Origin of the sequence: Mycobacterium paraseoulense (assembly GCF_010731655.1) — a bacterium.
GTDB classification, from domain to species: Bacteria; Actinomycetota; Actinomycetes; order Mycobacteriales; family Mycobacteriaceae; genus Mycobacterium; species Mycobacterium paraseoulense.
The window spans coordinates 1087169-1142787 of the sequence record NZ_AP022619.1 but is presented as its reverse complement, the minus strand read 5'-3'; the positions used below and the strand labels follow the sequence as shown (position 1 = coordinate 1142787).

General features: G+C 66.9%; 53 protein-coding genes and 2 pseudogenes (2 of these 55 running past the window's edge). 30 read left to right on the top strand and 25 right to left on the bottom strand.

Annotation, left to right across the window (positions count from 1 at the left end):
* From G6N51_RS05040 to G6N51_RS05030, 3 genes are all read right to left on the bottom strand, one after another.
* Positions 1 to 534, bottom strand: the 5' portion of a protein-coding gene (locus G6N51_RS05040; protein ID WP_083170982.1) for a CbbQ/NirQ/NorQ/GpvN family protein. The gene continues 276 nt to the left of window position 1, outside the view; the window shows 534 of its 810 coding nt (coding positions 1-534); the start codon lies at positions 532 to 534; the stop codon falls past the left edge of the window.
* Positions 531 to 2054 carry a nitric oxide reductase activation protein NorD gene (locus G6N51_RS05035; protein ID WP_083170980.1) on the bottom strand — a complete coding sequence of 508 codons (1524 nt, stop codon included), beginning with the start codon at positions 2052 to 2054 and terminating at the stop codon, positions 531 to 533. The genes G6N51_RS05040 and G6N51_RS05035 overlap by 4 nt, the downstream gene beginning before the upstream one ends.
* Positions 2055 to 2242: 188 nt before the next feature.
* Positions 2243 to 2890, bottom strand: a complete 648-nt coding sequence (locus G6N51_RS05030) for a hypothetical protein (protein WP_142274905.1) — start codon at positions 2888 to 2890, stop codon at positions 2243 to 2245.
* A 437-nt stretch (positions 2891 to 3327) separates the two neighbouring features.
* Here G6N51_RS05030 and G6N51_RS05025 point away from each other — a divergent pair, with 437 nt between their 5' ends.
* Positions 3328 to 4455 carry an NAD(P)H-dependent amine dehydrogenase family protein gene (locus tag G6N51_RS05025; protein ID WP_083170978.1) on the top strand — a complete coding sequence of 376 codons (1128 nt, stop codon included), beginning with the start codon at positions 3328 to 3330 and terminating at the stop codon, positions 4453 to 4455.
* Positions 4456 to 4465: 10 nt separating this feature from the next.
* On the opposite strand, the gene G6N51_RS05020 is transcribed toward G6N51_RS05025, so the two are convergent.
* The gene (locus G6N51_RS05020) at positions 4466 to 5065 is read right to left on the bottom strand and encodes a TetR/AcrR family transcriptional regulator (RefSeq protein WP_083170976.1); all 600 of its coding nucleotides are present in this window, start codon (positions 5063 to 5065) and stop codon (positions 4466 to 4468) included.
* A gap of 213 nt (positions 5066 to 5278) precedes the next feature.
* Between G6N51_RS05020 and G6N51_RS05015 the strand changes: the two genes are divergently transcribed.
* The 3 genes from G6N51_RS05015 to G6N51_RS05005 all read left to right on the top strand — a co-directional run bounded on the left by G6N51_RS05015 (position 5279) and on the right by G6N51_RS05005 (position 8034).
* A complete protein-coding gene (locus G6N51_RS05015) occupies positions 5279 to 6067 on the top strand; it encodes an SDR family NAD(P)-dependent oxidoreductase (RefSeq protein WP_083170974.1) in 789 nt (262 codons plus the stop codon).
* A 64-nt stretch (positions 6068 to 6131) separates the two neighbouring features.
* On the top strand, positions 6132 to 7214 hold the full coding sequence (locus G6N51_RS05010; RefSeq protein ID WP_083170972.1) for an NAD(P)H-dependent amine dehydrogenase family protein: 1083 nt from the start codon (positions 6132 to 6134) through the stop codon (positions 7212 to 7214).
* A gap of 4 nt (positions 7215 to 7218) precedes the next feature.
* Positions 7219 to 8034 carry a mycofactocin-coupled SDR family oxidoreductase gene (locus tag G6N51_RS05005; protein ID WP_264054614.1) on the top strand — a complete coding sequence of 272 codons (816 nt, stop codon included), beginning with the start codon at positions 7219 to 7221 and terminating at the stop codon, positions 8032 to 8034.
* 5 nt (positions 8035 to 8039) lie between these two features.
* Here the strand turns inward: G6N51_RS05005 and G6N51_RS05000 are convergent, their stop codons facing one another.
* The gene (locus tag G6N51_RS05000; protein WP_083170968.1) at positions 8040 to 8669 is read right to left on the bottom strand and encodes a TetR/AcrR family transcriptional regulator; all 630 of its coding nucleotides are present in this window, start codon (positions 8667 to 8669) and stop codon (positions 8040 to 8042) included.
* A 93-nt stretch (positions 8670 to 8762) separates the two neighbouring features.
* Between G6N51_RS05000 and G6N51_RS04995 the strand changes: the two genes are divergently transcribed.
* Positions 8763 to 9986 carry a cytochrome P450 gene (locus G6N51_RS04995; RefSeq protein WP_167528573.1) on the top strand — a complete coding sequence of 408 codons (1224 nt, stop codon included), beginning with the start codon at positions 8763 to 8765 and terminating at the stop codon, positions 9984 to 9986.
* Positions 9987 to 9994: 8 nt separating this feature from the next.
* The gene (locus G6N51_RS04990; protein ID WP_083170966.1) at positions 9995 to 10942 is read left to right on the top strand and encodes an SDR family NAD(P)-dependent oxidoreductase; all 948 of its coding nucleotides are present in this window, start codon (positions 9995 to 9997) and stop codon (positions 10940 to 10942) included.
* On the opposite strand, the gene G6N51_RS04985 is transcribed toward G6N51_RS04990, so the two are convergent.
* Entirely contained in the window at positions 10929 to 11600 is a 672-nt protein-coding gene (locus G6N51_RS04985; protein WP_083170964.1) for a hypothetical protein, read from the bottom strand. The two genes, G6N51_RS04990 and G6N51_RS04985, sit on opposite strands and share 14 nt — an antisense overlap.
* A gap of 79 nt (positions 11601 to 11679) precedes the next feature.
* Here G6N51_RS04985 and G6N51_RS04980 point away from each other — a divergent pair, with 79 nt between their 5' ends.
* Genes G6N51_RS04980 through G6N51_RS04970 form a run of 3 tightly spaced genes read left to right on the top strand, consistent with a single transcriptional unit; the run spans position 11680 to position 15710 of the window.
* Positions 11680 to 13185: a carboxylesterase/lipase family protein gene (locus tag G6N51_RS04980; RefSeq protein WP_083170962.1), complete on the top strand. Its 1506-nt coding sequence runs from the start codon at positions 11680 to 11682 to the stop codon at positions 13183 to 13185.
* Between the two features lie 18 nt (positions 13186 to 13203).
* A complete protein-coding gene (locus G6N51_RS04975; protein WP_083170959.1) occupies positions 13204 to 15207 on the top strand; it encodes a DUF7064 domain-containing protein in 2004 nt (667 codons plus the stop codon).
* The gene (locus tag G6N51_RS04970; protein WP_174814294.1) at positions 15204 to 15710 is read left to right on the top strand and encodes a gluconokinase; all 507 of its coding nucleotides are present in this window, start codon (positions 15204 to 15206) and stop codon (positions 15708 to 15710) included. The genes G6N51_RS04975 and G6N51_RS04970 overlap by 4 nt, the downstream gene beginning before the upstream one ends.
* Before the next feature lie 5 nt (positions 15711 to 15715).
* Here G6N51_RS04970 and G6N51_RS04965 read toward each other — a convergent pair whose 3' ends face one another.
* The gene (locus G6N51_RS04965; RefSeq protein WP_083170956.1) at positions 15716 to 16750 is read right to left on the bottom strand and encodes a DoxX family protein; all 1035 of its coding nucleotides are present in this window, start codon (positions 16748 to 16750) and stop codon (positions 15716 to 15718) included.
* Positions 16751 to 16843: 93 nt separating this feature from the next.
* Between G6N51_RS04965 and pncA the strand changes: the two genes are divergently transcribed.
* Complete coding sequence (gene pncA / locus G6N51_RS04960) at positions 16844 to 17404, top strand: pyrazinamidase PncA (protein WP_083170953.1); 561 nt, start codon at positions 16844 to 16846, stop codon at positions 17402 to 17404.
* Positions 17401 to 18198, top strand: a complete 798-nt coding sequence (locus tag G6N51_RS04955; RefSeq protein WP_083170950.1) for a nuclear transport factor 2 family protein — start codon at positions 17401 to 17403, stop codon at positions 18196 to 18198. The genes pncA and G6N51_RS04955 overlap by 4 nt, the downstream gene beginning before the upstream one ends.
* Before the next feature lie 11 nt (positions 18199 to 18209).
* Here G6N51_RS04955 and G6N51_RS04950 read toward each other — a convergent pair whose 3' ends face one another.
* Positions 18210 to 18560: a DoxX family protein gene (locus G6N51_RS04950; RefSeq protein WP_083170947.1), complete on the bottom strand. Its 351-nt coding sequence runs from the start codon at positions 18558 to 18560 to the stop codon at positions 18210 to 18212.
* Positions 18561 to 18728: 168 nt separating this feature from the next.
* On the opposite strand from G6N51_RS04950, the gene G6N51_RS04945 reads away from it, so the two are divergent.
* Genes G6N51_RS04945 through G6N51_RS04920 form a run of 6 tightly spaced genes read left to right on the top strand, consistent with a single transcriptional unit; the run spans position 18729 to position 24876 of the window.
* Positions 18729 to 19721: a sigma-70 family RNA polymerase sigma factor gene (locus G6N51_RS04945; protein WP_083170944.1), complete on the top strand. Its 993-nt coding sequence runs from the start codon at positions 18729 to 18731 to the stop codon at positions 19719 to 19721.
* The gene (locus tag G6N51_RS04940; protein WP_083170942.1) at positions 19711 to 21033 is read left to right on the top strand and encodes an ABC transporter substrate-binding protein; all 1323 of its coding nucleotides are present in this window, start codon (positions 19711 to 19713) and stop codon (positions 21031 to 21033) included. The genes G6N51_RS04945 and G6N51_RS04940 overlap by 11 nt, the downstream gene beginning before the upstream one ends.
* A complete protein-coding gene (locus G6N51_RS04935; protein ID WP_083170939.1) occupies positions 21030 to 21983 on the top strand; it encodes a carbohydrate ABC transporter permease in 954 nt (317 codons plus the stop codon). The genes G6N51_RS04940 and G6N51_RS04935 overlap by 4 nt, the downstream gene beginning before the upstream one ends.
* On the top strand, positions 21970 to 22812 hold the full coding sequence (locus G6N51_RS04930; protein WP_083170936.1) for a carbohydrate ABC transporter permease: 843 nt from the start codon (positions 21970 to 21972) through the stop codon (positions 22810 to 22812). The genes G6N51_RS04935 and G6N51_RS04930 overlap by 14 nt, the downstream gene beginning before the upstream one ends.
* Before the next feature lie 3 nt (positions 22813 to 22815).
* Entirely contained in the window at positions 22816 to 23886 is a 1071-nt protein-coding gene (locus tag G6N51_RS04925; RefSeq protein ID WP_083170933.1) for an ABC transporter ATP-binding protein, read from the top strand.
* A gap of 12 nt (positions 23887 to 23898) precedes the next feature.
* On the top strand, positions 23899 to 24876 hold the full coding sequence (locus tag G6N51_RS04920) for a patatin-like phospholipase family protein (protein WP_083170931.1): 978 nt from the start codon (positions 23899 to 23901) through the stop codon (positions 24874 to 24876).
* 24 nt (positions 24877 to 24900) lie between these two features.
* Here G6N51_RS04920 and G6N51_RS04915 read toward each other — a convergent pair whose 3' ends face one another.
* A complete protein-coding gene (locus G6N51_RS04915; protein WP_083170929.1) occupies positions 24901 to 25188 on the bottom strand; it encodes a DUF3349 domain-containing protein in 288 nt (95 codons plus the stop codon).
* Between the two features lie 220 nt (positions 25189 to 25408).
* On the opposite strand from G6N51_RS04915, the gene G6N51_RS04910 reads away from it, so the two are divergent.
* From G6N51_RS04910 to G6N51_RS04865, 10 genes and pseudogenes are all read left to right on the top strand, one after another.
* Positions 25409 to 26242 carry a DUF3097 family protein gene (locus G6N51_RS04910; protein WP_083170927.1) on the top strand — a complete coding sequence of 278 codons (834 nt, stop codon included), beginning with the start codon at positions 25409 to 25411 and terminating at the stop codon, positions 26240 to 26242.
* A 77-nt stretch (positions 26243 to 26319) separates the two neighbouring features.
* Positions 26320 to 27504 (top strand): iron uptake system protein EfeO, encoded by a 1185-nt coding sequence (efeO, locus tag G6N51_RS04905; protein WP_174814364.1) that lies wholly within the window; start codon positions 26320 to 26322, stop codon positions 27502 to 27504.
* A 2-nt stretch (positions 27505 to 27506) separates the two neighbouring features.
* Positions 27507 to 28781 (top strand): iron uptake transporter deferrochelatase/peroxidase subunit, encoded by a 1275-nt coding sequence (gene efeB, locus G6N51_RS04900; RefSeq protein WP_083170925.1) that lies wholly within the window; start codon positions 27507 to 27509, stop codon positions 28779 to 28781.
* A 164-nt stretch (positions 28782 to 28945) separates the two neighbouring features.
* Positions 28946 to 29470, top strand: coding sequence for an OsmC family protein (locus G6N51_RS04895; RefSeq protein ID WP_083170923.1), 525 nt, complete (start codon positions 28946 to 28948; stop codon positions 29468 to 29470).
* 23 nt (positions 29471 to 29493) lie between these two features.
* Positions 29494 to 29970, top strand: coding sequence for a cyanase (cynS, locus tag G6N51_RS04890; RefSeq protein WP_083171031.1), 477 nt, complete (start codon positions 29494 to 29496; stop codon positions 29968 to 29970).
* Positions 29967 to 31034, top strand: coding sequence for an acyl-CoA dehydrogenase family protein (locus tag G6N51_RS04885; protein WP_083170921.1), 1068 nt, complete (start codon positions 29967 to 29969; stop codon positions 31032 to 31034). The genes cynS and G6N51_RS04885 overlap by 4 nt, the downstream gene beginning before the upstream one ends.
* A gap of 10 nt (positions 31035 to 31044) precedes the next feature.
* Positions 31045 to 31665, top strand: coding sequence for an RNA polymerase sigma factor (locus G6N51_RS04880; protein ID WP_083170919.1), 621 nt, complete (start codon positions 31045 to 31047; stop codon positions 31663 to 31665).
* The gene (locus G6N51_RS04875; RefSeq protein ID WP_083170917.1) at positions 31662 to 31931 is read left to right on the top strand and encodes a hypothetical protein; all 270 of its coding nucleotides are present in this window, start codon (positions 31662 to 31664) and stop codon (positions 31929 to 31931) included. Before G6N51_RS04880 ends, G6N51_RS04875 begins: the two co-directional genes overlap by 4 nt.
* A 95-nt stretch (positions 31932 to 32026) precedes the next feature.
* A pseudogene (locus G6N51_RS04870) lies at positions 32027 to 32842 on the top strand (formate/nitrite transporter family protein); the annotation flags it as partial.
* 136 nt (positions 32843 to 32978) lie between these two features.
* A complete protein-coding gene (locus tag G6N51_RS04865) occupies positions 32979 to 33869 on the top strand; it encodes a universal stress protein (RefSeq protein WP_083170913.1) in 891 nt (296 codons plus the stop codon).
* Here G6N51_RS04865 and mhpA read toward each other — a convergent pair.
* The 3 genes from mhpA to G6N51_RS04850 are packed head-to-tail and all read right to left on the bottom strand — an operon-like array spanning position 33761 to position 37472.
* Entirely contained in the window at positions 33761 to 35398 is a 1638-nt protein-coding gene (mhpA, locus tag G6N51_RS04860; RefSeq protein WP_232078209.1) for a bifunctional 3-(3-hydroxy-phenyl)propionate/3-hydroxycinnamic acid hydroxylase MhpA, read from the bottom strand. The genes G6N51_RS04865 and mhpA overlap by 109 nt on opposite strands.
* Positions 35395 to 36345: a fumarylacetoacetate hydrolase family protein gene (locus G6N51_RS04855; RefSeq protein ID WP_083170909.1), complete on the bottom strand. Its 951-nt coding sequence runs from the start codon at positions 36343 to 36345 to the stop codon at positions 35395 to 35397. Before G6N51_RS04855 ends, mhpA begins: the two co-directional genes overlap by 4 nt.
* Positions 36342 to 37472: a VOC family protein gene (locus tag G6N51_RS04850; protein ID WP_083171029.1), complete on the bottom strand. Its 1131-nt coding sequence runs from the start codon at positions 37470 to 37472 to the stop codon at positions 36342 to 36344. The genes G6N51_RS04855 and G6N51_RS04850 overlap by 4 nt, the downstream gene beginning before the upstream one ends.
* A 100-nt stretch (positions 37473 to 37572) precedes the next feature.
* On the opposite strand from G6N51_RS04850, the gene G6N51_RS04845 reads away from it, so the two are divergent.
* Positions 37573 to 38217 carry a TetR/AcrR family transcriptional regulator gene (locus G6N51_RS04845; RefSeq protein ID WP_083170907.1) on the top strand — a complete coding sequence of 215 codons (645 nt, stop codon included), beginning with the start codon at positions 37573 to 37575 and terminating at the stop codon, positions 38215 to 38217.
* On the opposite strand, the gene G6N51_RS04840 is transcribed toward G6N51_RS04845, so the two are convergent.
* The 12 genes and pseudogenes from G6N51_RS04840 to G6N51_RS04785 form a co-directional block, all read right to left on the bottom strand.
* Complete coding sequence (locus G6N51_RS04840; protein WP_083170905.1) at positions 38214 to 39056, bottom strand: PNPOx family protein; 843 nt, start codon at positions 39054 to 39056, stop codon at positions 38214 to 38216. The genes G6N51_RS04845 and G6N51_RS04840 overlap by 4 nt on opposite strands.
* Positions 39057 to 39137: 81 nt before the next feature.
* Positions 39138 to 39707 (bottom strand): type II toxin-antitoxin system Phd/YefM family antitoxin, encoded by a 570-nt coding sequence (locus G6N51_RS04835; RefSeq protein ID WP_158086209.1) that lies wholly within the window; start codon positions 39705 to 39707, stop codon positions 39138 to 39140.
* Positions 39677 to 41228 (bottom strand): annotated as a pseudogene (locus G6N51_RS04830) (MCE family protein). Before G6N51_RS04830 ends, G6N51_RS04835 begins: the two are co-directional and overlap by 31 nt.
* The gene (locus tag G6N51_RS04825; protein ID WP_083170899.1) at positions 41222 to 42424 is read right to left on the bottom strand and encodes a virulence factor Mce family protein; all 1203 of its coding nucleotides are present in this window, start codon (positions 42422 to 42424) and stop codon (positions 41222 to 41224) included. The pseudogene G6N51_RS04830 and the gene G6N51_RS04825 overlap by 7 nt, the downstream one beginning before the upstream one ends.
* Positions 42421 to 43977 (bottom strand): virulence factor Mce family protein, encoded by a 1557-nt coding sequence (locus tag G6N51_RS04820; RefSeq protein WP_083170897.1) that lies wholly within the window; start codon positions 43975 to 43977, stop codon positions 42421 to 42423. The genes G6N51_RS04825 and G6N51_RS04820 overlap by 4 nt, the downstream gene beginning before the upstream one ends.
* A complete protein-coding gene (locus G6N51_RS04815; RefSeq protein WP_083170894.1) occupies positions 43974 to 45533 on the bottom strand; it encodes a virulence factor Mce family protein in 1560 nt (519 codons plus the stop codon). Before G6N51_RS04815 ends, G6N51_RS04820 begins: the two co-directional genes overlap by 4 nt.
* Complete coding sequence (locus G6N51_RS04810; RefSeq protein ID WP_083170892.1) at positions 45530 to 46570, bottom strand: virulence factor Mce family protein; 1041 nt, start codon at positions 46568 to 46570, stop codon at positions 45530 to 45532. Before G6N51_RS04810 ends, G6N51_RS04815 begins: the two co-directional genes overlap by 4 nt.
* On the bottom strand, positions 46567 to 47874 hold the full coding sequence (locus G6N51_RS04805; RefSeq protein WP_083170890.1) for an MCE family protein: 1308 nt from the start codon (positions 47872 to 47874) through the stop codon (positions 46567 to 46569). The genes G6N51_RS04810 and G6N51_RS04805 overlap by 4 nt, the downstream gene beginning before the upstream one ends.
* Before the next feature lie 5 nt (positions 47875 to 47879).
* Positions 47880 to 48752 (bottom strand): MlaE family ABC transporter permease, encoded by an 873-nt coding sequence (locus G6N51_RS04800; RefSeq protein ID WP_083170888.1) that lies wholly within the window; start codon positions 48750 to 48752, stop codon positions 47880 to 47882.
* A gap of 1 nt (position 48753) precedes the next feature.
* Complete coding sequence (locus G6N51_RS04795; protein ID WP_372510285.1) at positions 48754 to 49533, bottom strand: MlaE family ABC transporter permease; 780 nt, start codon at positions 49531 to 49533, stop codon at positions 48754 to 48756.
* Positions 49534 to 50137: 604 nt separating this feature from the next.
* Positions 50138 to 50806, bottom strand: a complete 669-nt coding sequence (locus G6N51_RS04790) for a TetR/AcrR family transcriptional regulator (RefSeq protein WP_083170884.1) — start codon at positions 50804 to 50806, stop codon at positions 50138 to 50140.
* Positions 50807 to 51035: 229 nt separating this feature from the next.
* Positions 51036 to 51341 (bottom strand): hypothetical protein, encoded by a 306-nt coding sequence (locus G6N51_RS04785; protein WP_083170882.1) that lies wholly within the window; start codon positions 51339 to 51341, stop codon positions 51036 to 51038.
* A gap of 334 nt (positions 51342 to 51675) precedes the next feature.
* Between G6N51_RS04785 and G6N51_RS04780 the strand changes: the two genes are divergently transcribed.
* A complete protein-coding gene (locus G6N51_RS04780) occupies positions 51676 to 53274 on the top strand; it encodes a purine-cytosine permease family protein (protein ID WP_232078524.1) in 1599 nt (532 codons plus the stop codon).
* Here the strand turns inward: G6N51_RS04780 and G6N51_RS04775 are convergent.
* Positions 53271 to 54605 carry an acyltransferase family protein gene (locus tag G6N51_RS04775; RefSeq protein WP_083170878.1) on the bottom strand — a complete coding sequence of 445 codons (1335 nt, stop codon included), beginning with the start codon at positions 54603 to 54605 and terminating at the stop codon, positions 53271 to 53273. The two genes, G6N51_RS04780 and G6N51_RS04775, sit on opposite strands and share 4 nt — an antisense overlap.
* A gap of 83 nt (positions 54606 to 54688) precedes the next feature.
* Between G6N51_RS04775 and G6N51_RS04770 the strand changes: the two genes are divergently transcribed.
* Positions 54689 to 55619, top strand: the 5' portion of a protein-coding gene (locus G6N51_RS04770; protein WP_083170876.1) for an aldo/keto reductase. Its footprint extends 41 nt past the window's final position; the window shows 931 of its 972 coding nt (coding positions 1-931); the start codon lies at positions 54689 to 54691; its stop codon lies beyond the right edge, outside the window.

Sequence of the window (55619 nt, the reverse complement as noted above, 5' to 3'; positions counted from 1 at the left end):
AATCACTTCGGCCTCGCGCTCAGGCGGCAGATACCTCATCGTGAGCGTGACGAACCGTTGCCGGAATGACGGTTTGAGCTCCTTGAGCGAGCTGCGGTACGCCGGGTTGTAGGAACACACCAGCATGAACTCCTCCGGCGCGGTCACGACTTCGCCGGCTCGATCGAGATACAGCGACCGGCGGTGGTCGGTGAGCGAGTGCAGGATGGCCAACGAGTCGTGGCGAGCTTCGACGACTTCGTCGAGGTAGCAGATAGCGCCGGCCTTGACGGCGCGGGTCAGCGGTCCATCGGTCCAGACCACGTCGCCGCCGGTCACCATGAAGCGGCCGACGAGATCGGAGCTGGTGAGGTCGTCGTGGCAACTGATGGTGACGACCGGTCGTCGCAACAGCAGGCCCATGTGCTCGACGAATCGTGTTTTGCCGCATCCGGTCGGTCCGGTGAGCATCACGGGCAGGCGCTGACGGAAGGCCTGCTCGAACAGCTGGACCTCATTGCCGTTCGCGAAATATATGTCGGTGGCGGCGTTCATGCGGCGACCAGTTCACGGTGGACGTGAGCCAACACCCGCGGGAGCTCCTCTACGCGCCGGATCCGTTGGGAACGCCGGGGCCCGAACACTTCCGGAAGGGGATCGACGCGGGTGGGTCCTACGCCGACGTAATACATCGACACCCCGGCGTCGCCGGCCTCCTCGACGGCGTGCGCGACATCCGCCCAGGCGTAGCGGCCCTCGTAACCTTCGTCGGAGATCAGCCCGTCGCCGATGACGATCAGCAGTCGCCGCTCGGAGGGCTGCGCGAGGAGTCGGCTGGTCAAATGGCGCAGCGGCGCACCGAGTCTGGTGTATCCGCGGGTGGACAGCCCGAGCCCGCTCGGAACTACGAAGCGGCGGTCCTCGAAGTCCTTCAGGCACTGGACTTCGACTCGGTGGCGGGTATTGCCGGTGAAGACGAACACGCCGTGTCGCTCGTGCGCGAGCGTCATGGCCCGTGAAAGCGCGTCCGCGCAGGCCAATTCCAGTTGGAAGATGCGTCCGCGGTGTACCCCCAGCGACGAACTGCCGTCGAGCAGCACGGCCGTGGTGACGTCGCGGCCGCTGGGCAGCAAGTCGCGGAAGATCTTGGGCTCCTTGGCCTCGCCGGTGGTCAGGTCGACGTAGTGGTTGACGTATTGGTCGACATCGAGATCGGAGCCGTCTTCGAGGCGGTTCGTCATCGCGCGATGCGTGTGTTCTTCGAACCACTTGCGCACGTCGACGGCTACGTGCACCGGACGGCGGGTGCGCCGGTCATCCGTGCGCTCGATCACAGCCACGTGATCGCGCATAAAACGCTGTGTCCACATGTTCCATTCGGGATAGGGGATGCCGGGCCGGTGTTCTGGCGTGACGTCCAAATCGTTGTCCTGCGGACGGCTCGGTGGCGGCAGGTTGGGGTTGCGGACGCCCCCGTCGCCGCCGACGGGAACCGAGTACGGCCGCGGCAGACGTTTCTGCGTGCTAGTCCAGGGCATCCGGCCAACGCTGCGGCGCAGCCTGTCCGTCAGGCCGTGCGGCATCGTGTGGGCCAGCGGCAGATGGCCCAGCAGCGGATCAATCGTCAAGCGCCGCTTCGTGCGCGCCAACGCCATCGCCCGGCCGAACATCTGCCCGGCGGGCGTATCGCCGGGTTCGGGACGAAATTCCGGAAGTAACCGTTGCAGCTCGGGCAGCAGCCCCGGCCACCGCGAGGCGATCCAGCCGAGCGCGACGGCGCCTTCGACAAGCGTGAGCGCGCGCAACTCGCGTGGGGACAACTCGTTCAGGCGATGTTCGAGAACGCGTTCTTTCGACGGCGAACATTGCAGGGCCACACCGCATGTCAGGGCCCTGCGGGTCCAACCCGGCAGCGCTGGGTAGGGGACATGAACGAACGTCAGCGCCGCGTTCAACCCGAAACTGCGCCGCTCACCGGTGACGAGCCGGACACCCTCGCGACGACACTCACTGAGCGCGACCGCCGTCACCGAGCAACTCCGCTCCAGCGCCATCGCGTGTGAATCCTCAGGCATCGACCGACATCCTCGCCGTCCGACCGCCGGTTCCACCGGTCAGAACGTGCCGATGTTGGAGAACAACCAGTACCAGAACCAGATGATCAGCCCGGTGCCGCCCCAAGCGGCGACATAGCGAAAGATTTCCCACAGATAGCCCACGACGTGACCTCCTCGGTGACGTAATCGATTTCAGCTCGCGCATGTCAGTCGGAGAACAGTTCTCGGTTCACGGTGTGCAGATACGGGATGGCGAGGAACGGGGTGATGTAGAAGATGTCGTACAGCCACCAGCCGACGACCGGCAGCACGACGCCGGCGTAGCGCACGTCGGCGAACATGGTCATGTTGAAGACGTAGCCGATCCAGATCACCACGCCCATCCAGCACGTGACGACCATCCACTGATGGCCCCACCGTTTCATCTGCAGGAAGCCGATGGCCGCGGCGATGCGCATCGTGAACACGGTCAGGATGAGCCCGACTTCCCAGGCCTTTTCGCCCGGACCGGCCGCGCCGCCGACCCACAGCTCGTTGTAGTGCCAGAAATAGCCGGCGTCGAACATGTTGCCCCAGCCATTGAGTAGCACGCGTGCCAGCAGTGTGTGGTTTGCCACCAGGTCAAGCGCCCATCCGACGGTGTTGATGGCGGCGTCGATGATGACCAGATATCCGAGCAGCGTGACCAACATCGGCCGTACGGACAGGCCATCTCGCTGGGCCCGGCGCAGCAATCGGACCCCCCAGAGAAACAGCGGCAACCCGAAGACACCCAGGGCCGCGGTGCCGATCAGGAGGCTGCCGGAGATGAGCCACTTGTCGGCCCGACGCTGCGCCAGTTGCGACCGCTCCATGTGCTCGTCGATGGTCAGACCGGCGGCCGGGCGGGTCGGGCCGGCGGCCGTGCCGATGCCGGCATCGCGGTGGTCCAGCTTCGGCGGATTCACACACCCTCCCCGTCGTCGACGCTTTGGATCGGCCTGTGCACTATAACAGGCTGACTGTAGTCAGCAGAAGTGCTAACCAAGCAGGGCTGGGGATGCCCAATGCGCTGTCGGCTCGCTGCATTAGCATGCATTCTAGGAGAACGACTGGCATACCGTCCGGGCCAGGACTGACGGCGATCGGCTCGATGTACTCGTGTCATTAACTGACGTAAGTCAGGTGGTTGGTCGTTGACACATCAATCGGCCCGCGCCTACGCTCGGCAGGCGCCCTGCCATTCAGGCCTGGTGTGCCGGCGAGAACGCTCGTTCGTGATAGCGCAGCCGGTGCATGCAAAGGAGTAGCGATGACGCTCACCCAAGACAAGACCGCGGCCCCAAAATCGTCGGCCGAGCGGAAGTACCGCGTGATCCAATGGGGCGTCGGCAATGTCGGAACGGTGGCGCTTCGTCACTTTGCCCATAACCCCGCCTACGAACTGGTCGGGGTGCTCTGCAATCGACCCGAAAAGGTCGGCAAAGACGCCGGCGAGCTGTGCGGCGCGCCACCGACCGGCGTGCTCGCCACCGACGACAAAACGGCCATCGAGGCTCTCGATGCCGACTGCGTGTTCTACGCGCCGCTGTGGTCCGATCCCGACGAGGTCTGCCGGCTGCTGCGCGGGGGGAAGAACGTGGTCGCGTCGGGCGGCGCGTGGTGGTACCGAACCGAGCACAGTCGGGCGGATATCGACAAGATTCACGCCGCGTGCCTAGAGGGTGGTACTTCATTCCACGCAGGGGGAATCAACCCCGGATTTGCGGGCGACCTGCTAGTCCTGACGTTGGCCCGGATCGTCAGCCAGATCGACACCATCCACATCTACGAGGTTGTGAATTTCGGCAGGGACACCCTGAAGTACTTGTTCGAGATGGGGATGGGGAGCGATCCGGCCGGTTTCGAGGACGGCCCGAATCTGCTGGGCCAAGCGTGGCCCCTGTTCGCACAGTCGATGGCGATGATCGTCGAGCACATGGGCGAGACGGTCGAAAGGTACACGACGGAGGTTGAACTCGGGGTCGCGACGCGCGACATTCCCTTCGAGGGATCCGAGACCAGCGACATGCCGGGCTTCAAGGGAGTGATCAAGGCGGGCACCGTCGCCCGCCAGCATCACAAATGGACCGCCTGGGTCAAGGGGCGCCCGCTCATCGTCTTTCACGAGATCTACACGATGGACACCTACGATGCCATTGAGCCACCGGAGAATTGGCCTCAGCACTATCACTACCGCATCGTGATCGAGGGTGACTCGTCCACCGAGCTGATCCTCCAGGGGGCCCAGGACCCGCATGGCGGTTACGCGTTGCCCGGCTATACCTGGACCGCGATGGGCCCCGCGAACGCCATTCCCGCCGTCTGCGACGCCCCACCGGGCTTCATGTCCCACAACGAACTTGGGCTCATTCCGCTGCGCGGCGTGATTCGTCCGTGAAGCGCCTGCCTCAGGGCCGCATACTGCGCAACGTCCGCGCGACGTAATCCTCCAGCAGTGCGCGGCCCGTCGGCCAGTGGTTGGTCGTGATCAACAGGGAGTAGAGGCCAAGCAAGAAGAAAACCGCGCTGTTCATCGGGCTGACGTCGGGATCAACCTCGCCGCGTTCTTGAGCCTGCGCGATCTCCTGGGCGACCAAGACGATCAAGGGGTGATCCCTGCCGTCTTCGGTCGGCGGACGAGTTTGTGAGAAGTGCAGCGCGAGAAAGTCGTTGAAGAGCAGATCGCCCAGCCGGCGTTCCAGTCCGATGACCAGGCGGACCGCCTCATTCAGAGCGGAAGCCAGATCGTGCTTGGCCTTGAGGAATTGCGCGAACTGCTTGGCGATGCGGTCCTCTTCGCGGCGTTCCAGCTCCAGCAGCACGTGCTCCTTGGTGGGGAAGTGGAAGAAGAAGGTTCCGTGGGCGACGCCTGCGGCGGCTACGATGGCACTGACGTCGGCCTCTGCCATGCCGGCCCGGGCGAACTCCGCGATCGCGGCGCCCATCAATCGTTCCCTTGTCTGCAGGCGCTTCGCTTCTCGTGCCGACAGCCGGTCTGTGACAGCCATTTCGTTCCTCACACGTTGACCTGACTCATGCCTGAGTTTCAGGGTTACCTCGATCAGTATGCCGTGTCCTGGTCAGAAAGGCTTGCACTACTTGGACATTGTCGGACTGGGCACACCGCGTCTGGTCCCGACCGCGTGAATTCGTTGACTTTAGTCAGCAACGTTCATAGATTGAACGGCGCACCCGTCGCACGCGGTCGAAGGAGTCCCGGCATGGCATTGGAGCAGTTCCGGTTGGACGGACAGGTTGCGATCGTCACGGGTGCCGGGAAGGGCGTCGGGGCAGGCATCGCCCGGGTATTGGCGGAGGCCGGGGTCACGGTTGTCGGGACCGCGCGTACCGAGGCCGATATCGTTGGCACGATCGAGGGTATCGAGTCCGCGGGCGGCAAGGGGCTGGCGGTCGTCGCGGACGCGATGTCTCGTCCGGACGGAGAACGGGTCGTGAACACGGCGATGGAGCGCCTCGGCCGGATAGACATTCTGGTCAACAACGTCGGTGGGTCGACCTACGCGCGGTTTCTGGATATCACCGACGAGGATTTCCGCCACACGTTCGACTGGTGTGTGACCTCCGCCTTCATCATGAGCCAGCTCGCTGCCCCGCACATGCTCGCCGCCGGGCGCGGTTCCATCATCAATATCTCGTCGGGCTCGGCCAGGTTCGGCATACGGGCGCTGACGGCGTATTGCGTCGCGAAGGGGGGCCTCGAAGCGCTTACCCGCGCGATGGCTCAGGAACTCGCCCCGAAGATTCGCGTCAACGCCATCGCCCTGGGTTCGTTCGCCACGGACGGCCTGAAGGGCAGCCTGGATCTGATGCCCGGGTCGCTGGAGAAGATGCAAGAAGCCACCCCGCTGCACCGCCTGGGCGACGTCGAGGACCTCGGCCGGCTCGCCGTGTACCTCTGCACACGCGATTGCTATGCGACCAACGCGATTTTCCATGTCGACGGCGGCATCGACTCGAATAATTCACCGCTGCCGATACCCGACTACTGACCCGCGCTGTGATTGAACGCGCCATGATGGGTCATCACCCGCCGCTGGAAGGACGAGGGTAGCCGTGCGCAGAGTCATTCAGTTCTCGACCGGAAATGTGGGCCGGCACTCGTTGCGGGCCATCATCGGCAGACCGGACCTCGAACTGGTCGGCGTGCACGCCGCCAGCGCCGAGAAGATCGGCCAGGATGCAGCGCAGTTGTGCGGACTGGACAAGCCGACCGGCGTCATCGCCACCGACGACATCGACGCGCTGGTAGCCCTCGGTGCCGACTGCGTGGTGTACACGTCTCAGGGTGAGACTCGGCCGATGGAAGCCATCGCAGAGATGGCCAAGTTCCTTGCGGCGGGCACCAACGTCGTCGGCACGTCGATGGTCTGGCTCGTCACGCCTCGCCACGCCGACGACTGGCTCCGCGAACCCCTGGAGCGTGCCTGTGCGGCCGGTGAGACCTCGCTCTACGTCAACGGCATCGACCCCGGTTTCTCCGGCGATACGCTGGTGCACGCCGCCGCCAGCCTGACCACCCGCATCTCGTCGATCACCGTGCAGGAGATCTTCGACTACGCAAACTATGACGACGCCGAGTTCACCGGCGCAGCAATGGGATTCGGGACAACGCCGGACGACGACTCGCCGATGATGTTCCTGCCCGGGGTGATCGTGTCGATGTGGGGCGGTCAGGTCCGCAGCCTGGCGGACAATCTCGACATCAAACTGGACGACGTGCGCCAGCGCGTCGAACCGTGGTATACGCCGGAACGAATCGAATGCACGATGATGACGGTGGAGCCGGGACAGATGGGCGCGGTGCGCTTTGCCACCGAGGGGGTGATCAATGACAACCCGGTGATCACCCTCGAGCACGTCACCAGGCTCACCCAGGCCGCGGCGCCGGACTGGGAGTTCCCGCCCGAGGGGCACACCGGGGTGCACCGCGTCGTCGTGGAGGGCGAACCGCGGGTGGAAATCAACACCCACGTTTCCCACCCCCTCTTCGATTCCACTGATGCGGGCTGCATCTCGACGGCGGGCCGGGCCGTCAATGCGATCGACTGGGTGTGCCGCGCGCCCCAAGGACTGATCGGGGTGGAGGACATCCCGCTGTCCGCGACGATGCGTGGCCTGATGTGGAACGAGCGGTAGCCGGGTGGCGCCACATCCGGGACGTGTTGCCGGTAAACGCTTTCTGATTACCGGTGCCGCCCGCGGGATGGGGCGCAGCCACGCGCTCCGGCTTGCCGAGGAGGGCGCCGACCTCATCCTGGTCGACATCTGCCGATCTCTGCCCGAGATCGAATATCCCTTGGCCACAGAGCAAGACCTCGACGAGACGGTGCGGCTGGTTCGTGAATTCGGCCGCCGTTGTGTGAGTCGGGTCGTCGACGTCCGCAACGCGGCCGAGCTCCGCGAGACGGTCGATGACGGTGTCGCGGTTCTCGGCGGTTTGGATGGCGCCGTCGCCAACGCCGGTGTGCTGACGGTTGCGCCGTGGGACAAGACGACTCTCGAGGACTGGCGCACCGTGGTCGACGTCAATCTCATCGGGGTGTGGAACACCTGCGCGGCGGCCATACCCCACTTGCTTGACCAAGGCGGCGGCAGCCTGGTCAATATCAGCTCTGCCGGCGCCATCAAAGGCTTTCCGCTGCAGCTGCCTTACACAGCCGCGAAGCATGGTGTCGTGGGTTTGACCTTGGCGTTGGCCAACGAATTGGCCGCCCAGAATGTTCGGGTCAACTCGGTGCATCCGACGGGATCTCCCACCGGCATGATCCCGCCGTCGATCGGGGCCGCTCTGGGCGAATTGCGGCCCGACCTGATCCCCATCTTCGTCAATGCGATGCCCACCCCGGCCATCGAGCCCCTAGAGGTCAGCCACGCGGTGCTGTTCCTGCTATCCGACGAGTCCCGCCATGTGACGGGCTTGCAGTTCAAGGTCGACGCCGGCGTAACAATCAACTAGAACGCTTACAGCGGCCAGCTATTCGGCCCGACCACATACCGCAGCGGCGCGGGCGGGGGCAACGGCTGGCGTGCGTTGACCGATATCGCATCGACAACGAGGGCGACGTAACGTCGCCAGCCGTCGCTGTCCGCATCCATGGTCGACAGCACGCTGAAGAGCATCGCGACCAGGCGAGGCAGGTCGTCGGTGACCAGATCGGCGCGGATGCTGCCGGCTCGCTGGCCCTCGCGGGCCAGCTCGCCAAGCGCGGCGTTGAGCGAAACCGAGATGTCGGACGTGAGTGACCCGGCGCGGCGCGCGGCGGTGAGTAGGTTATGCTCGCGGGCCCCCAGCGAGATCGCCGCTTCGATCAGTTGGGTAAGGCCCCGCAGCGGGTCATCGGCACGGCGGGCGTTTTCGATCACCGGCGTGAGGTCCTCGGCGATGCTTTGATCCAGGGCGGCCCGCACCAGGTCGGCCTTCGTCGGAAACCTGCGGTAAAGGGTGCGCTCACCGACGCCCGCGCGCCGTGCGACCGCCTCCGCCGGCGCATCGGGCCCCAGCTCCCCATAGACGTCCCGCGCCGCGCGCAGAATGCGCTCGACGTTGCGCGCCGCGTCCGCCCGCAACGGCCGGTCCTCAACCGCGGTCATCCCGACAGCCTAACTGACGGTTGACTGCCAACTAGCCCGGCCTTACGCTGCTACAACTGGCAGACATCTGACACTTAACGAGAAATACGGGTCATGTCAATATCTTCCGAGATTTCCCAATCCTGCTCCGACGCGGACCTTCCCGTGCTGCCCGTCCGGCGGCCGTCGCACTGCCCGCTCGCGGCCCCGCCCGAGTTCGCGGAGTGGCGGGAGCAGCCCGGGTTGCGGCGGGCGATGTTCCAGGGCAATCCGGTCTGGGTGGTCAGCCGCTACCAGGACATCCGGGCGGCGCTGGTTGACCCGCGCTTGTCCGCGAAGACCATTCCGGACTCGATCCTGCCGACGGACGCCGACAACAAGGTCGCGGTGATGTTCGCGCGGACCGACGATCCCGAACATCATCGGTTGCGGCGCATGATGACGAGCAACTTCACCTTCCGGCGTTGCGAATCGATGCGGCCGCACATCCAGGAAATGGTTGATCACTATCTCGGCCAGATGATCGCCCATGGTGCGCCGGCCGACCTGGTGCGCGAATTCGCCTTACCGGTGCCGTCGATGGTGATCGCGCTGCTGCTGGGGGTGCCGCCGGAAGACCTCGCGCTCTTCCAGCACAACACCACGAAGGGGCTTGACCAGAGATCCACCGACGAGGAAAAAGGCCAGGCGTTCGGGGTCATGTACGCCTACATCGAGGAATTGGTGCAACGCAAAGCGCGCGAACCGGGCGACGACTTGATCAGCCGCCTGCTCACCGAATACGTGGCGACGGGCCAACTCGACCACACCACCACGGCCATGAACAGCGTGATCATGATGCAGGCCGGCCACGAAACCACCGCCAACATGATCTCGTTGGGAACGGTTGCGCTCCTGGAACATCCCGACGTGTTCGAGCGACTCGGGCAGACGGAGGACCCGGCCGTCATCGCGAACGCCGTCGAAGAGCTCATGCGCTACCTCAGCATCGTGCACAGCCAGGTCGATCGCGTGGCGACCGAAGACCTGATGATCGGCGGTCAGCTGATTCGCGCGGGGGAGTACGTCATGATGAGCCTGCTCGCCGGGAACTGGGATGCCGAATTCGTCGACAAACCCGAATCCCTCGACGTCGACCGAAACACCCGCGGGCACTTGGGCTTCGGTTATGGTGTGCACCAGTGCATCGGAGCCAACCTGGCCCGCGTCGAGATGCAGGTCGCGTTCGCCACGCTGGCGCGCCGCCTGCCCGGGCTCAAACTCGCGGTCCCGCCCGGGGAGCTGAGGTTCAAAGACGCCAACATCTATGGCATGAAAGAACTTCCGGTCAGTTGGTGAGGACGGCCATGCGGTTCGACGGGCAGGTCGCCGTGATCACCGGCGCGGGCGGCGGCCTGGGCAGGCAATACGCGTTGCTGCTCGCGTCGCGTGGCGCGCGCGTCGTGGTCAACGACATCGGCGGGTCGGTGACGGGGGATGGCTCCGACGCCGCGGTGGCGGACGTCGTCGTCGACGAGATCCGCCGACAGGGCGGTGAGGCCGTCGCCGACAGCCACAGCGTGACGACTCCCGAAGGCGCAGAGGCCATTATCGACACCGCCCTACGCGGGTGGGGACGCGTCGACATCGTGATCAACAACGCCGGCATCGTCGGCGACGCCTCCTTTGAGGACATGACCGCCGATAGGCTCGAACCACTCGTCGATGTGCACCTCAACGGCGCGTTCTATGTGACTCGGCCCGCGTGGAAGGTCATGCGTGAGCAGCGGTACGGCCGGGTGCTCAACACCTGCTCCGCCGCCGGACTCCTTGGCGCCGAACGCATGAGCAACTACGGCGCGGCGAAGACCGGGATGATCGGCCTCACCCGCGTGCTGGCCTCCGAAGGGGCCGAGCACGGGATCAAGGTCAATGCCATTGCGCCAATCGCCCACACGCGGATGCTGACCCACTCGCTCGACGGCGCCACCGAGGCAGACGATGCGGCGGCGCGGGCCGTGTTGGAGGACCTTGCGGGCCAATACCTGCGGGAGCTCGACCCAGCGCGGGTCGCGCCGGTGGCGGCCTTCCTGGTGCACCGGGAGTGCCCGGTTTCCGGAGAGATCTACACGGCGGGCGCCGGACACGTCGCACGGTTCTTCATCGGCAGGACAAAGGGATTCCGTAGCCCTGTGTTGTCCATCGAAGACGTGCGTGACCATCTCGACGAGATCCGCGACGAAACCGGCTACACGGTCCCGGGTGGACCCGCCGACGAGATAGCCGAGTTGTTCGCGACCATCAAGAACAGCTGAACGCCGTGCCGACGCCGTCCGGTGCCGGCCCTGGCCGTAGGCAGCCGAACGGTTCGACGCCCGCGGGACTCAAGCGTGCCGCGGACTGGTGGGCATAGTTCACGCAATACAGCCCGGTTTGATCGGCGCGGCAACGATAGTCGCCGAAAGCCAGCGAATCACCGTTCGCGAGTTCCGAACCGTTGCCGTTGATGAATGGACCGGGGTCGGCGCGGGACGCGCCCACTTGCAGGTTCACGCCGTCGAAGGTCACCCAACCGCCTTGCCAGTCGCCGTAGGAAGTCGGGGGAGCGGGCGGTGGATTGGTCAGGCTCACCAGGCAGACCAGGGCGCCACCGGTGTGCTTGGAATCGGTCAGGCACGAGACTTTGCCGGCGACAGCCGTGAATGCGATGTCGTCGCCGAGCGCGGTGGTCGCCCCGTCGCGAATCGCGTTGTGGTAGCGGCCCGGATCCGCGGGGCGGCCCGCCTCGATCCACGCGATGACGTCGGAGATCGGCGCCTTGGCTGCGGGTGCAGCCGACGGGGCCGGTGGTTTGCCACCCGGCGAAGTGGTGGACGGGCTCGTGGATGTCTGAGTTTGCTGAGACTGGCCGCCGATCGTGTGGGAACACCCGGCGACCAGTAACGACGCTGCAAGCAGCGCGGCAATCCGCATCCAGTCAGGCTAACCGCCATGCGCGAAGAATAAGGCGCTGCGCGCGCGTTACGCCCGCCATGTCCGCTAACGTCGGGTTATGCATCAGCGCACCGTCCGCGCACGCACGACGATCGGCACCGTAGAAGGCTTTACCCGTGACGGGGTCCACCGCTGGCGATCCATCCCGTACGCCCGGCCGCCGGTCGGACCCCTGCGGTTGCGGGCGCCCCGCCCGGCGCAACCGTGGTCGGGTGTGCGGCACTGCCACGGCTTCGCCAACTGCGCACCCCAGCAGCGTCGCTACACCATGCTCGGTGTCGGCCGCTACCAGCCGATGGGGGAGGACTGCCTCACCCTCAACGTCGTCACCCCCGAAGCGCCCGCCGACGAACCGCTGCCCGTCATGGTCTTCATCCACGGGGGCGGCTACATCCTGGGCAGCTCGGCCACGCCGCTGTACGACGGTGCGGCGCTGGCGCGCCGCGGTTGCGTGTACGTGTCGGTGAACTACCGCCTGGGCGCGTTGGGATGCCTGGACTTGTCGTCACTTTCGACGCCGGAGATCCCCATCGACAGCAACCTGTTCCTGCGCGACCTGGTGATGGCGCTGCGCTGGGTGAAAGACAACATCTCCGCGTTCGGCGGCGACCCGGACAACGTCACCATCTTCGGGGAAAGCGCCGGCGCGCACATCACCGCCACCCTGCTGGCGGTGCCCGCCGCCGAAGGATTGTTCTCCCGGGCCATTTCGGAAAGCCCGGCCGCCGGCATGGTGCGGTCGCCAGAGACCGCTGCGGAATTCGCGGCGCGCTTCGCCGCCCTGCTGGGCGCTTGCCCGCGGGACGCCGCCGAGACGCTGATGCAGGCGTCCCCGGCGCAACTGGTGGACGCCCAACACCGGCTGATCGACCAAGGGATGGAGGACAGGCTCGGCGCCTTCCCGATCGGTCCGGTCGCCGGGGACGACGTCGTGCCCCTCGATCCCGTCGAGGCGATGCGCGGCGGCCGCGCGCACCGGGTGCCGCTCATCGTGGGCACCAACGCCGAAGAGGGCCGCCTGTTCACCCGCTTTCTCAAGATGCTGCCCACCAATCAAACGATGATCGAGGAGCTGCTGGCCGATACGGAACCGGCTGCGCGCGAACGCATCACTGCCGCCTACCCGGATTACCCCGCCCCGTCGGCGTGCATCCAGCTCGGCGGCGACTTCGCGTTCGGCTCGGCGGCCTGGCAGATCGCCGAGGCCCACAGCGCGCACGCGCCCACGTACCTCTACCGGTACGACTACGCTCCCCGCACGCTGCGCTGGTCGGGCCTGGGCGCCACCCATGCCACCGAGTTGCTGGCAGTCTTCGACGTCTATCGCACCCGATTCGGCGCCCTGTTGACCGCCGCCGCCGACCGGCGCGCGGCGCTGCGGGTCAGTAACCAGGTACAACGGCGGTGGCGCGCCTTCAGCCGCCATGGGGCGCCGGGCGACGACTGGCCCGCGTACAGCACCGCCGACCGTGCCGTCATGGTGTTCGACCGCAAGAGCCGCGTCGAGTTCGATCCACATCCGCACCGCCGGATCGCCTGGGATGGCTTCTCCCTGGCGCGGTGACCTGGCACGCTGACCCTCATGCATGCCGACATCGCGCAAGTCATCGAACGCCCCGGCGACCTCACCACCGCGTGGCTGACAGCGGCGATCGGTGCGGGACCCGTCGCCGATTTCTCCGTGGAGCGGATCGGCACCGGGCAGATGAGCGAGTGCTACCGCATCCGGCTCAGCTACGCCGGCGGCCCCGACGGGCCCGAGTCGGTGGTGCTCAAGGTCGCGGCTACCGACCCGGTGAGCCGGCAAACGGGGCTGGCGCTGGGCCTCTACGAGCGCGAGGTGCGCTTCTACGGCGACATAGCGCCACGGCTGGGCGGGCCGATAGCGCCCTGCTATCACGCCGCCGTCGACACCTCGACGGGTGCGTTCGATCTACTACTCGGTGATGCCGGGCCGGCGGTGGTCGGCGACGAAATCGCCGGCGCGACAGCCGAACAGGCGCATCTGTGTGTCGTCGAGCTGGGGCGGCTGCACGGCCCGCTGCTCGGCGACACCGCACTGGCCGAGGCGCCGTGGCTGAATCGTGAATCGCCGCTCAACCAGGCGATGATCGCGCCGCTGTACGCCGGATTCGTCGACCGCTACGGCGACCAGATCGCGCCGGAGCACCGCGTGGTGTGCGAACGCCTGGTCGCCTCCTTCGACGGCTACCTGGCCCAGGAAGCGGCCCCGGACCGCATCCAGGGGCTGATGCACGGCGACTACCGCTTGGACAACTTGCTGTTCGGGACGGCCGGGGCCGACCGTCCATTGACGGTCGTCGATTGGCAGACGGTCTCCTGGGGGCCGGCCCTGACCGACCTGTCGTACTTCCTGGGCTGTGCGCTGCCGACGCAGGATCGTCGGGAGCACTACGACGCGCTGCTGCGCGATTACCACGAGGCGCTGGGGCCGACGGTGCCGCTGTCGCTCGCCGACGTCGCCGAAGGCGTTCGCCGGCAGAGCTTTTTCGGCGTGATGATGGCGATCGTGTCCTCGATGCTGGTCGAGCGGACCGAGCGCGGCGACCGGATGTTCATGACGATGCTGCAACGGCACTGCGATCACGTGCTCGACACGGAAGCGCTGGCGACGCTGCCGATCGCGCAGGCACCCGAACCATTGCGGCCGTCGGAGCAGGACGAACTTGCGCACGCTCCGACCGCCGAACCGCTGTGGAGCGAGAGCTGGTACGCCGACTTCGCCGACGTGGCACAGGGATTGGGCGGCTGGTTCCGCCTCGGCCTGGTCGCCAACGAGCAGACGGCGTGGGTGCACGCGCTGCTGTGCGGCCCTGACATGCCGACCGTGGCCCTCGACGCGCAAGTGCCGCTCCCCGAGAACCCATGGGAATTGCGCACCGACTCCTTCGAGCTCGGCCACTCCGCGACGGCGCCGCTGCAGGCCTACCGCGTCGACGTGCGTGCGCGGGCTCAGGCCTACCCCGATCCGTCGGCGTTGCTGCGCGGGGAGCCGGGCACCCCGGTCGAAATGACGATGAACTTGGTGTGGGCCACCGATGGCACCCCGTACAAGTACCGGTTGACGACGCGGTACGAGATCCCGTGCACGGTGTCGGGCACGGTCACCATCGGCGACGCCACCTACCGGGTCGAGGCGGTTCCCGGTCAACGCGATCATTCCTGGGGTGTGCGCGACTGGTGGAGCATGGACTGGATCTGGAGCGCGCTGCACCTCGACGACGGCACCCATCTGCACGGCGTGAACATCCGGATTCCTGGCGCACCGGCCTTCAGCATCGGCTACCTCCAGGATGCCGAGGGTGCGGTCACCGAACTGCAATCCGTGGAATCACGAGAGTCATTCGACGCCAACGGATTACCGCTGGCCGCCACACTGTCCCTCGACCCCGGCGAGATCACCGCGGACGTCGAGGTCCGCGGCCAGGCGCCGGTGCGCCTGACCGCCGCCGACGGCCGGGTGAGCCAGTTCCCGCGGGTGTGGGCCACGGTCAAGACGGCGGACGGCCGCGGCGGGGTCGGCTGGGTGGAGTGGAATCGCAACCTCGGCGAACGGTCCGAGTGAGCGGGGCGCCCGTCGTGGTGATGGGCGTCTCGGGCTCGGGCAAGTCGACCGTGGGACCGGCGCTCGCGCAACGGTTGCGGGTCCCCTTCGTCGACGCCGACACGCTGCACCCGCGGGCCAACGTCGCCAAGATATCGGCCGGCGAACCACTCGACGACGACGACCGCCGGCCCTGGCTGGACAAGGTCGGCGAGTGGTTGGCCGCCCACGGTGACGGCGGCGTGGCGAGCTGCTCGGCGCTCAAACGCGCATACCGCGACCAGCTGCGCGCCCACTGTCCGCGCGTCGAGTTCCTTCACCTGGCCGGTTCACCGGCGCTGATCAGTGACCGGCTGGAGAACCGGACCGGTCACTTCATGCCGGCCGCGCTCCTGGGATCGCAATTCGACGCGCTGCAGCCGCTCGCCGCCGATGAGACCGGCGTGACCGTCGACGCCGGCCAGGACGTCGGCGCGATCATCGACGCGTTCCTGTCGGGGCGCAGACCCCTAGCCGACGGGTGATTCGCTCACGAGGACAGCTTGCGGCGGCCCGTCTTGACCTGCTCACCCAATCGCTCGCGTGCGGTGTCGGCGAGGTAGCCACCGCGCGCGCGGGCCGTGTCGGCGAGGTAGATGCCACGTGCGCGTGCGGTGTCGGCGAGGTCCTCGCCGCGATCCAGGGCCGTGCTCGCCAGCTCTTCGCCGCGCTTGCGCGCCTTCTTGGCCATCTTCTCGCTGCGCTTGCGGGCCTTCTTCGCCAGCGGCGCGGCCCAGTCGGCGGCCTCGTCGGCGAGTTCTTCGCCGCGCTTGCGGGCCTTCTTCGCCAGCGGCGCGGCCCGCTCGACCGCCTCGTCCGCGAGCTCTTCGCCGCGCTTGCGGGCCTTCTTGGCCAGCGGCTTGCTGCGTTCGGCCGCCGTGCTGGCGAATTCGCGACCGCGTTCGAGCGCCGCCTCGGCGTACGGCGCGCCTCGTTCTGCCGCCGTGCTGGCCAGTTCGCGGCCACGTTCGGCGCCGATCTGCAGCCCGTGCACGATCTTCTCGCCCAACTCCGCGAAGTCGGTGTCGAATGCCGCGTCATCTGAGCCCGGTAGCGCCGACGACACGCGCTCGGAGAGCCGCTCGGCCGCCCGGCGGCCGCGCCACCCGAGTGACGGCTTGCCGGCCGTGTCGGCGGACGCGATCAACAACCCGCCGACCAGGCTGAGGTCGGTGAGGAATTGCTGGCGCTTCTGCGCCTTCGCCTGCGGATCGCTTTCGTTCCAGAACGAGTGCGCCCCGAGGTTGGCGGGGAGCACCGTGACCGCCAGCGCGGCCGAGGCGATGCGGGGCAGCTTGCCGGTGGCGAGCAGCAGGCCGCCGCCGATCTGGACAGCCGCGGTGATCTGCGCGAACGTCTCGGGGTCGCTGGGGATGGTGCCGCTCACCGAGTTCGGCAACGCCTGTAGACCGTCCACGGCGGGTGCGGCGGCCGCCGCCGCCGATTTGGGGTTGAGTAGGGAATTGACTCCTTGGCCGATGAATGCCACTGACAGCAACGGGCGCGCTATTCTCCGGATCACCATGGCCGGGGATTACCCGACTGGTTGGTGAACAAACCGCCCCGCCCATATGCCCAGCTGAAGTGCCGCGGCGGGCGACACCGATAGGGTGAGACCGTGAGGGCGTTGATCATCGTCGACGTGCAAAACGATTTCTGCGAGGGCGGCTCGCTGCCGGTGACCGGCGGCGCCGCCGTGGCGGGCGCCATCAACGACTACCTGGCCGGGGACCCGGGCTATCAGCACGTGGTGGCAACCCAGGACTTCCACATCCAGCCGGGCGACCACTTCTCCGAACGGCCTGACTATTCGTCGTCATGGCCACCGCACTGTGTCGCCGGAAGCCCTGGCGCCCAGTTGCGGCCCGACCTGGACACCAGCCGGATCGAGGCGGTCTTCCGCAAGGGTGCCCACACCGCGGCGTACAGCGGCTTCGAGGGCATCGACGACGACGGGACCCCGCTGCTGGAGTGGCTGCGGCAGCGTGGGGTCGACGAGGTCGACGTGGTCGGTATCGCCACCGACCACTGCGTCCGGCGGACGGCGCAGGACGCCGCGCGGGCGGGCCTGTCCACCCGGGTGCTGGTGGACCTGACTGCGGCCGTGGCGGCGGATTCGGCTGAAGACGCGCTCGCGGAGATGCGGTCCGCGGGCATCGAGCTGGTCGGGGGACCGTGATCCGGGGGGATCGGGAATCGCTGCTCGCCGCGGTCGAGCGCTCGCCGCGGGCGGCCGCCGCGCACGACCGCGCGGGCTGGGTGGCGCTGTTCACCGAGGACGCCCGGGTCGAGGACCCGGTCGGGTCGCGGCCGCACGTCGGGCGGGAACAGATCGGCCGCTTCTATGACACCTTCATCGGGCCGCGGGAGATCAAGTTCCACCGCGACCTCGATATCGTCTTCGGCACCGTGGTGCTGCGCGACCTCGAGCTCGAGGTCGCGATGGGCTCGGCGGTCACGATGTACATTCCCGCGTTCCTGCGCTACGACCTGCGAGAAACCAACGGGGAGTGGCTGATCGGGGAGCTGCGGGCCTACTGGGAGCTGCCCGCGATGATGCTGCAATTCCTGCGAACGGGATCGCGCGCGCTGGCACCGGCGCTGCAACTCTCGGGGGGCCTGCTGAGCAATCAGCGGCTGCGCGGCACCGCCGGCTTCATGACGGGCTTCCGGCGGGTGGGCGCGCGGCACCAGAAACTCGCCGAGGCGTTCCTGCGCGCCGTGGCACGGCAGGACCACAACGCGGCCGCGCGTGCGCTATCGCCAAGTGCCACAATAACTCTCGGTGACCACGACACCCTCGACCTCACCGAGCTCCTGGAGCGACTCGACGGTGCGGCCCCGACCAAGATGAACAGCGCGGGCCCCACGGTGACGGTCGCGGTCACCTCCGGGCGCGGGCGCGGGATCATGTTCGCCGACATGCCCTGGCGGGGCGACACCATCAACCGGATTCGGTACTTTCCGGGCTGAGCGGGCTCCGGTCAACGCAGCACCAGCAACGCCAGTGACCCCACCGACATGCAGAGGTATGCCCCTGGAAACGCGATGTTGTACAGCACGTGGGCCCGCAGGTGTGTCACGACCGCACCGACGAAGAACAGCACTAGGCCGGAGGCGGCCGCGATTCCCAACGCCGGCAGGCCCACCAGGCCCACGACCAGCCCGGCTGCGCCGGCCAGTTTGACCGCGCCCAGCGCCGGCAACCACGAACGCGGCACCCCGACCTCGGCCGAATTCGCCAGGACGAACCCCGCCGGGATGAGATCGGCAACCGCGATCCCGGCGGTGATGGCCGCGGTGGCCAACGTGACCACGATGTATGCGGTGTTCATCGGCGCCGAACCCCCGCCGGGGAGCCGGTTTTGCGGCGGCGATCCGGACGGTCCCCGCACGCGCTGAGGCGGACAATCGATAAGGTCATGATGCTGGCCTCCTTTGCTACAGAGAGCTCGACGGACGCGGTCAATCTCTTGACGGCTCCTGTGCAGAAAAGGTGACCCATGACCGCCCCGAAGAACTTGGCCGACCTCGCGCAGCGTTTCGACGCGGACCGGCGACACCTGAGATCCGTCGCGTTCCAACTGCTGGGCTCGGCCGCCGACGCCGACGACGCCGTTCAGTCGGCATGGCTCAAGGCCAGCCGCGCGGATTTCGGCGCGGTCGACAACATCACCGGCTGGTTCACCACGATCACCGCCCGCGAGGCGCTCGATCAGCTCCGGGTGCGCAAGAGGCGTGCCGAACAACCGCTCACCGCCACCGACGAACTGGACCGGCTCACCGCGACCGTGTCGGCGGCGGACGAGGACACGCTCCTGACGGAGTCGGTGAGCAACGCGCTGCTCGTGGTGCTCGGCCGGCTCTCACCGGCGCAGCGCGTCGCGTTCGTGCTGCACGACGTGTTCGCGGTGCCGTTCGAGAAGATCGCCGGTGTGCTGGACCGGTCGCCGGAAGCCGCGAAGAAGCTGGCAAGCCGGGCGCGTGGGCGGCTGCAGGCCGACCCCGTCGGCGCACCCGAGCGCGCCGCGAAGCACCTCGAGATCGTCGAGGCGTTTCTCGCGGCGGCGCGTGGCGGTGACATCGCCGCGCTGCTCGAGCTGCTTGCACCGGACGTGGTCCGCACGGTGGATCGGGCGCTGGTCCCCGACGACGTGCCGACCGAGCTGCGCGGCGCCAAGCGGGTCGCGGAGGAGACCCGCCGGTTCACTCAGCGGGCGCGCGCGGGCGCGGTCGTGCTCATCGACGGGGCACCCGGCGTCGTCCTCGCGCCGCAGGGGCGCGCTCAGGCGCTGTTGCTGGTCGCCGTCGGAGCCGATGACCGCATCCACGCAATCGACATCGTCGGGGATGCCGACCGCATCGACAGGGCCGTGGTGGCGCTGCCGCGTTGGCCAATCCAGCAACACCACAGCCGCATCGGGTACCAAGGACATCAGACACCGCCGGCCGGGCGGCCGGCAGCGGGGCGAGAACGGGAGCACCATGCTCGATAAGCCGTTCGGGCGGCGCGGTCTGCTGCGCGGTGCCGGCGCGCTCACCGCGGCATCGCTGGCGCCGTGGGCAGCCGGCTGCGCTCCCGAAGAAGACGCGCTGACGTTCTTCTTCGCGGCCAACCCCGACGAACGCGACGTCCGGATCCGCATCGTCGACGAGTTCCAGCGCCGCCATCCCGACATCAAGGTCCGCCCGGTGCTTTCGGCGCCGGGCGTGATGCAGCAGCTGTCGACGTTCTGCGCCGGTGGCAAGTGCCCGGACGTGTTGATGGCGTGGGATCTGACCTACGCCGAGTTGGCTGCCCGCGACGTGCTGCTGGACCTCAACACGATGCTGGCCGGCGATCGGGGCTTCGCGGCCGAGCTGAAGTCGGACGGCATCGGGGCGCTGTATGACAGCTTCGCCTTCAACGGCGGCCAATACGCCCTCCCGGAGCAGTGGTCCGGAAACTACCTGTTCTACAACAAGCGGCTGTTCGCCGAGGCCGGCGTGCCGCCCCCGCCCCGAACGTGGCAGCAGTCGTGGAGTTTCACGGACTTCCTGAACACCGCCACCGCCCTCACCAAGCGGGACCGTTCCGGGCGCGTTACCCAATGGGGTTTCGTCAACATCTTTGTTTCGTACTATTCGGCAGGCCTGTTCGCGATGAACAACGGCGTGCCGTGGGCCACCCCGCTGAAGAACCCGGCCCACTTCAACTTCGGCGACGACGCCTTCATCGAGGCGGTGCAGTTCTATGCCGACCTGGCCAACAAGCACAAGGTCGCGCCCAACGCGTCCGAGGTTCAATCGATGTCCACGCCCGACCTCTTCGCGTCGGGCAGGGCGGCGATGGCGATGGGCGGCCACTGGCGCTACCAGACCTTCATCCGGGCCGACGGCCTGGATTTCGACGTCACCTCGTTGCCGGTGGGTCCGCGCCGGCTGCGGCAGCCCGCCCATTCCAACATCGGTTCCACCGGACTGGCCATCTCCGCGAGCAGTCCGCGCAGGGAGCAGGCATGGGAATTCGTGAAATTCGCGACGGGCCCCGTCGGTCAGGGGTTGATCGGTGAATCCAGCCTTTTCGTGCCGGTGCTGCAATCCGCCCTCAATTCGCCAGGATTCGCGAAGGCCCACCGGAACGTCGGCAACCTCGCCGTCCTCACCCAAGGACCCGAATACTCCGAAGGCCTGCCGGTCACCCCGGCGTGGGAGAAGGTCGTGGCGCTGATGGACCGCAGCTTCGGGCCGGTGTTGCGTGGGTCGCGGCCCGCGACATCCCTGGTCTCCCTTTCACCCGCCATCGACGAGGTGCTGCGCACCCCATGACATCCGTCGACACCAGCCCGGCACCCCTCACCCGCAAACCCGCCAAGGGCGCGGGCCCCTGGCGACGGCGGGCCCGCGCCGGCCGCCTTTTCGTGGCGCCCAACCTGGCCGCCGTCGCGGTGTTCATGCTTTTCCCGCTCGGATTCTCGCTGTACATGAGCTTCCAGCGCTGGGACGTCTTCACGCCGCCGAAGTTCGTGGGCCTCAAGAACTTCCAAGACCTGTTCACCTCGGATCCGCTTTTTCTCATCGCCATCCGCAACACCGTCATCTTCACCCTGGGAACGGTCGTGCCGACCATCGTCGTCAGCCTCGTGGTGGCCGGCGTGCTGAACCGGAAGGTCAGGGGAATCGGCATCTTCCGCACCGTTGTCTTTCTGCCGCTGGCCATCTCGTCGGTGGTGATGGCGGTCGTATGGCAGTTCGTCTTCAACACCGACAACGGGTTGCTCAACATCATGCTGGGTTGGGTCGGGATCGGCCCGGTCCCGTGGCTGGTCGAGCCCCGATGGGCCATGGCCTCGCTGTGCATCGTCAGTGTCTGGCGCAGCGTGCCGTTCGCCACCGTCATCCTGCTCGCGGCGATGCAGGGGGTTCCCGAGACCGTCTACGAGGCGGCCCGAATCGACGGGGCGGGCGAGATACGTCAGTTCGTGTCCATCACGGTGCCCTTGATCCGGGGGTCGATATCATTCGTGGGCGTCATCTCGATCATCCACGCGTTCCAGGCTTTCGACATGGTGTACGTCCTCAACGGAGCCAACGGCGGGCCCGAAACCGCCACGTATGTGTTGGGCATCATGCTGTTCCAGCATGCGTTCTCCTTCCTGGAATTCGGGTACGCGTCCGCGCTGGCGTGGGTCATGTTCGCCATCTTGCTGGTGTTGACCGTGCTGCAGCTGCGCATCACCGGCCAACGGTCTTGGGAGACGTCTCGTGGCCTCAGCTGAGCGCTTGTTCACGCGCCATGTCCTTCGTGGCGTGCTGGTCTATACCGCGTTGATCGGAATCGCGTGGTGCTGGTTGTTTCCGATCGCCTGGGCGGTGTCCGGCTCGTTGAAGAGGGAAGGCGAGATCACCGAGCCGAGACTGTTTCCCGCGCACCCGAGGTGGTCCAACTACACCGAGGTGTTCTCGTTGCTGCCCTTTGCGCGAATGTTCTTCAATACCGTGCTGTACGCCGGGTGCGTGACCGCGGGGCAAGTCTTCTTCTGCTCACTGGCCGGATACGCGTTCGCCCGGCTGCAATTTCGCGGTCGCGACACGCTGTTCGTGCTGTACCTGGGCACATTGATGGTGCCGCTGACCGTGACAGTGATCCCGCAGTTCATCTTGATGCGGACCGTCGGGTGGGTCGACACTCCGTGGTCGATGATCGTGCCCGGGTTATTCGGCGGCGCATTCGGCACCTACCTGATGCGGCAGTTCTTCCGTACCCTTCCGACGGACCTGGAGGAGGCGGCGATACTCGACGGTTGTTCGCCGTGGCAGATCTATTGGCGAATCCTGTTGCCGCATGCCCGGCCCGCGGTGTTGGTGCTGGCCGTACTCACCTGGGTCAACGTCTGGAACGACTTCCTGTGGCCGCTGCTGATGCTCCAGCGCAACAGCCTGGCCACGCTGACCCTCGGCCTGGTACGGCTCCGAGGCGAGTATGTCGCGCGATGGCCGATCATCATGGCGGCGTCGATGCTGATCATGCTGCCGTTGGTCATCGTCTACGCGGTCGCGCAGCGCTCGTTCGTCAGGGGTATCGCCGTCACGGGACTCAACGGATAGCCCATGGCCTCGGTAACTTTCGAGCAGGCGACGCGGCGCTACGCCGGAGCCGATCGTCCGGCCCTGGACGGCCTCGATCTGGAGGTCGGTGACGGCGAGTTCGTCGTGCTGGTCGGCCCCTCCGGATGCGGGAAGACGACCTCGCTGCGGATGGTAGCGGGACTGGAGACGCTGGACTCCGGACGCATCCGGATCGGCGACCGCGACGTCACCACCGTCGACCCCAAGGACCGCGACGTCGCGATGGTCTTCCAGAACTACGCGCTGTACCCGCACATGACCGTCGCGCAGAACATGGGGTTTGCCCTGAAGATCGCCAAGACACCGAAGGCCGAGATTCGCGACCGAGTCCTCGACGCGGCGAAACTGCTTGATCTGCAACCATATCTGGACCGCAAGCCCAAGGACCTCTCCGGCGGGCAACGCCAGCGGGTGGCGATGGGACGCGCGATCGTGCGCCGACCGCAGGTGTTCCTGATGGACGAGCCGCTGTCCAATCTCGACGCCAAACTGCGGGTGCAGACCCGCAACCAGATCGCAGCGCTGCAACGGCGGCTCGGCACCACCACCGTCTACGTCACCCACGACCAGGTGGAGGCGATGACCATGGGCGACCGCGTCGCCGTGCTGTGCGACGGCGTGCTGCAACAATTCGCCGCACCGCGCGAGCTGTACCGCAACCCCGTCAACATCTTCGTCGCGGGTTTCATCGGTTCGCCCGCGATGAACCTGTTCACCCTGCCGATCGTCGATTCCACGGTTTCGCTGGGGGATTGGCCCATCCCGTTACCACGGGAGCTGGCCGGCACCGCGAGTGAAGTCGTCGTCGGCGTCCGTCCCGAGCATTTCGAACTGGGCGCCCTGGGCGTCGAGATGGAGGTCGATGTGGTCGAGGAGCTCGGCGCGGACGCCTACATCTACGGCCGAATCACCGGCTCCGGCAAGGTCATCGACCAGCCCGTCGTCGCGCGCGCCGACGGGCGCCGACCACCGGAAAAGGGCAGCCGGGTCCGCCTGCACCCCGAACCGGGGCACCTGCATTTCTTCGATGTAGACGGCCAACGAATCTGCTGAGGGGGTAAGGCTATGGAGGCGGCCGTGAGCGCGTCCCGCGCGGATCTGGTGTGCGAGGGGGGCGGCGTCCGGGGGATCGGGCTGGTCGGCGCGCTCGACGCGCTGTCCGCGGCCGGCTACCGGTTTCCGCGCGTCGCGGGGAGCAGCGCGGGCGCGGTCGTCGCGTCGCTGGTAGCCGCGCTGCAGGTCGCGGGCGAGCCGCTCAGCCGGCTCGCGGAGGTGATGCGGACCATCGACTACCGGAAGTTTCTGGACCGCAACCTGATCGGCGCGGTGCCCCTGATCGGTGGGGCGCTGTCGCTGTTGGTCTCCGACGGTGTCTACCGCGGTGCCTATTTGGAGCGGCTGCTCGCCGGCCTGCTGGCCGACATGGGTGTGCGGACGTTCGGCGACTTACGCACGGGCGAAGAGCCGGACCAGTTCGCGTGGTCGCTCGTGGTGACGGCCAGCGACCTGTCGCGGCGCCGGCTGGTGCGCATCCCGTGGGATCTCGGTTCCTACGGGATCGACCCCGACGACTTTCCGGTGGCCCGCGCCGTGCACGCCTCGTCGGCGATTCCCTATGTGTTCGAGCCCGTCCGGGTGGGCGGCGCCACCTGGGTCGACGGCGGCTTATTGTCCGATTTCCCGGTGGAGCTGTTCGACCGGCCCGACGCGGAGCCGCGATGGCCGACCTTCGGCATCCGGTTGTCCGCACGACCCGGCATCCCGCCCACCCATCCGGTCCACGGGCCAGTCTCCTTGGGAATCGCCGCGATAGAGACACTGGTGAGCAACCAGGACAACGCATACATCGACGATCCGTGCACCGTACGGCGCACCATCTTCGTTCCCGCCGACGAGGTCAGCCCGATCGACTTCAACATCACCGCCGAGCAACGCGACGCGCTGTATCAACGAGGATTGCGGGCGGGCCAAGAGTTTCTGCGGACCTGGAACTACCCGGACTACCTGGCCGCATGCGGCGGTCCGGCGAAGGACGCGCCGTAGCAGAGTCAGATCCCGCGGGGACGCCTATCCCCGCGCGCAGCGGATCGCATGAAGGCGATGCTCGACCCGCTCGACGTCGCCGGGCAAGGGCAATTGGTTCGTGATCCGGGTGATTTCGACGCCGATATCAACGGGATTGATCGGCCAGAATTGGCGCCTCATGAGTTTGGTTGCGATGGCCTTGATCTCGTCGTCGCACAGCCGTCGGCGAGCCAGGGCGGCCAGGGGCGCATACCCGGTCGTGGGCATTCCGGCGGGGTAGCCGGCCCGCACGAAAGCCAGAATGCTCGACACCCAAAGTGCCAGGTCCATAATCCCACCTCGCTCACCGCCGCGATTTGAGAACGAGCGGCAGTTCTCACCACTAGCAACGTAACATCGGCAACGCCATCAGCTCAGTAACGCCACACAGTTAAAACGCATTTTTTACCCGCCGGTATTGCATCGCCGACACGGGCGATCTCGGTCACGATGCTCCTCAAGCGGGCGTGCCGTAACGATGTTTGGCCGCAAGGCTTTCTAGTATGGCCGCGTGGTTGATCGCTATGGAATCGATGTGCTTGCCGCGGGCCGGCGCAAGCCCCGCTCTGCCGAGCACCCCGCCGAACTCGGTCTGGTGGTCGAGGACGTGCAGAGCGGATACGTGGGCGCGGTGGTACGAGTCGAGTACGGGCGGGTCGAACTGGAAGACCGGCGCGGGCACGTGCGCGGATTTCCGCTGGGCCCAGGCTATTTGCTCGAGGGCCGTCCGGTGATCCTCACGGCGCCGCGGCGGGCGGCGCCCGCCGCCGCCGGACGGACGGCGTCCGGCTCGGTCGCCGTGCCGGGCGCGCGCGCCCGGGTCGCCCGCGCCAGCCGGATCTACGTCGAGGGCCGCCACGACGCGGAACTCATCGCGCAGGTATGGGGCGAGGACCTGCGGATCGAGGGTGTCGTCGTCGAGCACCTCGGCGGCGTCGACGACTTGGTGGACATCGTGTCCGAGTTCGCGCCCGCACCCGGGCGCCGGCTCGGTGTGCTCGTCGATCACCTCGTCACCGGTTCGAAGGAAGCGCGGATCGCCGACGCGGTGCGGCGCGGGCCGGGTGGTACCGACACCCTGGTCGTCGGTCATCCCTATGTCGACATCTGGCAAGCCGTGAAGCCCCAGCGGCTCGGGTTGGCCGGCTGGCCGGATGTGCCGCGGCACATCGAGTGGAAGCACGGTGCGTGCCGGGCGCTCGGCCTGCCCCACGCCAACCAGGCGGACATCGCCAGGGCCTGGCGCCACATTCGGTCCCGGGTGCGTGACTGGAACGACCTGGAGCCGGCGCTGATCAGCCGCGTCGAGGAACTCATCGACTTCGTGACGCAGCAGTCCCCGTGACGCAGCGGGATCGCACCAAGCCGGGAGCCCGGCTTTGGCATCGCGAGTGTTGCTTCGCCGCAACAGCACTGGCTCTGATGGCGGCGTGTTCTGTGACCGCCTGCAGTCATCCGAGTGGCAACGCGGGGCGCCTCGAGGACGGGAAATCCGGCGGCGGCACCCACGCGGTCAAGGTCACCTTGGCCAATGACGGCGGCAAAGACGGCTGCGCCCTGGACATCACCAGCGTCGCCGCCGGGCCGGTGACCTTCACGGTGGCGAACAGGAACGCGCCGGGGATCAGCGAAGTCGAATTGCTCAGCGGCCAGCGGATCGTCGGCGAGAAAGAGGACCTCGCTCCCGGCCTGGATCCGGTGTCGTTCACCGTCACCCTGGACGGCGGCCCGTATCAGCTGTATTGCCCCGGCGCGAGCAACGAATACCAGACCTTGACGGTGACGGGCCGGGCGGCGGTGGGGCCGACAGGCACCGTCGCAAACATCCTCAGCCAGGGGACCAAGGACTACGCGGCTTACGTCGTCAATCAGATCGCTCAGCTCGGTGACGGGGTCAGGGCGCTGGACGCCGCGGTGCGGTCGGGCAACATCGCCGCCGCAAAGGCCGCCTACGCCAAGGCGCGCCTCTTCTGGGAGCGTTCGGAGTCCGCGGTCGAGGGTTTCATCTTGGTGGGATTCGCGGTCGGCGACAATGCCGGCAGCCTGGACTACCTGATCGATATGCGCGAGTCCACGCCCGTCGATGCGAAGGTCGGCTGGAAGGGATTCCACGCCATCGAGCGCGACCTGTGGCAGGGCAAAGCGATCACCCCCGCCACGTTGGCGTCCAGCTCCGAATTGGTCGGCAACGTCGTCAAGTTGACCGCTATCGTCGCCCTCCTGCACTACCAGCCGGAAGACTTGGCCAACGGTGCCAGCGATTTGATCGAAGAGATCCAGAACACCAAGATCACCGGGGAGGAGGAGGCCTTCAGCCACATCGACCTGGTCGACTTCTCCGGCAACGTGGAAGGCGCCCAACAGGCCTACGCGTCGCTGCGGCCGGGCCTGCAGCAGATCGACGGCAAGCTGGTCAGCCGGATCGATGAGCAATTCCGCACGGTGCTGGCGACTTTGGACGGGTACCGCGACTCCTCCGCGCTGGGCGGCTTCCAGACCTACACCGCGGCGCTGAAGGCCACCGACGCGCCGAAGCTGACCGCGGTTGTCCAGCCGCTGCACCAGAGCCTGTCGACGATCGCGCAAAAAGTCGTCTCGGCGGGCTGACCGTGACCGACGACACGACCGATCCCGAGGAAGCAGCGGCGGTTTCACGCCGGCGCATGATCGGCGGCGCCGTGTTGGCCGGGCTTACCGGCGCCGCGGCCGGCGGCTTCGCGGGTCACGCGATGGCGGCCGGGCGCAACGGCGGCCCGGGTGGCGGCGACGACAACGTCGATCTGCGTCGTAGCTATCCTTTCTACGGCCAGCCGCACCAGGGCGGAATTGCCACGCCCCCACAGCGTTACGCCATGTTCATGTCCTTCTCGCTGGCCGCCGGCACGCGCACCGAGCTGCAGACCCTGTTGGCACGCTGGTCCGCCGCGGCGGCGGTCCTGCAGCAGGGCAGGCCCGTCGGCACAGTTCAGCCGCAGGCCGAGGTGCAGCCCCCGGCGGATACCGGGGAGGCCTACGGGCTGAGCCCGGCCAGTCTCACCGTCACCATCGGACTGGGGCCGTCGCTGTTCGGTGATCGGTTCGGGCTCGCCCCGCGCCGGCCCGCGGTGTTCAGCGATCTGCCGCCACTCAACGGGGACGACCTGGACCCCCGGTTGCGCGGCGGCGATCTGTCGGTGCAAGCCTGCGCCGATGACCCGCAGGTCTGCTATCACGCGGTGCGTAACCTCGCCCGGCTGGGCCGCGACATCGTCTCACCGTCCTGGGCCGTGCTGGGATTCGGGCGCGCCTCGGCCGGCCCGGGCCAGCACACCCCGAGAAATCTTTTGGGATTCAAGGACGGGACCCGCAACATCGCCACGGATGCGGAGTACGACCGGTTCGTCTGGGTCGACGACGACCAGCCGTGGATGCGCGGCGGGACGTATCAAGTCGTGCGGAAGATCCGGATGCTGCTCGAGACCTGGGACGTCGACCGCATCGGCAACCAGCAGCGGATCTTCGGTCGCACCAAAGAAGAGGGCGCGCCGCTGAGCGGCAAGACCGAGTTCGATACTCCCGACTTCGCCGCCAAGGGCGCCGACGGCAATCCGCTCATCGACCCGATGTCCCACGTCGGCCTGGCCGCCCGGGAGAACAATGACGGCAGCATGATCCGGCGACGGTCCTACAACTACACCGATGGCCTCGACGCCGACGGACAACTCGACGCGGGCCTGCTGTTCATCTCGTATCAAAAGGATCCGCAAGATTTTATTCGTCTGCAGAACCGGTTGGGCGCCCACGACCTGCTCAACGAATACATCCGCCACATCGGTTCAGCAATCTTCGCGGTGCCGCCCGCGCCCGCCGAAGGCCACTACATCGCGCAAGACCTTTTCGGCTAAGCAAATCTCCCTCAAGGTCCGTCCGCCGTTGGACGGCGCCGCGTTTCGGCTGTGTGATGTTTCGTTGCGCCCAGGTAAACGCGTCCCGTCCACCGTCACACATCGGCCGCCGCAGAGCACTAACTCCGTGAAGCCGCAGAATCAGCGAAAACGGAGGAAGTCACATGACCGACGCGCTCGTCATCGACGCCGAAGGCCTCGACAAGTTGTCGTGTAACGCCAGGGCCAACCCGGAGACGGGCAAGAAGACCCTGAAAGCCAAGACGGTGTGCGAGACCGGGTTCCGCAACATGACCTACGTCCGCGACCTGGCACCGATGCTGGTGGGCGAGCCGCCCGCGCTGCTCGGAGACGACTCGGCGCCCAACCCGTCGGAGACCGCCCTGGCCGCGCTGGGTTCGTGCGTGTCGGTGGGCTTGCTGGCCAACGCGACGCACCGCGGGGTGACGCTGACCAAGATCGAGGTCGAAATGGAAGGTGACATCGACATCTCCGCGGTCTGGGGTGTGGGTGACACGCCCGAGGGAAAGCGCCTCGGTTTCAGCGCAGTTCGCTGCCGGGTGACGCTGGCCGGAGACGCCGACGATGCCACCCTCCAGGAGATTCACGACAACGCGATCGCCTGGTCACCCGTGGTGAACACGTTTCGCAACCCGGTGAGCGTCGACTCGACTCTGTTCACCGGATAGGCATGGGGGAAGGGAAACCGGCTATGGCAACTCCATTGACGAAGGCGGACCTAGGCCAGGCCATCAGGCTGGGCCGCGCCAGGCGGGGACTGAGCTGGGCGAAAATCGCCGAATCCATCGGCAAGGACCCGGTATGGACCGTCGCGGCGTTACTCGGGCAGCATCCGCTCCCGGCCGCCGACGCAGCCACGGTCGCATCGCTTCTCGACCTCGACGACGAGGCGGTAGCCGTACTGCAAATGATGCCGTATCGCGGCTCCGATGCGACCATGGCGACAGATCCCACGATCTACCGGTTCCACGAGGCGCTGGCCGTCTACGGGCCGGCGATCAAGGAACTCATCGGTGAAGAATTCGGTGACGGGATCATGAGCGCCATCAACTTTCAGGTGAGCGTGCGGCGGCGTCCGCACCCCGAAGGCGACAGAGTGGTCGTCACTTTCGACGGCAAGTTCCTCGACTACGCGTGGAAGCACTCGGCCCAGGAGGTATCGAGATGACGGCGACGATGGACCCGGCTGCGGGTCAGGTGGATGTCGAACTGTTGGAAGACATCCGGGCCCACGCCGGCGCGTTGGACCGCGGCGAGCATCCGTCTCGCCGTAGCTTCACCGCACTGGGTGCGGCCGGCCTGCTCGGGGTTGGCGCACCCGGCAACGCCGACGGTGGGTTACCCGAGATGGCCGAGGTCATCCGGTTGATCTCCGGAGAGTGCATGAGCACCGGGTTCTCGTTGTGGGCTCATCGCATGGCGGTGGAGTATCTGCTCTCGGCGGCAACGCCTTTCGGTGCGGAGGCGGCCAGGCCCCTGCTTGCCGGGACCACGCTGGGGGTGACCGGCATGGCCTCGGCGTTCAAGGAGGCGGCGGGGTGCGGAAGTTTGGAGTTGACGGCTGCGCGCGTCGAGGGCGGCTACGCGGTGTCCGGACCGATTCGGTGGGCGAGCAACCTCTACGCCGACTCGACCATGGTGACCGCGGTGCGTACCGATGCCGGCGAGAGGCTGATCGTGGCCCTGTCGCTGGACACGCCGGGCGTGACGGTCGGCGATCACTTCGACCTGCTGGCAATGGGTAGCACCGCCTCGTCGTACCTGAACCTGGCCGACGCCTACGTCCCCTTGGAGCGGGTGTTGTCGAGTGACTTCGAGGGTTTCCTGCGGGCGGTCCGACCGACGTTCCTCGTCTTGCAGTCGGCGATGTGCCTGGGGCTGACCGGAACCGCGTTGCGGCAGGCCAAAAACGGCCTCAGCGGGGTGAACAAGGTCTTCAGCGCCCAAGTCGACGAGGTCGCGGAGAAGCTCGCCGCCGCCGAATCGGCGTTGGCGCGTCTGGCCGCCGCGGTGGGCGGGGACGAGCCGCCGACCAAGCGGGAGCTGTTGTCCCTGCGGCTGGCCGCGGCCGAACTCACCAGCGTCAGCGCGGATCTCGAGATCCGCACCGCGGGTGGTAAGGGGTATGCGAGCAGGACGGCGGCGAGTCGCCGCTACCGCGAGGCGGCGTTCATTCCGGTCCAATCCCCGTCGGAAGCGCAGCTGCGCTGGGAACTGGCCGCGTGCGCTTGAGTGCGAGTCGATGGTGACCCCGGTGGCGGTGCCATCGGGGGGCACCGAATCCGAACGCGTCGTCGGCGGCATCCCGCTGGCCATCCTGGTGCGCGACTTTCACCGGCCGATGGTCAATTTTGCCCGCACCATGGTGGATTCGGCGACGGTGGCCGAAGAGGCCGTGCAGGAGGCGTGGGTGCAGGTCCTGCAGTCCGCGGATTCCTTCGAGGGCCGTTCCTCGGTTGGGACATGGTTATTCGGGATCGTCAAGAACACCGCCTCGCGGCACCGCCGCCGGGAATCCCGCATCCGCGACCACGAGGTGCTGTCGACGGACGACGCCGACCCGCTGGCGGGCCGCATGCATCCCGCGGGCCATCCCGACGCGGGGCACTGGAACCTTCCGCCGTCACGGCGCTTTTTGCCGGAGGACCGCACCGTCGAGAACGAGCTCGTCGGACACGTGCGCACGGCGCTGGACGCGTTGCCCGAGCGGCAGCGGCAACTTGTCATCTTGCGTGACATCGTCGGCGCCTCGGCCGAAGAGGCGGCCGAACTCCTCGGGCTCACCGCCGAAGGGCAACGCGCGCTGCTCTACCGCGCCCGGGGAAATCTTCGCAACGAACTGGAAAAGCGGTATCGCCGATGACCGTGCACGACAACACCGTCCCCGCCATCGACTGCGTCGACTTCGTCCGCCTCGTCGACGAACTCGTCGACTCCGACCCCCAACAATGGGGCCCGATCGTCGCCAAGCACCTCGACGAATGCCCGCCCTGCCTCGTTTACCTGCAACAAATGCTCGACCTGAAGATTCTGCTCAGCCACGTCTTCGAGGGGGAGAAGCTCAGCGAGGAGCACATCACCGGGGTCATCAACGCGATCAACGCTTTACGGAAAGGCCAGCAATCATGACTCTCGAAGCGCAATCGCCGCGGTTGAGCGGTGAAGCGTCGCCGCGGAATGCCCTGCCCGGCTTGACTTCTCGTGTGACGACGAATGTCGTCCCGGATGACCCTTTCGAACCGCTCGGCGTCGGCGCCATGGTGGACCGGGTGGCCGCCATGGCCGTCGAGAAGGTGACGCACCCGTGGGCGTTTCTGGTGCGCTCCCTGGTCGGCGGGGTGATGGTCGCGTTCGGGGCGCTGCTGGCGTTGATGGTGAGCACCGGGGTCAAGACCCCGGGCGTCGCAAGTCTGTTGATGGGCCTGGCGTTCGGCATGTCGTTCGTCCTGATCCTGGTGTCGGGCATGTCGCTGATCACCGCGGACATGGCGGCGGGCTTCCTGGCAGTTCTCAATCGCACCATGAGTGTGCGCAGCTACGCCTTCCTGGTGATCGCCGGCCTGATCGGCAACGTCGCGGGCGCGCTGGTGTTCGTCACCGTCTGCGGTGCCGCGGGTGGCCCATACCTGGGCCCCTTCGCCGAGCGGGCGGCCGCCGTCGGGGCGCAGAAGGCCGGCCAGCCGTTCTGGACCGCGCTGCTGCTCGCCGTGGTGTGCACCTGGTTCCTGCAGACCTCCATGTGCATGTTCTTCAAGGCGCGCAGCGACGTGGCCCGAATGACGTTCGCGTTCTACGGGCCGTTCGCATTCGTCATCGGCGGCACCCAGCACGTGATCGCCAACGTCGGCTTCCTCGGTCTTCCCCTGCTGCTGAACCTGTTTCACCCGGCCGCACCGCGCGGCGGCATCGGTTGGGGGCTCGGCGGACACGGCCTGCTCACCAATGTGTGCATCACCACCGTGGGCAACCTCATCGGCGGCACGCTGTTCGTGGCGCTGCCGTTCTGGGTCATCGCGCAGTTACAGCGGCGTCGCATCTAGCCGGGGCGTGACCACAGCGTTACGGGTGCCCTAACGGGTGCCGGCGAAAGCCGTCCGACCCGTTGGTTAGGGACTTAAGCCTCACGACCGATCCCCCGCGGGTTTGTAGCGTCGCTCGTGATGGAGGGAGAACGAAATGTCAGCACCTGACCACCACCGCGGCATCGTCGTCGCGGTCGACGGCTCGTCGGCATCGAGCGCGGCCGCAACCTGGGCCGCCGGCGAAGCGGCGATGCGCAAAGTTCCACTCACCGTCGTCCACGCGGTGACGACGCCCACCGCCACCTGGCCGCCGGTCCCATACCCCGAGTCTCTGGCGGTGCGGCTCGAGGACGAGGGCAAGAAGGCGATCATGCACGCGATCAAGCTCGCCGAGGAGGCAATACCGGCGGACCGAAACGTCACGATCCATCGGGAACTCGTGTACTCCAGCCCGGCGCTGGCGCTGATCAACATGTCCGATGTGGCCGAGATGATCGTCGTGGGCACGGCCGGACGAGGACTGCTGGCCCGGGGCGTGCTCGGTTCGGTCAGCGCGACGGTGGTGCGGCACGCGCACTGCCCGGTCGCGGTCGTCCACGCCGACCATGTCGCGGCCGCGCAAGATGCCCCGGTACTGGTCGGGGTCGACGGCTCACCGGCCTCCGAGCTCGCGATCGAGGTGGCGTTCGACGAAGCGTCCCGCCGCGGTGTCGGCCTGACGGCCTTGCACGCGTGGAGCGATATCGCGATCACCGAGCTTCCGGAACCGGATTGGTCATCACTGGAAGCGGAGGCGCACCGGAGCCTGGCCGAGAACCTGGCGGGTTGGCAGGAGCGCTATCCCGACGTGGCCGTGCAGCGTCTGGTCGTGCGGGATCAACCGGCCCGACAGCTCGCCGAAAAGTCAGGGACCGCAGAGCTTCTGGTCGTGGGCAGTCACGGGCGGGGGGGTCTGACCGGTGTGCTGTTGGGATCGGTCAGCAACGCGGTCCTGCACTCGGTTCGGATACCGGTGATCGTTGCGCGGCCCCCGGTGCCGGCCTGATCCGCTCGCGCCGAAAGGACGGCCGCGGTCCACGCACAAACGCCGGTGACGTCGCGTCCGGCACGGGCCACGGTCCGGTCGGGGCGCACCAGCGCCGCGGTGGCATGGCCCCGGTGTAGCCATGCCGCCAACGGGCTGTCGGCTTCGGCGATCAGCACGGCGACGTCGCGTCGGCGTAGCGCCGCCTCGTCGGCAGCACCGGGGCGAGCGGTGCTGATCAGCGCGAAGCCGGTGCCGAGCACGTCGTCCAGCCGCTGACGTTCGCCAAGCGGCGGATTCGGACACAGCGTGCCGCCCAGCCGGCGCGGTCGCAGGGAGGTGCGCACCAACGCCGAACGGTGCAGCGCCGGCGTCCGCGAGTCGACCACCTTGTCACGCAGGCCCGGGAAGAGCCGCAGCCTCGGCAGCACCGCCCGGCGCGCCGCATTGCCCGGGCGCCCGCCCCCGGTCATCGCCCAACCGACACCAAGCGCCAGCCGGATCATGGATCGGGTATGCGGTTTACGTTCCCGCTCATAGCTTTCCAGAAAGTCCGGGGCCAGGGTGCCGTGGTGGACCCCGGCGATCTTCCACGCGAGGTTGTCCGCGTCACGCAGCCCCGCGCCCATGCCCTGGCCGATGAACGGGGGAGTGAGATGCGCCGCGTCGCCGAGGATGAAGACGTTCCCGCGGCGCCAGCGGTCGGCGATCTGGGCCCGGAATGTGTACTCGGCGACCCGCACCAGGGTCAGCTCGCCGACGGGCACGGTGCTGGTCCACGGCCTGATCAACGGGCGCAATCGGTCCAGGGTGCCGAAGTCGTTCGCGCTCTCACCGGCCAGCAACTGGAACTCCCACCGGTAGCGCGCCGGGCCGATGCGCATGTAAGTCCCCGCGCGGTTCGGATCACACAGTTGATGGACCCCGTCCCACTGGCCCAGGTCCGCGTCGGTGGCGATGTCGACAACCAGCCAGCGTTGCTGAAAGTTCAGGTCGCGCATGGCCGAACCAATCCGCGCGCGCACCAGGCTGTTGGCGCCGTCGCAGCCCAGCAGGTAGTCGGCCTCGACCTGGTGACGCGCCCCGTCGGAGCGGTCGGTGAACGTGACCCGGATACCTGGTCCGCCCGTTACGACATCGGTGACTTCGGCGTTCCCGCGGAGTTCGGCGGCGGGATGGCGCTCGAGGTTGGCCCGCAGCAGGGCCTCCAGTTCCGGCTGGTCGAACATGTTGGCCTGCGGGAAACCGTGCACACTGTGCTCAGGGTCGCGGTTGAACTCGGCCAGCGTTCGAAACCGGCTGTCCACCAACCGCAAGCCCAGCGTCGGCCGCGAGATCGCGGCGAACTCGTCGGCCAGCCCGAGGCGGGCGATGATGCGATAGATCTCGTCGTCCAGGTGCACCGCCCGTGGCTGCGGGTACACGCCGGGCCAACGGTCGAGCACCAGGCAGTCCACGCCGTGCTGCGCCAGCAGGGTGGCCGCGGTGACGCCGGTCGGTCCGGCGCCGACGATGACGACGGGGACGCGCCGGGTGGGTAGAGGGGTCACGCGAATCGGATTGCGGTGCGCTGGGTTCCGAGGTCGATGGCCGCGTCGTCGGTCGCCACCGACGCCTCGACGACATCACCGTCACGCAGGTAGTTCCGGTTGGCGGCCTGGCGTGAGAAGAACATCTTCCATTTCACGGGCGGCGGCAGCAGATTTCCGATGAACTGCACGGGCTTCGGCGGGGCGCTCAGCGCGGTGCCGGCCGGCGTGCCGGTAAGGACCAGGTCGCCCGGGGCGAGTTCTTGGAATTGGGTGAGCGACTGCAGCGCCTGCAGGGGCCGGTAGAGCATGTCGCCCTCGACGAGCGCGTTCTGGCGTTCCTGGCCATTGACACTCAGGCGCAGTCGCAGATCACCGAAGCGTTTGAGCTCGTCGGGGGTGAGCAGGACCAGCTCCGGGCCGACCGGGGTGAAGGTCGGATACGACTTGGCCTCGTAGAACTGGGTCTGCGGGAGTTGGATGTCACGCGCGGAGACGTCGTTGGTGACGACCAGGCCGGCGACGAAATCACTGAGGTTCGCCTCGGAGATCGCGGTGCCGATCGGCACCGCGCGGCCGATCACCAGGCCGATCTCCACCTCGTAGTCGAGCAGTCGGACGTGTGCGGGCTTGATGATGTCGTCGAAGGGCCCGGTGATGGACGCCGACGCCTTGCGGAAGAAGGTGAGCGGGATCGACGCGGGGTCCATGCCCGCGTCTTTGACGTGCGATTCGTAGTTGGTCATCTGCGCTATCACCCGGCACGGCCGGGTCACCGGCGAGATCAACGCGAGGGTGTCGACGGCAACGGTATCGGTGCTCGTGGCCGCCTTCTCGATGGCGACCCGGTCGGCCAGCAGCGCGGCGGTGCTGGTGGCGGTGGTGTCGATCTTCGCGGCACCCTCGGCGGTTTTGAGCCACCACGCGTGACCGGTTTCAGAGGCGGTGTGCAGCACGGAAAGGGTCATGAGGTGGGAACTTTCAGTAGGCCGATCAGGCGATTGACATCGAACTCGTTGCGCGCCCGAAGCGCGGTAAACATCGAAACAAATTCGCGGCCAGCCGATTTCGGGTCGGTGCCGAGAAAATCTCTGGTTGCCGGCGGGCCCCACTGAGCCAACCCGGATGCGGTGAAGGGCGCCCAGCCGGGGTCCAGCGTGTTGTCGAACATGTCGCCGTCGGTGAAATGCTCGAACAGGTAACCGTCGGGATCGCGCCAGTAGTCGAAGATCTGGCTGCCCTGGATGTGCCTGCCGATTCCCCAGGAACGCGAATAGCCCTGCGCACCGAGGTATTCACCGCCGGCTGCCAGCGCATCGAGGTCGCTGACCTGATACGCGGAATGGACGTAACGGTTGGCCGGGCCGAGCGCCATCGCCAGGGTGTGGTGGTCGGCCGGTGTCGGCCCGCGGTCACACCGGATGAAACTCATGGTCGGCCCCCGGTCGCGCTGACCCGGAAAGTACAAGAAATCGCTGACGATCATGCCCAGGTTGTCCAGGTACCAGTTCAGCGTCTCGACGTACTTGGTCGACTGCACCACCAGATGGCCCAGCCGCTGGACCCGGGCGGGCGCCCGCGGGGGACGCTGGCCGGTGTTGATGCGCCGCACGTCGCGGCCGAAATTGAAGGTGTGGATCTGTTGGCCCGGCAGCTCCGGGAGTTCGTGCATGCCGGTGACCACGCGGACCGGCATGCCGCTGGGGTCGACCAAGGCGACCGACACCCCACCGATGGTCTCCGGCAGCGGTTCGACCGGCGCGCCGACGGTCCCCGCCAACCGGAGCACGTCGGCCTCGTCGCACGCCCGAAAGGCCGCACCGGCGAAGCGGTTGCGCCGGCCGCGACGCATGATGACGCACGGCGAGCCTTCCTGGGTTCCGCGCAGCTGCAGTTGGTGCGGGCCATGCGACATCGCGTGGAAGCCGAATGCCCGCGCGAACGTCTCGGCCCGCGCCAGGTCCGCCCGCTCGAACTCCAACCACGCGATGTCGGCGACTTTGATCACCGGGTTGCGGGACCGGCCGGGATGCTCGCCGCGCCGCGCACCCTGTTCGCTGTGCGCGTGCCCGCCGGCATTCTTCGTCAGATGCATGACCACTCCCAGAAAACGTAACTGACGAAATCGTCACATACGAGAGAACCTTCAGTCAAGGATCTGACGGAATCCTCACTACTGATGCATACTTCTGAGCATGAGCGCGATGGTGGAGCCGTCCAACCGGCTGGAGCGGCGCAAGTGGCGGACCCGGGCGGCGCTGGTCAAAGCCGCGCAGCGACTGATCGCCGAGGGCAAGGTCAATGTGCCGGTCCTAGAGATCACCCAGGCGGCCGACGTCGGGATGGGATCCTTCTATAACCACTTCGACAGCAAGGAGCAGCTGTTCGAGGCCGCGGTGACCGACGTGCTCGACGCTTACGGGTCGATGCTGGACCAGCTCACCGAGTCCATCGAGGATCCGGCCGAGACCTTCGCCACCAGTTTCCGGCTGACGGGCCGGCTGTTCCGACGCCGCCCGCAGGAGAGCCGCATCCTGTTGGCCAACGGGATGGAGTTGTTGTCGTCGCGCCGGGGTTTGGCGCCGCGGGCCCTGCGCGATATCAAAGCCGGGGTAGCGGCCGGGCGGTTCGACGTCGACGATCCCGAGTTGGCCCTCGCCATGGCGGGCGGTGCGCTGCTCGGCCTGGGCAATCTGCTGCGCGACGAGCCCGATCGCGACGACGCGCGCGCGGCCGACCTCGTCACCGAGAACGTGCTGCGCCTGTTCGGTCTGGGCGCCGCCGAGGCGCACGCGATCTGCCAACGGCCGCTTCCCGACGTCGGACTCGACCAGGGTTAACGGGCGACGACGCCAACGGAGAACGCGACGTTTCGCCCCACGCCGCCATCATCGCCGGGCGCGCCGGGCGTGGTCCACCGCAGGTGCGCCGTCCCGGTGACGTGCAGCGCGTCGCCGGTACGGAAATCGAGGAACAGCAAGGCGGCCTCGTCGTCGACCGCCAGATTGCCATAGCTGCTGAACATGTTGTTCCCCGGAAAATCCGGCCACCACAATAAGTTCGGCGAGTCCACCCGGACGAATCCCGGCGGACCGCCGCGGTGTGACGCGTCGCTGCCGCGGGTGGGATGGCTGGTGCCCAGGAAGAACGTGTCCGACGCTGCAATCAATGCTGTGTCGGAGGGGGTCAGCAGCGTTGCGCGGCCTCGCGACGCCGGGGCGGCCAGGCCGGCCACGTCGATGGGGTGGCGGTGAATGTACTTGGGGCAGTTGCCGTACGACTGCTCGACGCGGATCGTCATGCCCCCGCGGTCGGCACCGAGGAACTCGCCGTTGACGCGCAACCTGCGTCGGGTGGCGAAGTCGACGGCGATCAGTCCGACCTGTTGACCGCTGGGCAAGCCGTGCAGGGGATCGCCCTCGCGCGGCGAGGCCGACACGTGCAAGACGTCACGTCGTCCGCGGAGGAAACCCGGCGGTGCGGCCAACGGCGAGATCCAGAGGAGCCCGTCGCGGTCGCGTCCGGTCAGCGCGGCGAACCGCTGTGACGCGAGAAACCGTGCGGCGCCGGGGGACAGGCCCGACGCGTCGAGCATGCCCTCGAGCCGCTTGGCCTCGGCTTCGACGCCCGCTCGCCGCTGTGTTGCGGTCTCGCCCTCGTGGAAGCCCGTAGCGGTCATACGAGCCGTAACACCGCCGCCACGGCAAAACTTCCGCAGTGCGGGGACGATCGGCAGCCGGTGATGGCGCGGGCGTCGTTGCTAGGCGACCGACACGATGCGGGCGACCAGCTTGCCGCCGCGGATGACCTCGATCGTCTGTCCGGCCGCGACCTCGTCGAAGTAGCGCCCCGCGCGCTTGCGCAGTTCGTCGAGCTCGATCCCGCCGCTCGCGTCGGCCGGAATCGGGGCCCGTTCGGCGTCGCCGGCGGGCACGATTTGCGCCAGCAAGCGACCACCGCGAACAACGCTGAGCGTCTCCCCGGTGGCGACCCGGTCGAAGCACCGCCCGGCCCGCGTTCGCAGTTCGTCGAGCCCTACCCACCCGCCGGCGGCCGCTGCCGCGGTGTCGACGGATTGTGCCGGGATCGGGGCGACCCTCCAGTCACCGACGGACACGATCCGGGCCACCAGTTTGCCGCGACGGACGACGTCGATCGTCTCGCCGGCCGCAACCCGCTCGAGGTATGTGCACGCGTTACTCCGAAGTTGGCCCAGGCCGATGGTTTCCCGCATGCCTCGCCGGTCGCCGTCGTCACCGACGGGCCGTGGGGATGCCGAACCAACGGCGCGGGCCCGGCTCAGCCGCGCGGTGCCAGCATGTCCTTCCATCCGTCGTCTCCTGTCTTACTCGAATTCTCGACCGTGTATTTGGCGCCGTCGGGGCCTACCAATTCGCCGCTCTGGGGAAGGTAGACGGCCGGGGGAGGACCGGCGGGGGTGTAAACGCACGGATTGGGTTGCTGCCCATTGCATTCGACGGTTCCCGATCCCGGCCGCTGCAGTGCATCGCTGACGGGCGGCGGTGTCCCCGCCACCCGGTCGGAGGGCGCGGGGTTGAGGCCGTTGTTGACCGACGGCGCGGGTATGACCTGGCCCGGCTTCACCGGCTGGTCGCAACGCGCGGCGGGCGCCGGGCAGGTCAGGATCTGGTTCGGTTCGCCGTACCAGGGGTTGGTGCCCAGCGGAACGTATGGTTTGGGGTCGCGGCACTCCCGTGGCGTCGCGGCGCGTTTACCGGGGACATCGACACACGGAAGGTTGCGTGCGCCGCGCACGGCGTTGGCGGGAGTGTCCTGCGGGATCTTGCAATAGGTTCCGGACGGCATCGGCGCCAGGCTGGTGTCGGCGGGGGACCGCCATTGAGATGCCGGGAGAAAACCGGTCAGGCACGGCGGGGGGCTGGTTGATCGTCAGCGAGGTGCCGAGCGACGCGTAGCCGGGGAAAGCCGCCGTGACCGCCTGGCCTTCCGAGGCGCCCTGCGGATAGGCCACCAGCAGTTGCTCGACACCCTTGTGGTAGCGCTTGAGCATGTCGAGCACGATCTCGAGATTGGCCAGTGTCTGCGGCAGCGAATCGCGGACGTCGCCGAACACCTCGTTGACCTGATCGGCCGTCGGTGCGGCTTGGGTCAGGATGCTTTGCACGTGCTGGTCGTTTTCCGCACTCTGCGCGGCCAGGACGTTCAGGTTGTGCGACCAGCGCTCGATCGAGTCACCGGAGTCGACCTGGCTGTCGATGATCGGCCCGGAGTTCTGAATGATGTCGTTGACGTCGGAGATGTTGGTCTTGAAGTCACCGGCGATCGCCTGAGTCGCGTCCACCAGCCGCTGCAGCGCGGGGCCCAATCCGCCGACCGCCTGGGCTGTTTCGTCGAGCAGCGAGGCGATCTTGTCCTTGGGCAGCACGGCAAGCCCGCGGTTGGCCGCGTCCAGCGCCGGCCCGATCGCGGTCGGCACCGTGCCCTTGGTGATCGTCTGTCCCGGCGAGAAGTATCGGCCGGGGTTGCCGACCGACACCAGGTCCAGATACTGCTCACCGACCGCCGACACCGAATGCACGTTCGCCGACGCGTCGACCGGAATCTTAAATCGGTCCGCGATGCTCATGGTGACCCGCGCGCCGGTCTTGGTCGGCTCGACGGCGGTGACGGTGCCGATGGTTTCACCGCGATACGTCACGTTGGACGTCTTGTAGAGACCGCCCGACGCGGGCAGCTCCGCATTCAATGTGTACTGGCCGATCCCTACCGCGCTGGGAATCTGCAGGTAGTACCACCCCAGCGCGACCGCCGTGACCGCAGTCAGGATGGCGAACATCACCAGTTGGCGCTTGATGAACCGGGTCAGCATTGCCGGTCCGCCCTCTCGACCAGCGGCCCGCCCGGCGCATCGTTGGGGTTCGGCGTGTACCGGACGTCGGGGATCATCGTTTCGGGGTCGCGGCCCCACGATTGCTCGAGCGCGCGCAGCGCTCCGGAGAAGCCGGTCCCGGTGAGGACCGCGTTGTCGACGGCGCTCATGGTCAGGTCCAGCGTCAGCGACAGGTTGAAGTAGTCGCCACGGAACGCCTTCGGCACGGAGTCGATGTCGAACGGCCGGACGAGGATCAGCTTGAGTGCGCGAATCAGATACGGTGCCGCGCGGCCGAGCTCCCGCAACGGGCACTGCAGCGACAACAGGTCCTGGTGGATGTCACCGCGCGAGGCCGACAGGTATTGGTCGGCAAGCTGGCTGAGCCGTCCCGTCGCGTCGACCGCGTTGATCAGAAGGTTCTGCTTGTCGGCGAAATGCTTGAGTAGCGGCGGGAATTCGGTCAGGACCCGATCCAGGACGTCCGAGCGGGGACCGACATACGCCAGCAGCCGGTTGGTGGAATCGATGGCTCGGGTGATGTCGGCGCGTTGCTCGTCGAGTCGGGCGGTGAAGGTGTCCAGCTTGCCGAGGAAGGCACGGATCTGCTCGGCCCGGCCGTTCACGATGTTGTAGACCTCGTTCTGCAGCACTTCGAGGTTCGGGATGCCTCCGCCGCGCAGCACGATGGCCAGACTTGCCAGCGTCTGCTCGGTCGTGGGGTAGGTGGACGAATTCTTAAGTGGGATGGTGTCGCCGTCCCGCAGTGGTTCCGGTGAGGGGTTGGGCGGCGCGGCCAGCTCCACATGTTGAGAACCCAGGAGGCTGGTCTGCCCGATCTTGGCGGTCGCGTTCTTGGGCAACTTGACTTCCTTGCCCAGACGTAACGTCAGGGTCGCGACCCAGTTCTTCAGTTCGATCGCGCGCACCGTGCCGACAAAGACGTCGGCGACGCGCACCCGGCTGTTGTCGTTGAGCGCCAAAGTGTCCGGCAGCTGCACGTAGACGGTGTAGGAGCCGGGCCCAGAGCCGGGGCCGCCGGGCATCGGCACATTCGCAATTCCGTGCCACTTCGCGCACGACGTCAGCGCCGCCGCAGCGCTCAACAGTGCCAGCCCCTGCCAGGCTCGGTGCCGGGCGCGAGAACCGAACGCGCGCAGCGTCTTTAGCGCCTTCGTGTCACGCGCGCCCGTCATGATCCCGATCCTGTCGACGTGGCCACCGGTGTGGGCGCGACCGGGCCCGGGACCACACCCGGTGCCGGTGGCGGTGGCGGGATCGGCACCTGCGGGGCCTGCAGGCCGATGGGCGGCACGACCGGGTTCTCGTCGTAGGCGTTGGGCGGTCCCGGCGGGGTCTGCAGCCCTGACGGCGGGGGCGGACTGTCCGGGCCGCCCATCAGTTCGGCCAGAGACGCGGGGGTCAGCAGGCCCCCGGTGATCGGCCCGACCTGCGTGCCCTGCATGCCCGGTGCGACAACCCAGCCGGGTTGAGTGTTGCGATGCGACAACGGTGTATCGGGCACCCAGATCCCGGGCACCGTGGTGTCCTTGTACCCGTTGGGCGGCTGCAGCCGGGGCTCGGAGTAGGCGACTTCCTTGGGCAGCGCCTCGGCGGTGCTGAACAGGTTCAACCCGAACGGCAGGTAATTGAACTTGATGGCATCGAGGATCGGCGCCAGGTACTGCGCACACAGTTCGGCGGAATCCTGATAGCCCAGCCGGCTACCGGCCTGAATCATGCTGCAGACGAACTGCATTGGGTTCGCGAAGTTCGGGATCGCCGGGATGGACATGACGGCGCCGTGCGACGGGTGATAGATCTGGCTGAGGTTGGTCTCCAGCGTCGGCAGGACGTGCAGGGCCGTCTCCAATCCGTTCAGCGGATCGGGTTGAACCAGCGTGGTGGTCAAGGTGGCGAGGTTGTCGACGTCGTGCGCGAGCACCCCGCGGTTCTTGTCCAAGAACGGACGTAGCGTGGAGAGCAGGCTGTCGAACTGCTGTATCGCGTTGGCGAGGTCCCGGTCGGAACCGGTCAGCTTGTCGGTGAACTGGGCCAGGTTCTTGTTCAGCGCGACGAACTGCTGGTCGTCTTTGTGCAGGGCGTTGACGAACTGAGCCAGGCTGCGCACCACCGCGAAGAAGTCGCCACGGCCCTCGTTCAGCGCGGTCAACGACCGCGACAGGCTGTTCAGCGTCGTGTTGATCTGCTTGCCCTTGCCGGCCAGCCCGTCGGCGAACGACTCGATCGCCTCTCCGAACGGACCCTTGGGTTGCTCCGGTGTCGGGCCGAGTTTGGAGATGATGGTGGCGACGCTGTCGCGCAGTTCGTCCCACTCCGTCGGCACCTGGGTCCGCTCGATGGGGATCACGGCGTGGTTGCCCATCACCGGGCCGCCTTTGTAGGGCGGTTCAAGCTGGACGCTGCGCGACGCCACCAGGGTGGGATTGACGATCACGGCGGACGCGTTGGCGGGCACCTTGTACTTGTTCTCGTAGTGAAACGTCACCTTCATCTTGTCGCCGGCCGGTTCGATCTTGTCGACGGAACCCACCCGAACGCCCATGATCTGGACTTTGTCCCCGGAATAGAGCGCATTCGCCGCCGGGAGATAAGCGACCACGGTGTTGGTGGTCAGGTTCTGGTAGAGCCGCCAGCCGACGAACCCGGCGACCAGGCCCAGCAGCACCACCACTGCTCCGATGACGTTTCGGGGGCGCAGGTGGCGGACATTGAAGACGGTGCTCAATTCTGGCTACCTCCCGTGATGCCGCTACCTCCCGTGCCGCCGGGATTGATGAACGGTGCCGGCAACTGCTGTCCCGGTCCCGGCGGCGCGGGGGGCCCCGGAGGCAGCCCGGGTGCGAACGTCGACGGTGGCGGCGTGGGGCCCGCGGGTTGCAGATTTTCGGTGCGTGCGCCCGGCGGTGCCTGGGCGGGAAGCGGCACCGGTATGCCCGGGACGTCCGGTGGCGGGTCGCCGGGCCGCCCGGCGATGGGGATTCCCGGTGTCGGTGGCAGGCCGTTCGGGTTCGGCGGCGAAGCGGCGACGTCGATCGGTGCCGGGAAACTGCCGCCGAACGGGCCGACGCCTACGCCCGCGCAGGGCAGCGGATTCCCCGGCCGTGGCAGCGCGTCGGCCGGTGGTGTGTACGAACACGCTGTTCCCGGCGGGACGGCGGGTCCCGGATGATCCGGGGTCCCTTCCAGCACCGGAGGTGCGGGCGGCGGTGCCCCGTTGGGGAATCGGGTGCCGTTCGGGTCGGGCCAGCGGAACTCGGGAAGGCCGGCGCTGCGCCAGAAGTCTTCCGGGTCGATGCCGCGCTTCTTGAAGGCGGCGTCGACGAATGGCTGCAAGATCCAATACGGCAGCAGGTTGGACAGGACGATCTTGAAGTACGGCCCCGACGCGACGGATTCCCCGAGCGATGCGGCGAACTGGCTGACGTACGTGAGGGTCTGAGCCAGGTCGTCTTTGCGCGCCACCAGCACGTCACTGATCGCCCGCAACTGCTCCAGCACGGGATTGAGGTTCGGGTTGTCATTGATGAACCCCTGCACTTCGGCCGAGAAAGCCGAAATGTTCTGCAGCAGGGTGCCGATGGCGCGGCCACGCGCGTTGAACGCGGCCAGCAGCGTCTTCGTGTTGACCAGCAACCGGTTGATCTGTTCGCTGCGATCACCGAGCACACTGGCCACTTGGTGGGCCTGGGCGAGTAGATGCTTGATCTGTTCGTCGCGCTTACCGATGCTGTCGGAGAATTTCGTGAGCCCGTCGAGCGCGGCACTCAGATGGGGGTAGGTCTGATCGACGGTCTGCGACAAGACATTCAGCGACTGCTTGACGGTGTCGATGTCCCAGCCGGTGGCGGCCTTGGTGACGTCGAAGGCCGCGTCGTACAGCTGATAGGGGGTGGTGCTTTGGGCCAGTGGCAACACATCACCGGGTCGCAACTTCTTGGTTCCCCGCGGCTCGATCTCGAGCACCTTCTTGCCGAGGATGGTGTCGGTCTTGATCGCGAGCCGGCTCTCGGTGCCGATGGTGTTGCCGCCCACGGAGAATTTGATTCGGACGTGGTCGCCGTCGATCTCGAACCCCTCCACCTTGCCGACGTTGACGCCGGAGATGCGCACCTTGTCGCCCTTGTTGAGTTGACCGGTGTCGGTGAACTGGCCGTAGTAGCTCGGGCTGGCGAACATCATCGGGATACTGGTGAAGCTCTGCCCAACGGCGACCACGAGCACCAGCACCGTGATGCCCATGAGCCCGACCCGGTTGCGGTTGAATTCCGTCAGCGTCCTCATTGCGGCGTGCACCTGCCGGTGGGCTGCTGCCAGAGCCGGACCGTGCGCACTGGGCCTCCGGCCTGCAGTCCGTTCCACTTGATGGTCAGGTCGCAGACGTAGAAATTGACCCAGTCCCCGTAGAGCCCGATGCTGCGCCCGATCAGGTTGAGCGCCGTCGGCGTCTTGTGGATCAGATCGCCGAGTTGGTCGCGTTGGTCGACGAGCGGTTGCTGAAGAGCCTGCAGGTAGTTGATCGCCTTGTGGATCAGCGCGCGGTTGTCCGCCAAGAGGTCGGCCACCGTTCCGGCGGCGTTGCTGATGTTCGCGGTGCCGGCGGCCAGCGGGTCGGCGTGATTTTGCAGCCCGGTGATCAATCTTTCGAAGTTGTCGACGGTCTGGTCGAACTCCTTGCGATGCCGAACCGTGGTGTCCAGCACCGTGTTGAGGTTCTTGATCACCTCGCCGATCGCCTGGTCGCGTTCAGCGATGTGCGCGGTCAGCTGCGCGGTCTGGTCGAGGATGTCGTTGATCGTGCCGCCCTGACCCTGGAACACCGTGATGATGGCCGACGCGATGGTGTTGACCTTTTCCGGATCGAGCGCCCGGAACAGCGGCTTGAAACCACCGATCAGGGCGTCGAGATCCAGCGCCGGTGAAGTTCGGGACAGCGGGATCCAGCCGCCGGGCGGCAGGACCCGGTCAGAGCCCTCACCGTCGCCGCGTTTGAGTTCGAGGTAGCGGTCGGCGAACAGGTTGAGGTAGCGGATCTGCGCCGTCGTCGACTGGTAGAGCGGTATCGAGCGGTCGACGTCGAAGTCCACCCGGACCCGCTGCCCCCCTTCGATCAGCCGCACCGCTTTGACCTTGCCGACCTCCACCCCGGCCGCGCGGACGAACTGGCCGTTCTTCAGCCCGGTGGCATTCTTGAACTCCGCGTGATAGCTGTTGGTGCTGTTGAATCGCATTTGCGCGAACACCACGACGATCGACATGGTGATCAGCAGCAGCACCAGCGAGACGATGCCGAGTTTGATAGCGGAGCCGGTGATTTTCATGGGTTGATCGTGTTGTCCCCGACCTGGCGGCCCCACACGTACTCGATTGCGTACGGTGAGCCGGTTTCTAGGTGGTTGTACGGCGCGAGGCTGGCGCCGGTGTCTACCACCAGACTCGGCGCCGGCCACAGGTCATGGGTGATGGTCTGCCAGCAACCCGGCGCACCCCCCGGACCGCCGTGGGCGTTCACCCGCGGCAGATTGTCCGGGTACACAAAGGGATTCGGTGCGCCGCCGACCAGCCCGGCCAGCCCGAGGAGGCCCATGGTGGCCGCGGTGCCGGCCAGCCCCGGGAGCGTCAGGATGCCTCCCAAGCCCGACGTCAGCTCGGTCATGGTTTTCAAGGCGTAGCCGTTGCCGCCGCCGGTCGTCGCGTACGCCGCCGGTTCCTCGTCGTAGTAGTTGCGGATGGTGCAGAAGAACTCGGGGCTGTAGGTGTCCAGCAGCTGGGCGGTGGGCACCAGATCGGCGGCCCCACGCTGCAGGTAGGGCCCGCCGCGGGCGAAGATGTCTGCGCCGGTGTTGCCCAACCCGGCCGCGGCCAACAACGCCGCATCCAGGTCGCTTTCCTGCCGGTGCACCGTGCGCGCGGTAATCACCGCGTTGTTGAGCGAGTCGAGCAGATCCGGCGCGGCCTTGGCGTAGACGTCGCCCAGGTCCGCCAGCCGCTGAATGTCATGCCGGATCTGCGGCATCTGCGGATTGATGTCGTCGAGGATGGCGTTGGCGTTGACGATCGACTGCCCGAATTTGTCGCCCAACCCGGTCAGCGCCTGCGCCGCCGCGGCCAGCGTCAGGTTCAGCTTGACCGGATCGATCTTCTCCGTGATCGAGGTGAGCGTCTCGAACAGCGTATTGAACTCGGTCGTCACCGATCTCGCATCGATCACGTGCTGTGGCGTAATGGGTTGCGGTGCCGGATTTTTGGGCGAAGTCAACGACACGTACTTGTTGCCGAAGACGGTGGTTGCCCTGATGTTGGCATCCACGTTGGCCGGAATGAAGTCGATGTACTTCGGATTCACGTTCAAGACGAACTTGGCCGCCGGTGATCCGTCGCGCTCGACCTCCGAGATGGTGGCCACCCGGCCGATTTCCACGCCGTTGTAGGTGACCTTCGACCCCGGGTCCATCACCAAACCGGCCCGGGGAGCCAACATGGTCAAATGTGTCGTCGGCGTGAGCTCGCCGCGAAACTGCAACCACACGAACCCCAACACCGCCGCAGCGACCATCAAGAACACCAACGCCGCCGTCCGGTACGGCGGGATGCGCTGCGGGTTCTGCTTCACGGGGGTCGTCATGGCGGCTACACGGTGAGGTTGAAGTTCGGTGTTTTGCCGTACACGGCCATCGCGGTCAGCACGACCACCACGACGATCGTGATCAAGGACAGGCGCATCGACCGGCCGACCGCTTCGCCAACGCCGACCGGCCCGCCGGTGGCCGTGTAGCCGTAGTAGCAGTGGGTGGTCATCACGACCACGGCAACCAGGATCACCTCTGCGAACGACCAGGCCACGTCGTTCAGGCGCAGGAAGGTGTGGAAGTAATGGTTGTACGTGCCGAGGGACTGGCCGTAGAAGAAGACCGTGGTGACCTGCTGGGACAGGAAGGCCATGGTCATCGCCAGCCCGTAGAGCGGGATGATGACGATCAGACCGGCCACGACCCGGGTCGACGCCAGGTAGGCGACCGACCGGATACTCATCACCTCCAGCGCGTCGACCTCCTCGCTGATGCGCATCGCGCCCAATTCGGCGGTGGCACCCGCGCCGACGGTGGCGGCCAGCGCCTGGCCGGCGGCCACGGGCGCCACAAATCGCACGTTGACCAGTGCGGCCAGAAATCCCGTGAAGGCCTCCACGCCGATATTGCCCAGCGTCGCGTAGCCCTGGATGGCGACCAGTGAGCCCGCGGACAGGGTGATAAAGCCGACGATGGCCGCGGTGCCACCTACCACGGCCATCGCGCCGGTGCCCATTCCCATCTGGGCGACCATCCTCAACAGCTCCCTGCGGTAACGGTGCAGGGCGAAGGGGATCTGCCCGACTGCGGTCAGGGCGAACCAGACCATTTGCCCGATCTCGACCAGCACCCGGTCGGGCGCTTCGCCGTATCGGCTGAGGGCGGCCCGCGGGAAGTGGAGATGGCGTGCGGGAACCCCGGTAGCTGCGGTCATGTCAACGTCCCGTCCCGAAGCGGACACCGATGGTGGTCAGCGCGGCGTTCACCGCGAACAGCGCGATGAAGCACAGCACCACGGTCTCGTTGACGGCGGTGCCCAAACCTTTGGATCCGCCGCGGACGATCAACCCCCGGTAACAGCCGACCAGGCCGGCGATCAGGCCGAACGTCGCGGCCTTGATGAACGCGATCACCACCTCGGGCAAGCCGGTGAGCGCCGTCAACGTGGAGAGGTAGGCGCCGCTCGAGACGTTCTGCAGATACACGCTGAACAGGTAGCCACCCCCCAGACCGACGGCGACGACGAGGCCGTTGAGCAGGATCGCGACGAGTGTCGAGGCGACGACACGGGGCAACACCAGCCGGTGGATCGGGTCGATGCCGAGCACCTCGAGCGCATCGATTTCCTCGCGGATGGTTCGCGCGCCGAGGTCCGCGCAGATGGCCGTACCGCCCGCGCCGGCGACCACCAGCACCGTCACGATCGGGCCGAGCTGGGTGACCGCGCCGATCGCCGCGCCGGCACCGGAGACGTCGGCGGCGCCGATCTCGGCCAGCAGGAGGTTGAGTGTGAAGATGAGCAGCACGGTTTCCGGGATGGACACCGCGATGGTGGGCAGCAGCGACACCCGCATGAGAAACCAGCCGTTCCAGATGAACTCGCGCCACTCGAACGGCTGCCTCAGCGCTTTGCCCGTCAGCACGCACATCCGGAAGAATCCGCCGGCCACTTCCGTGCCGGGCCGGATTCTGCTGCCCACCTTGCTGGCAACCATGTGCGAGGTAGTCATCCGCGCCGTCCCTCACGTGATCGCCGATTCGCAGGCCGGCTCGTCCGACGAATAAACCTCGAAAAGCACTGCGCTGCCGAGTGTTCCGAACCCGAAGAGAGTGGGAACGGCTCTGGATTTGTTCTCGGACGGCTTCGCTGCGGCGATGTGCGGTGACCCCCGCGGCGTGCCGCATCACCTCGTTTCCGACGCCCGTCGACCAGGTGATCCCCCCGACCGGCACTCCGGGACCGTGTTCTCAGCTCCATGCCACCCTCGCCACGCAGCCACTATCGCATTAACCGTACGGTCAGTCAATAACGCCACGCCAGCGTGTGATCGCACCACCGCATGTCCCGGGCATCGCCTCGCGCTCCGATAACGTTGTTCGCACAATTACCAGGCATTTTCGGCTTTCGCCCGATGGGCCGAGACCATCTCCGACCTGCAGGCGACTGGAAACATCAGCGCAGAAAACCGACCGGCCGTACAGTGACGGCTACGGCGCTTTGGCGCGCGGCTTCGGCCTGCGAGGGCCGGCTGAACACGTCAGGCAGGGAACTGATCGAAGCCAAATGCGCTGCTGTGCAACGAAGTTAAGGCAGTGCGGTCAACCAGCCGGGCTGGTGGCCGCGGCAAGGCAGTCGCGCACCACGGAGACGACGCCCGCCGACGGGTCCGCCCACTTGCCGAGCCCCAGTCGGTCGAGCAGCAGCCCGCCGAGGAACACGTCGACGAATGCGGCCCCGACTTGTTCGGGCGTCCGGGAGCCGCTGGGATCGAACCACACCCACATCCACTGCAGCGATCCCCACAACTGCAGCGCCGCCAGTTCGACGTCGACGTTTCGGAACACGCCGCTCTCGATTCCGCTACGGATCTCGTCAACCGCCAAGGCTTGCAGCCGATTACGCAACTTGCGCACCTGCTGCATCGCCGGGTCATCGAACAACTGAACCACCTCGCGCTGGCTAGCCACCGTCGCGTCGCGGGCGACCACCTGCAGCAGTGCGGAGGCGTAGATGATCGCGGCGATGCGTTCGTGCGGCGCGGACAGACGAGCCCATATCATCTGCAGCGCATCGAGTTGGCGGACGAGGTGGCTCTCTTCAAGCTCGCGCAACATTTGCGCCTTGGTCCCGAAGTGGTGAACGATGGTGCCCTTCGACATGCCGAGCTCGTCGGCGATGTCGCCCATATTCGTTCTCTCGTAGCCGCGTTCGGCGACATAGCGGACGAACGCGTCGAAAATTTCGCCACGTCTCCCGGGTCGGGGCATCTTCCACCTTCGGGTCAAACTAACCGTACGAACGGTCTATCATAAGTTTCGCGATGTCAAGGACCCGCGCGGCTGTGCCTACGGGGCGATAGTCTTTGTGCGCCGCCACCCGCCCGGCTGTGCGACGCGGGTGATGCTCTTAGGCAATCAGGTCAGCGAAAATTCTGCCACCCGCCAAAAAAGCGCGGTGGAACCCGCTGCCGGCACGCGGTCCGTCGGTCAGCGGAGGCTAGAGCGCGCTGGGCCCAATTAACCTGTCCGGCGCGGTGACGACATACGTGTTCGCCTTGGCTGCCGGCTTGATCTCGCCGGCGGTGTACACGGTCATCAGCTCTCTGCCATCGTTGTCGGCGACGCACACATAGGTATCCGTCTCGGCGTCGTAGTCGAAGCTTTCCCAAGCCAACAGGAACGCCAAGCAGTTGCCGTCGCGGTCTGTGACGACGAGCTTGTGTACCCCGGATTCCTTCAAAAGCTGGGCATCCTGGGCGCGGTGCTGAGGGACGTGGGTGGTGCGGAGGGTGGCGTGTGACATTTGTGTACTCCCTTAGCGAGGGTATCTCCTCGTAGCCTAGGCTCAACTGTTCAAGGAATCCGAGCCTTGGGGAAACGTTTTCTCCCCGGGTACTCGCCCGCCCAGGGCACTACGGCCCCAATGAAGGGGTCGTAAGTCGTTTAGCGAACCGACCGTGCTGCCTTGGGCGCGTCCAGCGTCTCGGCGAGGCGGTTCCGACGATGCCGGGCGTCACTTTGTCGCAACCCGGGTCGGCTATCTTCGGCGGGACTTGTGGGCGAGGGGAGTGGGCATGACGCAGGAAACCGAATCCGACATCGAGAATCCGTCCGCGGCCGAGGTGGACCTGGACACCATGACGGCCACCAAAGAGACGCTCGAGGACTACACGCTGCGGTTCGCACCGCGCAGTTATCGACGATGGTCGACTGCCGTGGTTGGTATCTCGGCGCTCGGCGGCATCGCGTATCTGGCCGACTTCGCGATCGGCGCCAATGTCGGCATCTCTTATGGAACCGGCAACGCACTGTGCGGTATCGGGATCTTCGCCCTGGTGATCTTCGCGACCGGGCTGCCGTTGGCGTATTACGCGGCGCGCTACAACCTCGACCTGGATCTGATCACCCGGGGTAGCGGTTTCGGCTACTACGGTTCGGTCGTCACCAACGTGATCTTCGCGTCGTTCACCTTCATCTTTTTCGCCCTCGAGGGTTCCATCATGGCGCAGGGCCTCAAGCTCGGACTGCGCCTCCCGCTTTGGGCCGGGTATGCCTGCTCGACGCTGATCATCTTCCCGCTGGTGATCTACGGCATGAAGGTGCTGTCCCAGCTCCAACTCTGGACCACGCCGCTGTGGTTGATCCTGATGGTCGTTCCGTTCGTCTACCTCGTGGTGCGCCACCCGGACTCCATCCACCAGTTCTTCGGGTACGGCGGCCGCGGCGACGGCGCCGTGAACATCGGCTCGACGTTGTTGGCGGCGGGCGTCTGCCTGTCGCTGATCGCACAGATCGCCGAGCAGATCGACTATCTGCGTTTCATGCCCCCACGGACCCCGGCGAACTCGCGCAGCTGGTGGACCTGGGTGCTGCTCGCGGGACCCGGCTGGGTCGTGTTCGGCGCCATCAAACAGATCATCGGCCTGTTTCTGGCCGTCTATCTGATCGCTCGAGTTTCGGGTTCGACGTCGGTAGCCAATCAGCCGGTGCACCAATTCCTGTTGATCTACCGCGACTTCATGCCCGGATGGCTTGCACTGACACTCGCGGTGGTCCTGGTGGTGCTCAGCCAGATCAAGATCAACGTGACCAACGCGTACTCGGGCTCGTTGGCGTGGACCAATTCGTTCACCCGAGTCACCAAGCATTACCCGGGGCGCGTCGTCTTCCTCGCCGTCAACCTCGTCATTGCATTGATCATGATGGAAGCCGACATGTTCGACGTCCTGAACACGATCCTCGGGTTCTACGCCAACTGCGGAATGGCATGGGTGGTGGCCGTGGCGTCGGACATCGTCTTCAACAAGTACGTGCTCAAGGTGTCACCGAAGACCCCGGAGTTTCGGCGCGGCATGCTGTATGCCATCAATCCGGTGGGCTTCGGGTCGATGCTGTTGGCCGCCGGGCTGTCGATCATCGCCTTCTTCGGCGGCCTCGGTGCGGCGCTGCGCCCTTACTCGCCATTGGTGGCAGTCGTCCTCGCGTTGGCCATGCCGCCCATCCTGGCGGTCGCGACCAAGGGCAAGTACTACCTGCGTCGCACCCACGACGGCATCGAGCTGCCCATGTATGACGAGTATGGCAATCCCTCAGCGGCGCAATTGAAGTGCCACGTTTGCCATCACGACTACGAGCGGCCGGACGTCGCGGCCTGTGAAACCCACAACGCGCATGTGTGCTCGCTGTGCCTGTCCACCGACAGGCTGGCCGACCACGTGCTGCCGGCCCACCATTAGGCGCTCGGGCGCCGCCGCGCCTCAAGGCCGGTGACGGGCGACGGCGTCTTGGGCCGCAACGCCACCAGGACCACGCCCGCGGCGAACACCGCCGCGGTCGGCCAGGAGAATCGCCCGTCCGGTGCGAAGCCGCCCTGGGCCAGGAGGTGCAGACCAACCGCGGCCAGGACGGCGCCGCAGAGCATGATTGCTTCGCCCCAGCGATCGCCGAGTGGCAGTCCGAACGTCGGGAGCGGAACCGCGAAGAACCGCCGTTGCCACCACAGCAGCACCATTTCGGCCGCCGCCACCACGCTGAGGATCGTGATCCACTCCAATCGGACCAGCCACCAGGCCGCAGACCCCTCGTGGGGCTGCGGTATCAGGCCGGCCGGATAAGCGACGATCGCGACGAGGACCACCGGAATCATGTGCCAGAGGTAAAGGGCCATCACGTTGGCATTGGCGGTCGACAAGACGTGTCGCACCGGGCGGTGCCGCAGGACGCGGTCGAGTGTCGCTGCGAGTGCCATAGCCAGCCCGGCCTGCGTGCACGCGAACGCCATCATCGCCACCGTCGGTGGCGTCGTGTTCTCGATCGCTTCGCCCGGAACGCCGATCATGCTCACCGGATACGGCCCCACCCGGATCAGCAGTGCCAGAGCGACTGCCGAACCGGCGGCGATCAGCACCGGTCTGCGGCCGGCCAACAGCCCGCCCTGCCACGCGATCCCGAGCTGGTAGAGCAGGCCCCAGCACAGCAGGTAGTTGAGCGCGCCGACATAGGGGACATGGCCCGCGAGCGAGACGGCATCGATCAGCACGACCGCCGCGGCCAGCACCACCGGCACTCTGAGGCCCCAACGCCGGTGTGCCGCAACGGCAACCGGTGTCAGAGACACCACCAGCACGTAGACGGCGAGGAACCACAGGTGCATGGCCACCGCCCAGCCCGCGTACTCCAACACCGTGCCCGGAGCATGGCGGACCTGGAGCGCCACCACGAGGACCGAAATCAGCGCGACGTAGACGGTTGTCGGCCCCAGCACCCGAGCCAAGCGGTGGCGAATCCACGCCTGGCGCGAGAAATTGTCGGCCTCGCGGCGGTGCGCCCATGACACGGCTCCGGCGTACCCGGCCACGAAGAAGAACACCGGGACGGCCTGGAATATCCAGGTCAGCCATTGCGTCCACGGCATGTCGAGCAGCGGGTTCTCCCGGCCGAATTGACCGTCGCGATAGGTCACGGAACCGGCCAGCCAGTGGCCCAATACGATGGCCACCACGCCCGACGCGCGGTAGAAGTCCACCGCAAGATTGCGGGCCGGTCGCGCGGTTTCTACGTCGTCCATCGGATCGCGGCGAGACGGATGCGGTGCACTCGCGCAACGGTACCCGTCCCATGGCCCGAAGTCGCTGAGCGCACAATGACGGCATGAAACAAGCGCGCCTCGCCAACCTGGAGGTCGGCCGCCTGGGCCTGGGCGCCATGGGCATGTCCGTGGCTTACGCCGGTGCCGGCAGCGACGACGCCGAGGCGATCCGCACCATTCATCGCGCCATCGACTTGGGCGTCACCCTGATCGACACCGCCGAGGTGTACGGCCCCTACGTCAACGAAGAGCTGCTCGCCCGCGCCTTGCAGGGCCGGCGCGATCAGGTGGTGCTGGCCACCAAGTTCGGCCTGATCTCGCACACGGGCCGCAACGGCCTGGACAGCAGCCCCGCCAACATCCGGATCGCCGTGGACGGTTCGCTCAAAAGGCTGGGAACCGACCGCGTCGATCTCTACTATCAGCACCGACTCGACCGCAACACTCCCATCGAAGAAACCGTGGGTGCATTAGCCGACCTCGTCGCCGCGGGGAAGGTCCGGCACATCGGCCTTTCGGAGGTCGGCGTGCACACCATCCGGCGGGCGCACGCCGTGCATCCCATCACCGCGGTGCAATCCGAATACTCACTGTGGACGCGTGACCAAGAAGACGAGATATTGCCGCTGCTGCGCGAATTGGGGATCGGGTTCGTCGCCTACTCGCCGTTGGGACGCGGCTTCCTCACCGGCGCTATCCGCTCCACCGAAGGGTTGCCCGACAGTGACTACCGCAAGACCAATCCGCGGTTCTTCGACGAGAACTTCGAACACAACCTGCAAAGCGCCGACGAACTGGGCGCCATCAGCGCTGACGTCGGTGCCACCCCCGCGCAGGTCGCGCTGGCCTGGCTGTTGGCGAAAGGTTCCGACATCGTGCCGATTCCGGGAACCAAGCGTGTGACGCGGCTCGAGGAGAACGTCGGCGCCGACGCCATCGAACTGACACCCGACCACCTATCCCGGCTCGACCGGCTCACTCCGCCGATGGGCG

Bases quoted from the DNA above. Each gene is read 5' to 3' on its own strand.
- G6N51_RS05035 (WP_083170980.1), bottom strand. From the start codon at position 2,054: ATGCCTGAGGATTCACACGCGATGGCGCTGGAGCGGAGTTGCTCGGTG.
- G6N51_RS05030 (WP_142274905.1), bottom strand. From the start codon at position 2,890: ATGGAGCGGTCGCAACTGGCGCAGCGTCGGGCCGACAAGTGGCTCATC.
- G6N51_RS05025 (WP_083170978.1), top strand. From the start codon at position 3,328: ATGACGCTCACCCAAGACAAGACCGCGGCCCCAAAATCGTCGGCCGAG.
- G6N51_RS05020 (WP_083170976.1), bottom strand. From the start codon at position 5,065: ATGGCTGTCACAGACCGGCTGTCGGCACGAGAAGCGAAGCGCCTGCAG.
- G6N51_RS05015 (WP_083170974.1), top strand. From the start codon at position 5,279: ATGGCATTGGAGCAGTTCCGGTTGGACGGACAGGTTGCGATCGTCACG.
- G6N51_RS05000 (WP_083170968.1), bottom strand. From the start codon at position 8,669: ATGACCGCGGTTGAGGACCGGCCGTTGCGGGCGGACGCGGCGCGCAAC.
- G6N51_RS04995 (WP_167528573.1), top strand. From the start codon at position 8,763: ATGTCAATATCTTCCGAGATTTCCCAATCCTGCTCCGACGCGGACCTT.
- G6N51_RS04990 (WP_083170966.1), top strand. From the start codon at position 9,995: ATGCGGTTCGACGGGCAGGTCGCCGTGATCACCGGCGCGGGCGGCGGC.
- G6N51_RS04985 (WP_083170964.1), bottom strand. From the start codon at position 11,600: ATGCGGATTGCCGCGCTGCTTGCAGCGTCGTTACTGGTCGCCGGGTGT.
- G6N51_RS04980 (WP_083170962.1), top strand. From the start codon at position 11,680: ATGCATCAGCGCACCGTCCGCGCACGCACGACGATCGGCACCGTAGAA.
- G6N51_RS04975 (WP_083170959.1), top strand. From the start codon at position 13,204: ATGCATGCCGACATCGCGCAAGTCATCGAACGCCCCGGCGACCTCACC.
- G6N51_RS04965 (WP_083170956.1), bottom strand. From the start codon at position 16,750: ATGGTGATCCGGAGAATAGCGCGCCCGTTGCTGTCAGTGGCATTCATC.
- G6N51_RS04950 (WP_083170947.1), bottom strand. From the start codon at position 18,560: ATGAACACCGCATACATCGTGGTCACGTTGGCCACCGCGGCCATCACC.
- G6N51_RS04945 (WP_083170944.1), top strand. From the start codon at position 18,729: ATGACCGCCCCGAAGAACTTGGCCGACCTCGCGCAGCGTTTCGACGCG.
- G6N51_RS04940 (WP_083170942.1), top strand. From the start codon at position 19,711: ATGCTCGATAAGCCGTTCGGGCGGCGCGGTCTGCTGCGCGGTGCCGGC.
- G6N51_RS04935 (WP_083170939.1), top strand. From the start codon at position 21,030: ATGACATCCGTCGACACCAGCCCGGCACCCCTCACCCGCAAACCCGCC.
- G6N51_RS04925 (WP_083170933.1), top strand. From the start codon at position 22,816: ATGGCCTCGGTAACTTTCGAGCAGGCGACGCGGCGCTACGCCGGAGCC.
- G6N51_RS04920 (WP_083170931.1), top strand. From the start codon at position 23,899: ATGGAGGCGGCCGTGAGCGCGTCCCGCGCGGATCTGGTGTGCGAGGGG.
- G6N51_RS04915 (WP_083170929.1), bottom strand. From the start codon at position 25,188: ATGGACCTGGCACTTTGGGTGTCGAGCATTCTGGCTTTCGTGCGGGCC.
- efeO (WP_174814364.1), top strand. From the start codon at position 26,320: ATGGCGGCGTGTTCTGTGACCGCCTGCAGTCATCCGAGTGGCAACGCG.
- G6N51_RS04895 (WP_083170923.1), top strand. From the start codon at position 28,946: ATGACCGACGCGCTCGTCATCGACGCCGAAGGCCTCGACAAGTTGTCG.
- cynS (WP_083171031.1), top strand. From the start codon at position 29,494: ATGGCAACTCCATTGACGAAGGCGGACCTAGGCCAGGCCATCAGGCTG.
- G6N51_RS04885 (WP_083170921.1), top strand. From the start codon at position 29,967: ATGACGGCGACGATGGACCCGGCTGCGGGTCAGGTGGATGTCGAACTG.
- G6N51_RS04880 (WP_083170919.1), top strand. From the start codon at position 31,045: ATGGTGACCCCGGTGGCGGTGCCATCGGGGGGCACCGAATCCGAACGC.
- G6N51_RS04875 (WP_083170917.1), top strand. From the start codon at position 31,662: ATGACCGTGCACGACAACACCGTCCCCGCCATCGACTGCGTCGACTTC.
- G6N51_RS04865 (WP_083170913.1), top strand. From the start codon at position 32,979: ATGTCAGCACCTGACCACCACCGCGGCATCGTCGTCGCGGTCGACGGC.
- G6N51_RS04855 (WP_083170909.1), bottom strand. From the start codon at position 36,345: ATGACCCTTTCCGTGCTGCACACCGCCTCTGAAACCGGTCACGCGTGG.
- G6N51_RS04850 (WP_083171029.1), bottom strand. From the start codon at position 37,472: ATGCATCTGACGAAGAATGCCGGCGGGCACGCGCACAGCGAACAGGGT.
- G6N51_RS04845 (WP_083170907.1), top strand. From the start codon at position 37,573: ATGAGCGCGATGGTGGAGCCGTCCAACCGGCTGGAGCGGCGCAAGTGG.
- G6N51_RS04840 (WP_083170905.1), bottom strand. From the start codon at position 39,056: ATGACCGCTACGGGCTTCCACGAGGGCGAGACCGCAACACAGCGGCGA.
- G6N51_RS04835 (WP_158086209.1), bottom strand. From the start codon at position 39,707: ATGGAAGGACATGCTGGCACCGCGCGGCTGAGCCGGGCCCGCGCCGTT.
- G6N51_RS04825 (WP_083170899.1), bottom strand. From the start codon at position 42,424: ATGACGGGCGCGCGTGACACGAAGGCGCTAAAGACGCTGCGCGCGTTC.
- G6N51_RS04815 (WP_083170894.1), bottom strand. From the start codon at position 45,533: ATGAGGACGCTGACGGAATTCAACCGCAACCGGGTCGGGCTCATGGGC.
- G6N51_RS04810 (WP_083170892.1), bottom strand. From the start codon at position 46,570: ATGAAAATCACCGGCTCCGCTATCAAACTCGGCATCGTCTCGCTGGTG.
- G6N51_RS04805 (WP_083170890.1), bottom strand. From the start codon at position 47,874: ATGACGACCCCCGTGAAGCAGAACCCGCAGCGCATCCCGCCGTACCGG.
- G6N51_RS04800 (WP_083170888.1), bottom strand. From the start codon at position 48,752: ATGACCGCAGCTACCGGGGTTCCCGCACGCCATCTCCACTTCCCGCGG.
- G6N51_RS04795 (WP_372510285.1), bottom strand. From the start codon at position 49,533: ATGGTTGCCAGCAAGGTGGGCAGCAGAATCCGGCCCGGCACGGAAGTG.
- G6N51_RS04790 (WP_083170884.1), bottom strand. From the start codon at position 50,806: ATGCCCCGACCCGGGAGACGTGGCGAAATTTTCGACGCGTTCGTCCGC.
- G6N51_RS04785 (WP_083170882.1), bottom strand. From the start codon at position 51,341: ATGTCACACGCCACCCTCCGCACCACCCACGTCCCTCAGCACCGCGCC.
- G6N51_RS04780 (WP_232078524.1), top strand. From the start codon at position 51,676: ATGACGGCCACCAAAGAGACGCTCGAGGACTACACGCTGCGGTTCGCA.
- G6N51_RS04775 (WP_083170878.1), bottom strand. From the start codon at position 54,605: ATGGACGACGTAGAAACCGCGCGACCGGCCCGCAATCTTGCGGTGGAC.